Annotated in this window: 59 protein-coding genes and 1 tRNA gene (2 of these 60 running past the window's edge); 21 read left to right on the forward strand and 39 right to left on the reverse strand. The window is 34.3% G+C overall.

From position 1 onward, the window contains the following. The 11 genes from BUE84_RS13585 to BUE84_RS13635 all read right to left on the reverse strand — a co-directional run. Positions 1-456 carry the beginning of a TraG family conjugative transposon ATPase gene (locus tag BUE84_RS13585; protein ID WP_079242090.1) on the reverse strand. 1,902 nt of this gene lie to the left of the window's left edge, so only the first 456 of its 2,358 coding nucleotides appear in the window; the start codon lies at positions 454-456; its stop codon lies beyond the left edge, outside the window. 42 nt (positions 457-498) lie between these two features. Further along, positions 499-1,656, reverse strand: coding sequence for a conjugative transposon protein TraM (gene traM / locus BUE84_RS13590; RefSeq protein WP_079242091.1), 1,158 nt, complete (start codon positions 1,654-1,656; stop codon positions 499-501). A gap of 3 nt (positions 1,657-1,659) precedes the next feature. Continuing rightward, positions 1,660-2,067 carry a M23 family metallopeptidase gene (locus BUE84_RS13595; RefSeq protein WP_158521364.1) on the reverse strand — a complete coding sequence of 136 codons (408 nt, stop codon included), beginning with the start codon at positions 2,065-2,067 and terminating at the stop codon, positions 1,660-1,662. Between the two features lie 135 nt (positions 2,068-2,202). Further along, positions 2,203-3,891, reverse strand: coding sequence for a type IV secretory system conjugative DNA transfer family protein (locus BUE84_RS13600; protein ID WP_158521365.1), 1,689 nt, complete (start codon positions 3,889-3,891; stop codon positions 2,203-2,205). A 369-nt stretch (positions 3,892-4,260) separates the two neighbouring features. After that, a complete protein-coding gene (locus BUE84_RS13605) occupies positions 4,261-4,947 on the reverse strand; it encodes a hypothetical protein (protein WP_079242094.1) in 687 nt (228 codons plus the stop codon). A gap of 42 nt (positions 4,948-4,989) precedes the next feature. Beyond that, positions 4,990-5,217 (reverse strand): hypothetical protein, encoded by a 228-nt coding sequence (locus BUE84_RS13610; protein ID WP_145953250.1) that lies wholly within the window; start codon positions 5,215-5,217, stop codon positions 4,990-4,992. Between the two features lie 211 nt (positions 5,218-5,428). Further along, on the reverse strand, positions 5,429-5,728 hold the full coding sequence (locus tag BUE84_RS13615) for a hypothetical protein (protein ID WP_079242096.1): 300 nt from the start codon (positions 5,726-5,728) through the stop codon (positions 5,429-5,431). 204 nt (positions 5,729-5,932) lie between these two features. Continuing rightward, positions 5,933-6,253, reverse strand: a complete 321-nt coding sequence (locus BUE84_RS13620; RefSeq protein WP_079242097.1) for a hypothetical protein — start codon at positions 6,251-6,253, stop codon at positions 5,933-5,935. Between the two features lie 179 nt (positions 6,254-6,432). After that, complete coding sequence (locus tag BUE84_RS13625) at positions 6,433-7,395, reverse strand: hypothetical protein (protein ID WP_145953251.1); 963 nt, start codon at positions 7,393-7,395, stop codon at positions 6,433-6,435. Between the two features lie 573 nt (positions 7,396-7,968). Beyond that, complete coding sequence (locus BUE84_RS13630; RefSeq protein WP_079242099.1) at positions 7,969-9,537, reverse strand: T9SS type A sorting domain-containing protein; 1,569 nt, start codon at positions 9,535-9,537, stop codon at positions 7,969-7,971. Positions 9,538-9,819: 282 nt separating this feature from the next. Then, complete coding sequence (locus tag BUE84_RS13635; RefSeq protein ID WP_158521366.1) at positions 9,820-10,086, reverse strand: T9SS type A sorting domain-containing protein; 267 nt, start codon at positions 10,084-10,086, stop codon at positions 9,820-9,822. A gap of 1 nt (position 10,087) precedes the next feature. Between BUE84_RS13635 and BUE84_RS24835 the strand changes: the two genes are divergently transcribed. Both BUE84_RS24835 and BUE84_RS24840 read left to right on the forward strand, forming a co-directional pair. Continuing rightward, positions 10,088-10,276, forward strand: a complete 189-nt coding sequence (locus tag BUE84_RS24835) for a response regulator (protein ID WP_238594260.1) — start codon at positions 10,088-10,090, stop codon at positions 10,274-10,276. 343 nt (positions 10,277-10,619) lie between these two features. Further along, positions 10,620-10,718: a hypothetical protein gene (locus BUE84_RS24840; RefSeq protein WP_238594428.1), complete on the forward strand. Its 99-nt coding sequence runs from the start codon at positions 10,620-10,622 to the stop codon at positions 10,716-10,718. A 49-nt stretch (positions 10,719-10,767) separates the two neighbouring features. Here the strand turns inward: BUE84_RS24840 and BUE84_RS13645 are convergent, their stop codons facing one another. From BUE84_RS13645 to BUE84_RS13710, 13 genes are all read right to left on the reverse strand, one after another. Beyond that, the gene (locus BUE84_RS13645; protein ID WP_079242101.1) at positions 10,768-11,205 is read right to left on the reverse strand and encodes a DoxX family protein; all 438 of its coding nucleotides are present in this window, start codon (positions 11,203-11,205) and stop codon (positions 10,768-10,770) included. A gap of 60 nt (positions 11,206-11,265) precedes the next feature. Beyond that, the gene (locus BUE84_RS13650) at positions 11,266-12,009 is read right to left on the reverse strand and encodes a DUF2063 domain-containing protein (protein ID WP_079242102.1); all 744 of its coding nucleotides are present in this window, start codon (positions 12,007-12,009) and stop codon (positions 11,266-11,268) included. Further along, positions 11,999-12,835 (reverse strand): DUF692 domain-containing protein, encoded by an 837-nt coding sequence (locus BUE84_RS13655; protein ID WP_079242103.1) that lies wholly within the window; start codon positions 12,833-12,835, stop codon positions 11,999-12,001. The genes BUE84_RS13650 and BUE84_RS13655 overlap by 11 nt, the downstream gene beginning before the upstream one ends. A gap of 79 nt (positions 12,836-12,914) precedes the next feature. Next, the gene (locus BUE84_RS13660; protein ID WP_079242104.1) at positions 12,915-13,229 is read right to left on the reverse strand and encodes a hypothetical protein; all 315 of its coding nucleotides are present in this window, start codon (positions 13,227-13,229) and stop codon (positions 12,915-12,917) included. A 976-nt stretch (positions 13,230-14,205) separates the two neighbouring features. After that, on the reverse strand, positions 14,206-14,925 hold the full coding sequence (locus tag BUE84_RS13665; RefSeq protein WP_099049845.1) for a carbonic anhydrase family protein: 720 nt from the start codon (positions 14,923-14,925) through the stop codon (positions 14,206-14,208). Between the two features lie 55 nt (positions 14,926-14,980). Next, positions 14,981-15,616 (reverse strand): peroxiredoxin, encoded by a 636-nt coding sequence (locus BUE84_RS13670; RefSeq protein ID WP_079242106.1) that lies wholly within the window; start codon positions 15,614-15,616, stop codon positions 14,981-14,983. Positions 15,617-15,664: 48 nt separating this feature from the next. Beyond that, a complete protein-coding gene (locus BUE84_RS13675) occupies positions 15,665-16,672 on the reverse strand; it encodes a T9SS type A sorting domain-containing protein (RefSeq protein ID WP_079242107.1) in 1,008 nt (335 codons plus the stop codon). 216 nt (positions 16,673-16,888) lie between these two features. Beyond that, positions 16,889-17,128: a hypothetical protein gene (locus tag BUE84_RS13680; RefSeq protein WP_079242108.1), complete on the reverse strand. Its 240-nt coding sequence runs from the start codon at positions 17,126-17,128 to the stop codon at positions 16,889-16,891. Positions 17,129-17,147: 19 nt separating this feature from the next. After that, positions 17,148-17,777: a hypothetical protein gene (locus BUE84_RS13685; protein ID WP_079242109.1), complete on the reverse strand. Its 630-nt coding sequence runs from the start codon at positions 17,775-17,777 to the stop codon at positions 17,148-17,150. Positions 17,778-19,182: 1,405 nt separating this feature from the next. Continuing rightward, positions 19,183-19,254: transfer RNA gene (locus BUE84_RS13695), tRNA-Arg, on the reverse strand. A gap of 73 nt (positions 19,255-19,327) precedes the next feature. Then, a complete protein-coding gene (locus BUE84_RS13700) occupies positions 19,328-21,091 on the reverse strand; it encodes a TonB-dependent receptor (protein ID WP_079242111.1) in 1,764 nt (587 codons plus the stop codon). A gap of 35 nt (positions 21,092-21,126) precedes the next feature. Further along, complete coding sequence (locus BUE84_RS13705) at positions 21,127-21,618, reverse strand: hypothetical protein (RefSeq protein WP_079242112.1); 492 nt, start codon at positions 21,616-21,618, stop codon at positions 21,127-21,129. A 3-nt stretch (positions 21,619-21,621) separates the two neighbouring features. Next, positions 21,622-24,585, reverse strand: a complete 2,964-nt coding sequence (locus tag BUE84_RS13710) for a tetratricopeptide repeat protein (RefSeq protein WP_079242113.1) — start codon at positions 24,583-24,585, stop codon at positions 21,622-21,624. Between the two features lie 256 nt (positions 24,586-24,841). Between BUE84_RS13710 and BUE84_RS13715 the strand changes: the two genes are divergently transcribed. The 3 genes from BUE84_RS13715 to BUE84_RS13725 all read left to right on the forward strand — a co-directional run bounded on the left by BUE84_RS13715 (position 24,842) and on the right by BUE84_RS13725 (position 29,362). After that, entirely contained in the window at positions 24,842-27,082 is a 2,241-nt protein-coding gene (locus BUE84_RS13715) for a CocE/NonD family hydrolase (protein WP_079242114.1), read from the forward strand. 104 nt (positions 27,083-27,186) lie between these two features. Further along, on the forward strand, positions 27,187-28,869 hold the full coding sequence (locus BUE84_RS13720) for an APC family permease (protein ID WP_079242115.1): 1,683 nt from the start codon (positions 27,187-27,189) through the stop codon (positions 28,867-28,869). Positions 28,870-29,023: 154 nt separating this feature from the next. Then, complete coding sequence (locus BUE84_RS13725) at positions 29,024-29,362, forward strand: DUF962 domain-containing protein (protein ID WP_079242116.1); 339 nt, start codon at positions 29,024-29,026, stop codon at positions 29,360-29,362. Between the two features lie 326 nt (positions 29,363-29,688). On the opposite strand, the gene BUE84_RS13730 is transcribed toward BUE84_RS13725, so the two are convergent. From BUE84_RS13730 to BUE84_RS13740, 3 genes are all read right to left on the reverse strand, one after another. Continuing rightward, positions 29,689-30,132, reverse strand: a complete 444-nt coding sequence (locus tag BUE84_RS13730) for a hypothetical protein (RefSeq protein WP_079242117.1) — start codon at positions 30,130-30,132, stop codon at positions 29,689-29,691. A gap of 25 nt (positions 30,133-30,157) precedes the next feature. After that, the gene (locus tag BUE84_RS13735; RefSeq protein ID WP_079242118.1) at positions 30,158-30,616 is read right to left on the reverse strand and encodes a lipocalin family protein; all 459 of its coding nucleotides are present in this window, start codon (positions 30,614-30,616) and stop codon (positions 30,158-30,160) included. 115 nt (positions 30,617-30,731) lie between these two features. Then, on the reverse strand, positions 30,732-32,753 hold the full coding sequence (locus BUE84_RS13740; protein ID WP_079242119.1) for a hypothetical protein: 2,022 nt from the start codon (positions 32,751-32,753) through the stop codon (positions 30,732-30,734). A 136-nt stretch (positions 32,754-32,889) separates the two neighbouring features. Between BUE84_RS13740 and BUE84_RS24845 the strand changes: the two genes are divergently transcribed. After that, on the forward strand, positions 32,890-33,504 hold the full coding sequence (locus BUE84_RS24845) for a DUF4377 domain-containing protein (RefSeq protein WP_079243943.1): 615 nt from the start codon (positions 32,890-32,892) through the stop codon (positions 33,502-33,504). A gap of 126 nt (positions 33,505-33,630) precedes the next feature. On the opposite strand, the gene BUE84_RS13750 is transcribed toward BUE84_RS24845, so the two are convergent. Next, positions 33,631-34,569 carry an SPFH domain-containing protein gene (locus tag BUE84_RS13750; RefSeq protein WP_079242120.1) on the reverse strand — a complete coding sequence of 313 codons (939 nt, stop codon included), beginning with the start codon at positions 34,567-34,569 and terminating at the stop codon, positions 33,631-33,633. A gap of 196 nt (positions 34,570-34,765) precedes the next feature. On the opposite strand from BUE84_RS13750, the gene BUE84_RS13755 reads away from it, so the two are divergent. The 6 genes from BUE84_RS13755 to BUE84_RS13780 all read left to right on the forward strand — a co-directional run bounded on the left by BUE84_RS13755 (position 34,766) and on the right by BUE84_RS13780 (position 38,521). Continuing rightward, entirely contained in the window at positions 34,766-35,338 is a 573-nt protein-coding gene (locus BUE84_RS13755; RefSeq protein WP_079242121.1) for a Crp/Fnr family transcriptional regulator, read from the forward strand. 108 nt (positions 35,339-35,446) lie between these two features. Then, complete coding sequence (locus BUE84_RS13760; RefSeq protein WP_079242122.1) at positions 35,447-35,980, forward strand: YceI family protein; 534 nt, start codon at positions 35,447-35,449, stop codon at positions 35,978-35,980. A gap of 26 nt (positions 35,981-36,006) precedes the next feature. Beyond that, positions 36,007-36,225 (forward strand): tautomerase family protein, encoded by a 219-nt coding sequence (locus BUE84_RS13765; protein WP_079242123.1) that lies wholly within the window; start codon positions 36,007-36,009, stop codon positions 36,223-36,225. Positions 36,226-36,233: 8 nt separating this feature from the next. Next, positions 36,234-36,968, forward strand: a complete 735-nt coding sequence (locus tag BUE84_RS13770) for an SDR family NAD(P)-dependent oxidoreductase (RefSeq protein WP_079242124.1) — start codon at positions 36,234-36,236, stop codon at positions 36,966-36,968. Then, the gene (locus BUE84_RS13775; RefSeq protein WP_079242125.1) at positions 36,965-37,417 is read left to right on the forward strand and encodes a nuclear transport factor 2 family protein; all 453 of its coding nucleotides are present in this window, start codon (positions 36,965-36,967) and stop codon (positions 37,415-37,417) included. The genes BUE84_RS13770 and BUE84_RS13775 overlap by 4 nt, the downstream gene beginning before the upstream one ends. 30 nt (positions 37,418-37,447) lie before the next feature. Then, a complete protein-coding gene (locus tag BUE84_RS13780) occupies positions 37,448-38,521 on the forward strand; it encodes an NAD(P)H-dependent flavin oxidoreductase (protein WP_079242126.1) in 1,074 nt (357 codons plus the stop codon). A gap of 7 nt (positions 38,522-38,528) precedes the next feature. On the opposite strand, the gene BUE84_RS13785 is transcribed toward BUE84_RS13780, so the two are convergent. Beyond that, positions 38,529-39,884, reverse strand: a complete 1,356-nt coding sequence (locus BUE84_RS13785; protein WP_079243944.1) for a deoxyguanosinetriphosphate triphosphohydrolase — start codon at positions 39,882-39,884, stop codon at positions 38,529-38,531. A gap of 198 nt (positions 39,885-40,082) precedes the next feature. Between BUE84_RS13785 and BUE84_RS13790 the strand changes: the two genes are divergently transcribed. Further along, positions 40,083-40,712 (forward strand): class I SAM-dependent methyltransferase, encoded by a 630-nt coding sequence (locus tag BUE84_RS13790; protein ID WP_079242127.1) that lies wholly within the window; start codon positions 40,083-40,085, stop codon positions 40,710-40,712. Between the two features lie 87 nt (positions 40,713-40,799). Continuing rightward, on the forward strand, positions 40,800-41,534 hold the full coding sequence (locus BUE84_RS13795) for a DNA-formamidopyrimidine glycosylase family protein (RefSeq protein ID WP_079243945.1): 735 nt from the start codon (positions 40,800-40,802) through the stop codon (positions 41,532-41,534). 86 nt (positions 41,535-41,620) lie between these two features. Here the strand turns inward: BUE84_RS13795 and BUE84_RS13800 are convergent, their stop codons facing one another. Continuing rightward, positions 41,621-42,343 (reverse strand): LytR/AlgR family response regulator transcription factor, encoded by a 723-nt coding sequence (locus BUE84_RS13800; protein ID WP_079242128.1) that lies wholly within the window; start codon positions 42,341-42,343, stop codon positions 41,621-41,623. Further along, positions 42,343-43,419, reverse strand: a complete 1,077-nt coding sequence (locus BUE84_RS13805) for a sensor histidine kinase (RefSeq protein ID WP_079242129.1) — start codon at positions 43,417-43,419, stop codon at positions 42,343-42,345. Before BUE84_RS13805 ends, BUE84_RS13800 begins: the two co-directional genes overlap by 1 nt. Before the next feature lie 191 nt (positions 43,420-43,610). Here BUE84_RS13805 and BUE84_RS13810 point away from each other — a divergent pair, with 191 nt between their 5' ends. The 3 genes from BUE84_RS13810 to BUE84_RS13820 all read left to right on the forward strand — a co-directional run bounded on the left by BUE84_RS13810 (position 43,611) and on the right by BUE84_RS13820 (position 45,929). After that, the gene (locus BUE84_RS13810) at positions 43,611-44,039 is read left to right on the forward strand and encodes a hypothetical protein (protein WP_079242130.1); all 429 of its coding nucleotides are present in this window, start codon (positions 43,611-43,613) and stop codon (positions 44,037-44,039) included. Positions 44,040-44,046: 7 nt separating this feature from the next. Beyond that, a complete protein-coding gene (locus tag BUE84_RS13815; RefSeq protein WP_079242131.1) occupies positions 44,047-45,018 on the forward strand; it encodes a hypothetical protein in 972 nt (323 codons plus the stop codon). 254 nt (positions 45,019-45,272) lie between these two features. Then, positions 45,273-45,929 (forward strand): glycosyltransferase family 32 protein, encoded by a 657-nt coding sequence (locus BUE84_RS13820; protein ID WP_079242132.1) that lies wholly within the window; start codon positions 45,273-45,275, stop codon positions 45,927-45,929. Here BUE84_RS13820 and BUE84_RS13825 read toward each other — a convergent pair. Then, the gene (locus BUE84_RS13825; RefSeq protein WP_079242133.1) at positions 45,926-46,261 is read right to left on the reverse strand and encodes a DMT family transporter; all 336 of its coding nucleotides are present in this window, start codon (positions 46,259-46,261) and stop codon (positions 45,926-45,928) included. The genes BUE84_RS13820 and BUE84_RS13825 overlap by 4 nt on opposite strands. 1,197 nt (positions 46,262-47,458) lie before the next feature. Between BUE84_RS13825 and BUE84_RS13830 the strand changes: the two genes are divergently transcribed. The 4 genes from BUE84_RS13830 (at position 47,459) to BUE84_RS24220 (ending at position 50,419) form a co-directional block, all read left to right on the forward strand. Beyond that, entirely contained in the window at positions 47,459-48,175 is a 717-nt protein-coding gene (locus BUE84_RS13830) for an AAA family ATPase (protein WP_079242134.1), read from the forward strand. Continuing rightward, positions 48,172-48,909, forward strand: a complete 738-nt coding sequence (locus tag BUE84_RS13835) for a YggS family pyridoxal phosphate-dependent enzyme (RefSeq protein ID WP_079242135.1) — start codon at positions 48,172-48,174, stop codon at positions 48,907-48,909. Before BUE84_RS13830 ends, BUE84_RS13835 begins: the two co-directional genes overlap by 4 nt. Before the next feature lie 382 nt (positions 48,910-49,291). Further along, positions 49,292-50,122 (forward strand): hypothetical protein, encoded by an 831-nt coding sequence (locus BUE84_RS13840; RefSeq protein WP_079242136.1) that lies wholly within the window; start codon positions 49,292-49,294, stop codon positions 50,120-50,122. A 39-nt stretch (positions 50,123-50,161) separates the two neighbouring features. Then, the gene (locus tag BUE84_RS24220; RefSeq protein ID WP_145953252.1) at positions 50,162-50,419 is read left to right on the forward strand and encodes a hypothetical protein; all 258 of its coding nucleotides are present in this window, start codon (positions 50,162-50,164) and stop codon (positions 50,417-50,419) included. A 91-nt stretch (positions 50,420-50,510) separates the two neighbouring features. On the opposite strand, the gene gcvP is transcribed toward BUE84_RS24220, so the two are convergent. The 7 genes from gcvP to BUE84_RS13875 all read right to left on the reverse strand — a co-directional run. After that, positions 50,511-53,369, reverse strand: a complete 2,859-nt coding sequence (gcvP, locus tag BUE84_RS13845) for an aminomethyl-transferring glycine dehydrogenase (protein ID WP_079242137.1) — start codon at positions 53,367-53,369, stop codon at positions 50,511-50,513. A gap of 638 nt (positions 53,370-54,007) precedes the next feature. Next, complete coding sequence (locus BUE84_RS13850; RefSeq protein ID WP_079242138.1) at positions 54,008-54,655, reverse strand: J domain-containing protein; 648 nt, start codon at positions 54,653-54,655, stop codon at positions 54,008-54,010. A 374-nt stretch (positions 54,656-55,029) separates the two neighbouring features. Further along, positions 55,030-55,674: an alpha/beta hydrolase gene (locus BUE84_RS13855; RefSeq protein WP_145953253.1), complete on the reverse strand. Its 645-nt coding sequence runs from the start codon at positions 55,672-55,674 to the stop codon at positions 55,030-55,032. A 140-nt stretch (positions 55,675-55,814) separates the two neighbouring features. Continuing rightward, the gene (locus BUE84_RS13860; RefSeq protein ID WP_079242140.1) at positions 55,815-56,072 is read right to left on the reverse strand and encodes a hypothetical protein; all 258 of its coding nucleotides are present in this window, start codon (positions 56,070-56,072) and stop codon (positions 55,815-55,817) included. 91 nt (positions 56,073-56,163) lie between these two features. Further along, positions 56,164-56,496, reverse strand: a complete 333-nt coding sequence (locus tag BUE84_RS13865; protein ID WP_079242141.1) for a hypothetical protein — start codon at positions 56,494-56,496, stop codon at positions 56,164-56,166. 11 nt (positions 56,497-56,507) lie between these two features. After that, entirely contained in the window at positions 56,508-57,062 is a 555-nt protein-coding gene (locus tag BUE84_RS13870; protein WP_227942539.1) for an RNA polymerase sigma factor, read from the reverse strand. Positions 57,063-57,503: 441 nt separating this feature from the next. Beyond that, positions 57,504-57,671 carry the final stretch of an alpha/beta hydrolase family protein gene (locus tag BUE84_RS13875; RefSeq protein WP_079242143.1) on the reverse strand. Its footprint extends 1,833 nt past the window's final position, so the window shows 168 of its 2,001 coding nt (coding positions 1,834-2,001); the start codon falls outside the window, past its right edge; the stop codon is at positions 57,504-57,506.

Genomic DNA, 57,671 nt, shown 5'->3' on the forward strand with positions numbered 1-57,671 from the left:
GCTTTCCTTTGTTAAAAATGAAAGACTCGATTCTACTGCCTTGATAAAATCATCTATTCCGTCTAAGTATTTATTATACTGACTGGAATTATTAAGTATACTTACTTTACTTTTAGAATCCTTTATGATTGTAAGATAACACTCATGGCTCATAGTCGGCTTTTCATGAAAAAACCTGTTATCACTTGCTGATAAAAAATTAGGACTCTCAGATACATGTTCTGTGATGGAATCTACAAAAAAGAAATCCTGTTTCTGCAAAATTGTTCCGGCAGGTAAAGATCTGATTACTTTGTCGAAAATCACACTAATCTGCTCAATCTGCTCGCTATCAAGCGAATATATCTGAGGAAGCATAACCTTATAGACCAGGCCAACATCTCCTTTTTTACTAATTAGCAAATCATCATCTACGGCTAATATGTTAAATATTTTTTTGATATCTATATCTTTCATAATCTTAGGAAATAATTCTTAATACCATTTTATAAGACTTCTCTAATTAGAAACAGAGTTATTATTGGATGCTCTTATATTGATCCATAATTGGTATTTTTTAGGTAAAAACACTCTTTTTTTCTCAAATACTTCTTTGCTGATTTCTTTCCCAGCTGATAAAATTGCCAGGTTTCTGGCCTCTTTTAAATCAATCCCAGTATTATTACCTCCTAAAATAGAACCGTTTGCATTTGTTCCTCTTTCAATGGCGTAATCAAAAACATCTTTCGAAACTGTTGATGGTATTTTAAGCCAGGAATGATTATTCATATGAATACCTTCTCTTCCATCATAGTCGTAAACTCTAAAGTTTAACAGATAAAGAACATTATCTTTTTTATAACTTTCAATATCAATATTAATACGGTCTTCGCCTAAAGATATTCTTCCATAAACAATTGTATTCTTAGGAATTACCAGTCCACCCGGGACATCTGTAAGCCTCATATCTTCTTTTATTCTGATAGGAATAATACTTTTGTCTAATATTCTCTTCTGCTCTATAGTTTCTGAAGGAATCAGCTGTAAAACCTTCTTATTACTTCCTGCTGTTGTTCCCTGGAAAAAATTCTTTTGATCTCTATTATCATTTTTAGCCAGATTCTTTTTATTTTCTCTGTTTTTTGAAGTATTAACAGAATCTACAGAATTGCCAGAGACTGCGTTTTCCGCTAATCCTGAACGAATCTTATTCTGAAGCTCAAATATTTTGTTCAAACTATTTTCAGAATCAGAACCATAGCCTGAACCATAACCAGAATTGGAAGGATAGCTCCTTTCTTGTGAAGAAATTTTAGATAAAGCTTTCATGTAACGTTCCTGCCGTTTGGCATAGTCATTTTCTTCACTCTGCCCATCAAAATTCTGCATTTGTTCCTGCAATAATTTTTCATCTTCCGGAAATTCGGTATCTATACCATACTTTCCATCTTTTGAAAAATACTTCTTTAAATCCCTTTCATCCTGATTATAAATTTCTAATTTTGATTTTTCTTCAAGCTGTTTCTCATCTACATTGGGAGTTAAAATCAATTTATCATTGGACTCCTTCATTTTTGGGAAGAGTATGAGGCTCATAATCAAAATAAGAATCCCTAAGGCAGCCACAAAAACAACCCCAATGATGATCTTTTTTTTCTTGTCTAGATTTGCAAACATATTTTATAAACTATTATTACACATAATATTCAGAAACAATAAAGGGTCTATTCTTTTACCTTCAACTATTATTTCATAATGTAGATGGGGTCCTGTAGAATGTCCTGTATTCCCACTTAATCCTATCAGTTGTCCAGGCTTTACATATTCACCTTTTCCAACAAATAGGGCCATTAAATGTCCATATCTGGTTCTAAAACCTCCTTGGTTATCAATTAAAATTGTATTTCCATATCCTCTTTCGTATGTTGAACTTAATACGATACCGTAATAGGTAGAAAAAACAGCAGTTCCTGTAGGTACAGAAAAATCAACACCTTGATGCTTTTTAATTACTCCATCAATAGGATGTTTTCGATATCCGTAATGGGATGAAACAATTTTGTCATAGGATTCCACCGGTGGTATCATCTTTTGTGATTTTATTTTTTGACAGGTAAATACTATAAGAAAAACAACATACACAGGAAGTAACCTGTTTTTTCCGCTAAATACTCTATACATAAGAAGTTACCATCATTATACATTTATTTCAATTACAAAAAATCAATCCTCCTGAGTGGCTATATCTGACAGTGGCTCACTGGCCATATCTGCTTCTTCCTCCTGGGAAATTCTATATAATTCGTTTTCAATAAGAATATCTACCTCTTTTACAATTCTTTCAAAATTTCCATTCAGAACCTCATTGATCATTTCTCCTTCTATGATTGTTGGGATCTCCTTCTTGATCTGATCTGTACGCTTCTCTACTTCTATTTTTCCCCTAAAAATCTTTCTGTTGATTTCTTCTCCGAAATTATCAGCAACAACCCCTACAAACTCTCCCTGAGAAAGCTGAGATATAGTAGATACCGGAATGGCATACTCCAAATTCTCATTGATAGAATATGAATTATTGGTATCTATTGTTACGTTTTTTAATTTTTGTTTTTTCTTTCCAAATATTTCCTGAAGCTTGTTTGCCGTCTCACTTCTTACCGAACCGCTGAAAATATTTCCTACGATATTAAATATGGTTTCAGCTACTTTATCACCGTAATCTCTCTTCAGCTGTTCAAGATCCTGCATTCCAATGGTTGTAGAAACTTTATTGGATCTCGCCGTTGCAATCAGGTTATCTAACCCCATAAAATACATGGTTGGTAACTCATCCAATATGACCGAACAAGGCTGCCTTCCTTGCTGATTAATTTCTTTTAGAAGTTGGGTAACCACAAGCCCTAAAGCAGGAGAATTAGTGGTTTGGGTACTTGGTGAGTTAGCAATAATTAATATGCATGGACTTTCCGGATTATTGATACTTAATGAAATATTCTCTTCAGGGAAAACATTATTTCCCATTACCCAAAACAATTCCTTTGTTGCCAACTGAGACAGAGGTATTCTCGCAGAAGCCGTCTGACCTGAAAGCTGCTCATAAGCCTGCTTTGCCAAAGCATCTGCAAAAGGAGTCATAAAGAACCTTAGTTCTGAGTATTTCCCAAAAACTTTAAATACTTTTTCATCCGGCAAAGAAGCTAAAGATATGGCATGAGGCAACGTACAAAACTTCCCATCTTCATAAATTCTCAAAAAATAAATACAGGCTGCGAAATAGGAAATAGCAGATTGAGCAAAAAAGTCTTTTTCTGTAATCCATTCTTTATTCAAATTAAATAAGATGGTTTGTGATGCTTCAATGGCATCTGCTGCTTTCCTTATCAGTTGAGGATCCAGAGGATTCACAAAATTGGATTTCTCCAAATCATCTAAAGAAACTACACAAAAACGAGGTTGAATGTTGTATTTTTCTTTATAATATTCATAAAAAGCAAATGTTTCTTTTGCCAGTGCAGGAAATTTGAAATCATACACCATCATTGAAAACTGCTTTTGAATATGCTGTCGGATATACTCTTCAACCACAGAGTAAGACTTTCCTGATCCCGGAGTTCCCAAAACCATCGTGGCCCTAAAAGGATTTACTACATTAATCACCCCATTTTCTGTTTTAAAATTCACAGAATAAGGGTTTTTCTTAACGACTTTCTCTTGTTCAAAAATTAGATTCTTGTCATTAAATTCATCCTTCTTATCATAAAAATTGAAGAATTTTCTGAGTTTTAAAAATCCAACGATATAAATAATATAAGACGTAAAAGATATAATAGTATAAGATATAATCTCGATCTTCAAAACCGATACGCTTAAGAAAATAATAAGAGATATCCCTGCTACTATAATATTCTTCATAAAAGAAGAATTTTCTCCTACCTCTCTCTTAACTTCAAAACCAAAGCAACAAAAGGTAACAATAGTAAGGCTTAAAGCCCTTAATAATAAAGGATTCTTAATGAGGGGGAAAGTTTTAAATAACTTTATGATGAATATATTGATATATTCGTTACCCAAGTTTCTCTGCGCTACATAACTATATTTAGAATAATAAATATCTACTAAAACCAATAGTATACTTACTAAAAAAGAGAATATAATTAAAATATCTAAAGAATATTTATCATTTTTCATTATATACAAATTACTATGGAATCCAATTGTCGGAATTCCAAATTATCTACCAGTACTTATTCATCAAAAAGGATTTCAGCATACTATACTGTATCAGTTATCCTCTGTATTAAGAGGGGTTTCCTCTTGTACATTATTGCCAGCATCATGAGCTGAAGCCTCTTCGAATCCTTTACTTTTGAATAGATAGTTTTCAATAAGTAAACCATGAGGATTATTTTCAGTTCTTGCCACATTATATAAATCAAATGAAGCATAGAACAGATTTTTTGTACTCACATTCTGGTCAACTCTGGAAACACTGAGTTTCCCATAAACAGATGCGTGATAAGGATATTCTTTATCATTAACTTTTATAGAATCTATATCTAGTTTTTGAACTAAATTTTGAGATTGTATCCTCGCAAAATGTCCGTTTGCTTTAAGAGATAAGTACAATTGTTTACCAGAGTTTCCGATCAGATAAAGTGCTTCATTAATATTCTTATCATAGCTAAATTGATCATAGCCAAAAAATAATCGATGAAATACTTTAATATGATTTTTAATCTCAGGTAATCTATAATTTTCATAGTCCTGATCATTATTCATAGAATTTGCAATTGCAGCTTGCCCTTTTTCAGTTAGAACATATATCTTTTTAGTAAAAACTTTACTTACATAAACAGCCCAGATTCCACTAGAAACAATCGCTATTACTGTGATAAAAAAGCTAAGAAATAAAGCCTTTTTAATTAAAGAATAAGTAGAAGGAATTTCACGTAATTTTTTTAAATCCATTGTTTTTTTATATTGATAAATTATGATACAGATAAAAGCCCTCTATCTGAATATTTTAACTTTAAAAGAAGCTTTTCTACAATTTTCGCATAAGAAAGATTGCCTTTCATCCCCATTTTCTGATAGTAAAGCAAGCTTAACATTTTGGTTACTTTTGCACTTTATACACCTGATATCATTATCTAATGCTTTATTTTCTGCTTCCATTGAAGCAAACTTCACTCTTTCTTCTTCAATATTTGAAGAGGTAAGAAAAGATTTAAATTCCATAGTTAAATTAAAGGTGTTCTTGATGGGCATAGTATGAGAATACATGCCACAAGCAAAATTTTAAGAAAAAGTAATTGACAAGATGATGTTGAATAATTTTACATTGTAAAAAGTCTCACAGAGATAGATCGTGTTAATTTTAGAAAAAAGCTATATAGACTACTTAGTACATATAGCTTAAATCTAACAATACTATTTAAAAAACTCTATATTAGATGAATACATGAGTAATGACATCAACCAAGCCGAAAATAGCTAAACCTATTACAAAACGGACAAAATTCTTTTGAGCCTGTTCATTACCTTGCATATATTGAACAAATATCAGAAAAGCACCAACAATTGCAAAAGCAGCAACACCAGCGTTCAACGAAGTTTTAAGAGTCTGTGTCCACCCAGCAATTTTCGTATCAATTGTTCCTGCACCTCCTCCTGTTTGGGCGTATAATAAACTCCCCATTGGCAATAATAATGCAATAAAATTCCTTCTATTAAATTTCAAATTTTTCATACTATTATATTTTTTTTAAACTAAATTTTAATTTTATTTGTTTATGTTGATCTGTATCCGGAATATCTGTTGAAAATTTAGTATTCCTGTTTTTTTGTCACCAGCATCCCGTAGAATGATGCTATTCCATAAAATTTTTGACAAATAAGGTATTGAATATAAGCTCAATGACTCTATTCAGATCAATTAATGATTTGTAATACCTCAGTTACTATTTTTCTTAAATCCTTTGCTGTCTTTTGATTTTATACTAATCAAATTTTCCAATTTCTCATCAAATCTGATACATTGTACTCCCATCTTAAAATCAAAAAAAAACTCTTTAAATTCTCCTTTTCTAGGATACTTTTTTATTATGTATAAATAAATAACAGGAATTACTAAAAACACTAATGATAATAATACCTTCTTAAATACAATAAAAAGGAATAGCATTAAACATATAACAACTATCATAGCGGTAATTACAGGATAACCAAAGATTAAAGGCGTCCTTTCCAATGTTTTTGGCGTTTTATATTCCATACAAGTTGTGTTTATTTTATTCGAAAAAGTTCTTTATCATTACAAAAAATCACTTGGGAAACAATCTATTTTTCTCAGCTTACAATTCACTCTTGTGAGTATATAAATAAGCGGTAGATTATATAGAAGTATCCTATCTATAGTATATTTTTTGTCTGTGTCTTTATTATTCAATATTTTTAACGCAGTTTTGGTCCTTTAGGAGGAAGTGCAGGAGCTACCTCAGACTCGACTTTAGGAGCTCTGGCAGGAAGTTTTGGTGATTTTGGAGGAAGTTTTGGTGCGACTTCAGGTTTATTCTGAGTTTCTGTAAATCTTGAAAGGTCAATTTTATTTTTACCTGATCTAACTTCATATGCGTTTGCATAAAGACCTTCACCTGCATTTGAATATATGTCTTCTCCCGCATTGGCATATATACTTTCTATAGATGACGCATTTTTCTTACCCTTACTTTGTTCAGATTTCGCTACTTGTTGGATAAGCGTTTTTTCAACTTCAGTAGTAAGCTTTTCCAAATCAATTCCTTTCGTTGCTAAAATCCCGATATTATTCGGGTTTCTACTTTTGGTAAATACTTCAATATTTTCCTTACTATCATCAACAAAAATATTATGAACAGTACTCAATTCTTCAATACTTGATTTTTGTGCTTTTTCATATTTTTTTATTTCCGCATCCTTACTTTTAGCCATTACAATCCTATCCTTACTAATAGGAACAGCAATCATTGGAATATTGTTTAAGTCAGTTAAACCCCTTGTTTCATATACTGCTTTAATTGCACCCGGAAAAAGAGAGGCAGTTAATACAACAACATCAACACCTTGATTTTTACTTTTTTTAACAAATTCATTCAAACCCTTTGCATCAAAAAAGTTAAATGTTTTTTCAGGCTTTCCAGTTTTTTCCGCTTCTTCTTTAGCGGCATTTTTAGCATTTATCAATGCAGCCTGTACAGCATACTTGGAACTTGGTGTAAGGGGATCTTTACCCATAAGCTCTTTCATTAACTGATCTTTTGCTAATCCAGGAAGATCATTATCTTGATACTTATTTGTATATTTCATGATCGCATTATGTAGATGACCATCAAATTGGGTATTATCAAAGTCTAAAAATACATTTGTTTTCGTTTTCATTTTTTGTACTTATTTCTTAATACTGATATTTACATTATTGTAGTCGATAGAATTTTGAAATCCTGACAAAAAATTTTTATTTTTTTTCAACACACTCACAACCATCGGATTATGTTATTTATTAAAAATAAAAAAGTAAATGCGCTTATGCAATACAAGCCTGGAGAAACGACAGAACTCAACTTACAGTATTTTTGAATTCCCATTGTAAATCCTTGGATTTATTTATATAACCAATTGAATAGAAAATCTCAATTGGAAAATCCGAGAACATGTCCCAATAAATATCTTTCAAGAAGGCCAGCCCATTGCACAATATTTAATTACAGTTGCCTTATTACTTAATAACATAATAATTTTCAAAATTAAATGATTTAATAATCCATCAAAAAACAACGCTGTAAGAATAAACAGTCAAGCATGTAGTTTTTATTCATTTTAAGAATATGAATAAAAATTACACTGCTATCAACATGCAGCTGTCATTAATAAATATTTCTCTACAAAAAAATGGATGGCCATAACAGCCATCCACATACAGTTGATAAATATGAAGTTGATTCTAAAATAGTCCTATTTTTTAAGGAATTTAGCGGATGATTGGCTGCCATCGGTAAATACAACATTTACCATATAGTTTCCGGTCATCAATTTCTGCACATTAATTTTTACACTTTGTCCTTCTAAAGAAATCTGCTCAGTGTGGAATACTTCCCTACCCATCGTATTAACAACGGATACTGCTTTTACTTTTTTATCAGATGATACTTTTACATTCAGGTAGTCCACAGCAGGAGCAGGATATACTGAGATAGAGCTAATTGATTTTGAGCTATCTGCATTTTGAGAAACAGAATTTCTTGAAGCATATCCAGGTGCATCTCCTAAAAACCACTCTTCGTAAGCTGCTCCAGACTTAGTTCCTAAAACGATTTTGGCGCCATAGTCATTGGATGAGCCTTCTATTGTAAGATTTAAGCCAGATCTTACATCCTGAATATAGTAAGTTCCATCCCATGAACCTGTTGGCAATATTCGAAATCTTTGATTAGTATCATTTGGATAAGCTATATTCTGCCCCGCGGTAATTTTACTCCCGGCATTAGTCCCTATACTTCCAATTACAACATTATTGGACTGGCTTTTAAATTTATAATAGCCGTACATATCTGTGCTTATAGTGAATGTGTTAGATCCACCAGAGGTTGATTTTTGAATCAAATCACCATTGGTGTTAATGGTAAATACATAACCAGATTTTTTATTGATTAAATATTTAGGACCATTAACAATTCTACGCATTTCAGTAAGTTCAATACCATTGGTATATTCTAAGCTGGTATTATTAGGATCCAGTGCGGACTGCAATGTTTTGCCTACTAAATACTCATTAATACTTTCTCCATGTTGCCAAGCTCCTGCTAATGTAATGCTAACAGCCTCTTTTTGTGTATAAGAAGGGTTCAGAGTCTGGCCTTGTGAATTATATACTACAGCCTTTGTTCTTTTGTTCTCATCAAATATCGGTGAACCGGAAGTATTACTAGCTCCTTGGTATCCACTAACTGTTGGTATAAGTGTCACAATCAGTTTTTTACTGTTATCATAAATTACTGGAGCTTGTAACTTATTAAATGTTCCTATTTTCTTTGTATCATTATAATTTGGAAAACCTATGTATGCCCCTGATTGAGGAGCTGTATCCTGGCGATCCCATCCATTGAGATAAATTTTTGATAAATCCAAGCCTGGAATAGTGGATAAATCAGTGATAACTTCCGCAACGGCATAATTATAAGGTTCCTGATAACTTCTCGCAACTGGCTTTATGATAACCGAAGCCTTAACAGGAGGATTGATAACACCTCCTGTACATGTTGTATTTTCTGCCCCAAATGTCAAATCTGTCTCAATATTCTGTCCCATAATATAGTCATTCATTGCAGTACGGGAAGTTAATAAGTAAATTTTACCATCTCCATTATTGATCAAACTTCCCACGGAGTTCCATGAGAATTTAACAACAGCATCTTTTTGCTTTTGTAATGCTGCTCCTTCCGGACAATTTACATTTACTTGTTGTGCGCCCACTAACTGAAGGCCCATACCACAAAGCATTACGTTAATAATTATTTTTTTCATGTGATTAAAATTCTAAATTGTTTTTAGTTGTATTAATACTGTTTTGCATGCGGCAAGTAATAATATTTCAAAAATATGGGATTTAATAATCCATCAAAAAACAACGCTGTAAGAATAAACAGTCAAGCATGTAGTTTTTATTCATTTTAAGAATATGAATAAAAATTATACTGCTATCAACATGCAGCTGTCATTAATAAATATTTCTCTACAAAAAAATGGATGGCTATAACAGCCATCCACATACAGTTGATAAATATGAAATTAATTCTAAAATAAATCCTATTTTTTAAGGAATTTAGCAGATGATTGGCTGCCATCGGTAAACATGACATTCACAATATAGTTTCCGGTCATAAGCTTTTGCACATCAATTTTTACACTTTGTCCTTCTAAAGAAATCTGCTCAGTGTGGAATACTTCCCTACCCATCGTATTAACAACGGATACTGCTTTTACTTTTTTATCAGATGATACTTTTACATTAAGGTAGTCCACAGCAGGAGCAGGATATACCATATTGAACTCATGATTTTTTGGTATATTCATTTTGAGAGAAAGCCTGGAAATCATAAATTTCTCAGTTACACATTATAATAACAGCCAGCAAGCTTATGATCATTATATTAATAAAAAGCCGGACACTATTGTTTTGGATGTTATGATGCGTAAGAAAGATTGGGTTTCACTGGCATCCGAAATCCGAAAAACAGACCAGCTCACACCTATCATTTTTTAACTGCCAAATCTCAGGTACAAGATATCTTTAATGGCTTTCAGTGTGGAAGAAATGACTATTTGAAAAAACTATTCAGTATGGAAGAGCTTATTGTGCGTATTCATACATTAAACCGTATTGATCAAAAAGTGGATGAAAGTAAATTCAATATTGGAATTTACTGCTTCAACTATACCAAATAAACCTTACAATACGATGATCTTATTTTTAATATTACCTACAGAGAAGCTGAGGTTTTAAAACTACTGTTGGAACATAAGAATGAAATTATTGATAATCATATACATTACAACAAATATGGGGTGAAGATGGCTTTTTTAATGGTCGTAGTTTAGATGTTTTCATTTCCAGAATCAGAAAAAAATTACCTTATGATGCATCTATTCAGATTACCAATGTAAGAAGCAGATATATAAACTTATCAATTAACTCTATTTTTTAGCTCTTAAAATTTCTCAATTGAACTTTTAAGAAATCTAAAGAAAATAAATTTAATTTTTAATCCTATTTAATTTAAAAAGTTGATCCAAACTGTATTTTCCAGCACCAAAAGATAAAAGCGCAAGGAGCATCAGAATATAATATAACGGAATTTCAAATCCATTGTCTCCCGCATCAAAACCATTTTCCCAATGTACGGTAACAATGGCTACAATCATCGTAATAATCAAGGGAATTGAAATCCATCTGGTAAGCAGACCTAAGGTCAACAGAATCACTCCTAAAAGTTCTGTTCCAGTTGCTAAATAGGCATTTAATAAAGGTAAGGGAATATTAATACTCTTAAACCAAGCTGCAATACTACCAATATCCTTTACCTTCATCATTGCCGGATTAAAAAAACCGTATGCCAGCACCAGTCGTAAAGCCAATAAAACAAAATCTTGTATTTTATAAGACCTGTTAATTATTTCTTGTATTTTTTTCATTGATTTGATATAATAATGTTTAGAATAGAAGATGACAACACTTCTTTATTAAATTAAATGCTACTTATTCCGATATCCTAAAAAAAGTGTATTCTGTAATGCAAACTGTTCAAAATCATGATATAATTTCATCACTTTTTCTCCGTCATTATCGTACTTGGCAAGCAATTCTATGAAATCTTTTCTGCTAAAACAGCCTTCGTTAGCTTTTAAAATAATTTCCACAAAAGGATAAGAGAGATCGTTGAAATGTATTTGTTTGGTATAAAAGTCCCGATGGACAGATACAAAATACTGACCTCTGTCTTCTTCTGTAATTTCTTTCACATTTTTTAAATGAATAGGATATTCTGTAGATAAAATCTTAATTTCCGGATTGGGAATAATTTCATCTTCCTGCATTCTTTTTTCTATGCTGAATTCATCAATGGGTAAATCCTCCATCATAAAAACTTCAATCTCCAGCCATTCATACTGTAGAAGCGCAGCAAGGAAAGCAAACCTTTTCTTAAAAGGGAAATTGTGCTGCTGATAATAATCTGAAAACTCCTGTGGAAGTTTCCACACCTGAGGAGTTTGACATTTGTGGTGTTCAAAAAAATATGATACCATTTTTTTCCATCTTCTTTTACCTATTAATTTCCTTGTCATAGGAAATGCTCTTTTCAATGTATCTTTTATCACATTATATACCAGCCTTCTGTAATGAAATGTATGCTCCTGAATACTGGTTTGTGGTTCATCTAAGCCGGTTCTGCAATACAAGGCAAGATCCGTTTGAAGGGAAAATGTTTTATTGTGCATTTATAGCAGTATATTGAGGTTTTAGAATGTCATTTTTTATTACTCTCAGCATATCAATTTCATGTTGTAAATTCTCCAGTTCCGGAATATTAAAGTCTCTTTCCAAAAGAACAGGTACATCTTTATTTATTTGCCCTATAGTCCATCCAAATAAGTCATACACAGGATCAATGATATCTCCTCCGTGAGTATCTATAATTAAATATTCATTCACTTGATAGTGACCTGCCATATGGATATATTTCACCTTATCTAAGGGTATTTTTTGGATAAATTTCTTCGCATCATACGTATGATTGAACGCATTAACAAATACATTGTTCACATCCAGTAACAATTCGCAGCCAGTTCTGTTTACAATTTCATTGATGAAATCTTCTTCTGACATTTCAGCTTCTAAAACAGTATAATAACTTCCATTTTCCAAAATCAATGGCCTTTTCAAAATATCCTGAACCTGAAGAATGTTTTCAGAAACCCGCTCTATTGCTTCTTGGGTAAAAGGGATAGGCAATAAGTCGTACAAATGGGCATTATCCACTTTAGAGAAAGTAAGATGTTCGGAATAAAGTACAGCTTGAGTGTCTTCCAAAAACTGCTTTACCTTTTTCACAAAATCCTTATCAACTCCTTCCGGACTGCCTATAGAAAGAGATAGTCCATGACAATAAAGCGGGTATTTTTCCAGGACCTGCTTTAATTCCTGTTTCCAATATCCTCCGACTCCTAACCAGTTTTCAGGTGCTACTTCTACAAAATCAGGTCGCAAAACATCCGTATTCAAAAATGCTTTCGAGAATTCTTTTCTATATCCAATTCCTACCATAATTTTATATTTTACTTAAGTCTATCTACTTAAAAAAAATCGACAGACCTATTGTACAAGTCTGCCGATTCCAAAAAAATTATTTAGATGATGTTGTTTTTTTTGTTTTTTTTGTTTCATTCTTAGTTTTTTTACCTCCACATTTCCCTTCACCACACTTTCCTTCACCACATTTCCCTTCTTTAGTTTTGGCTTCTGTTTTTTTACCTCCGCATTTTCCTTCAGAAGTTTTTTTACCTCCACATTTAGCTTCAGCACTTTTTTCTGTTTTACCTCCACAAGCCGCTTCTGTAGAATGTATTTCCATTGATTTCACACTAGCAAAAGCTATATTTGTTCCTAATGTAAACGCTCCTAAAGTCAGAGCTCCTAATAAAATTGCTGGTTTTTTCATTATTTAAATTTTTAAAATTATGTAGCATTATTGCTTCTTACATATTAATACCGGAAAACATAAAAAAAACCAAAAAACTGAACAGCACTTGAAAAAACATAACCATCTTCAGCTTGCCTTTATAGGACTTTTCATTTTCAGTACCAAGATTGATTTCTTCTGTATCGTTATTTAACTATTCTATTATTACAAACAAAAATCGGGATGATATCTTAGTATATTTATGAAGCTGGCTATACTTATTCATTACTGAGTTTACATAGCCAGTTCTCCCTAAAACCAAATACTATTTTATTTTTTTTCATCTTATCCCACTCTCTTATCCCCTTGCCTCAGATATGTTCTTAAAACGCGAATAGAGGGAGGTATCTGAGGCCGATAAAGAAAGGGGAAATAAGATTTATGATTTTTCTTCTTCAAAATAGAGAAAAGTGGGTGCTTGCATCCATTGATGCTTTATATTTTTTCATCTCCATTTGTCTGCACATTAATAGAAGTAATTGACTTATTTTTCATCATGTATTTGTATTTATTTGGTTTTATATCTAAAGCTGTATTGCATATATGCTGTGAGTGAGTACTAATACTGTCTTTTTAGATACAACATGAGAATTAATCTGTATTTTCAATATACCAACAATTATCTTGTTTTTATCTTGGTATAAAAATTATAAAGATGAATTCTTATTTTGTAAAAGTATGATATTCAACTATATTCAAAAAAAATATTCTGTAGATATAAATCGTTGGCCCAACATAATAATACTACTTAATTGTAGCTAACAAAGGATCACTTTGTAAATATTAAATTGTCATAAGAGTTTAATAAAAAATCCGAAGAAACTAAATGATTCTCCGGATTAAATATTGTCTAATTTTATGTCAAACTATTTTAGGGCGAAACATCTCATTAATAATCTCTTCAAATAGATAAAAAAACCACTTACAATCTAATTTAACAAATTAGCAGACTGAATTATTTTATAAACTCCAATGTTCCATCAGTAATCCTATAAAACGCTCCCATAATTTTTATCTGTCCTTTATCTTCCATTTCCTTAAGGATTGGACTTCTTGTTCTTATATCCCTGAGTGCTATTCTGACATTATTTTCAGAAACGAATTTTACAAAATCATCGTTTTTTGAGCTTTTCTTTCCTGTATAATTTTGACTTATATTTACTGCTGGTTTTATTTTGGAAAGCATCGCTGTTATATTACCCAACTTAACATCGTCAATTGCGCCTTTTATAGCTCCACAATGTTGATGCCCCATTACCAGGACAAGTTTCGCTCCTGCTACTTTACAGGCAAACTCGATACTTCCCAATAAATCTTCATCCACAAAATTTCCAGCTACTCTTCCAACAAAAACATCTCCTAACCCCTGATCAAAAATATCTTCCACAGGTACACGGCTATCTAAGCAACTTATAACTACAGCTTTCGGATACTGACCTGTCACAAGCATTCTTGTTTGCCTCGTATGATCTCTCATCGTTATAGTTCCATCTTGGAATCTTTTATTTCCTTCAATAAAATCTTTCAGAACCTCTTCACCGGTTAACTTATTCTGTTGTTCTTTTGTCATTACATGAGAAGAAATCTTTGATTGAGCCTCTTTATTTTCTGATTTGTTACATGAAACCGTCAATCCACATAGCAGACTTAATAAAAGTATTTTTTTTCTATTCATAATGAGATGTGTTTTTTAATTGATCTTTACATCCAGTTCCCTTAGCAGTAGTCTATTATTTATCAGGATGTGGCGTATATCTTAAATAAGGCTTAATTTCTCTAACTCCTTTTGGATATAATTTTCGGGCATCCTCTGTAGAAATGGTGGGAGGAATAATTACATCATCACCATCTTTCCAATTTACAGGAGTTGCGATCGTATATCTATCCACTAACTGTAAAGAATCTAAAACACGAATTATTTCATCAAAATTCCGTCCTGTAGATGCTGGGTAAGTAATAATTAAACGAATAATCTTATTGGGATCAAGTATCAACAAAGAACGAACTGTTGCTGTTGTGGATGCTTTGGGATGAATAAAATCATAAAGCTTTGAAACAGTAAGATTATGGTCAGCAATGATGGGAAACTGAACACAAGTCATTTGCGTTTCATTAATGTCTTTTATCCAATTCTGATGATCCTCTGCTCTATCAACACTTAGTGCAATCATTTTGGTATTTCGTTTAGTAAATTCTGATTGCAACTTTGCTGTCATTCCCAGCTCCGTAGTACATACAGGGGTGTAATCTGCAGGGTGAGAAAACAAAATTCCCCATGAATCCCCAAGGTAATTATAGAAATCTATTTTACCACCAGACGAATCAGCCTGAAAATTTGGGGCAATATCACCTAATTTAATTGACATAATTGCTTTATTTTTAAAACTGTTATTATTTTATACTATTGTAAAGTCTTATTCTTTGATCAACTTTAACTTTTCTGATTTCCCATCTTTATTGGAAACTTCAATAAAATAGCAGGCTCTTGGAAGCGCTGATATATCAATTTTATCAGGAGTATTATTAAACCTTTTCACTAATTTTCCCTCAGCGGTATAAATGTTCACAGAAGATTGTGTTCTTATTTTTCCAGCCAAATGAATAACATCATGTGCTGGATTAGGATAGATTTTAAAATCTTCCTTTAGCGTAAAATTGGCAGTAGATAAATAAACTTCACCTAGCACCTGCGTATAATCAACTGACTGGCTAATATTAAACAATGGAATATTAACAACTCCACTGGTAGAGCTTAATAAAGGAAACTTATGGCTACCATCATAATAAGAATAGGTAACATTTGTAATGACTCCAAGGGGTACTAAATAAGAAGTATCAAAAGAAGAATATAAATTGAGATTTTGCACTGATCTGACTCTCAAAACATTATTATACACTTGTGATCCTATCATTAATGTTCCGTAAGCATCGCCTGAAGTTGTAATTGTTCCTTTAAAAAGTCCGGATGCTAATGATGATGAGAATTTTCCAGCCGCGGTGTCTGTTATTGTAGATCCATAAGCAGTAGGATATGTTATAAAGGTTCCGTTATCAGAATTAAAATTTAGTGTCGCCTGTGAAGTTACTATTCCAGTTATTTCAAGTTTTGAATCCGTTGATTTATAAAATACAGTATTTCCCAAACTATTCATTTTTATTGTTGATCCAGGATAGGTTATAAGTTCTGTTGGTGTTACTGCAGTATAAGATGTAATACTTAAAGGCCCTTGTGTTAAATTTGTATTATTGAAAGTGGCATTATTTCCAATTGCAGTGTGATCTACTACTCCATTGACACTATAGTTATTCACTACATTTCCTATGGCAGGATCGTTAAATGCTTTAGTAATTGCTGTAGTTGTTTGTGCTGGAAATAGGCTAAAACCACCTAAGAGAATTCCAATAATTTCTTTTGTCTTCATTCTAATTTAAATCGTATTGTTTTCTTTGAATTAGGTATCAAAACTATTTAAAAATGAATGCATTGAACAATTTAGTTCGTAAACATTACACTATAATAATGTAAATATTAATTGCAGAAATAAACAAATACTATAAGAAAGCTTTAAAATCTTAGATATAAAAAAAGCACTGAAAATTTTCAGCGCCTTCTTTTTTAATATGATAATAGTATTCTTTTATTTTTTAGGAAAAATACTTTTAAATAAATTAGAAAAAAAATACGGAGTTCCAATACCCATTTTCTTAGTTACTGGAAATAAGAATTTAATTAAAGGGACTAAAGCAACGAGCGCAAATACTAATATATAGATATTGTAAGAACTAGTTCCATTAATATTGCTATCCCCTAAAAAATAGAAAACAGATAATCCCAAAATAAAAAATGTAATGAATACTATTAAATTTCCTTTTTTCATAATTTATAGTTTATAATGATTATACTAATGCACAATAAGCTGCAATACCTGCATACCAACCTGCTACTCCCCAAGGACCTGTAAAGCCAGAGACAACTGCTCCACTTACTCCTAGAGCAGAACCTGCGCTAGCTGAGAAACATTGACTCCACTTCTGACGTGCAAGGGCAGCATCCGTTTTTGTATACGACTCTAAAAATACGATATCTACTCCAGTTTTAGTAGCATTCATAGATAATTTAAGTCTGTACATTTTATTTCCATCTCCATCCAGATATAAAACATCTGAGTAATCACCTTCTACTACAGGCTGAACAATAAAATCAGCAACACCGTCATTCTGTGTTGAATAATATATTTTGCCTGCTTCATCTACTCCGGTCAAAACACTTGTTTTCTTTTCATTACCACCAAAATCTAGCTGCTTAGTAAATTCAAAAGCGTAGTTAGGTGATTCACTTTTTATTGGAGCGATATCGGTAATATCTTTCAATTCGATGTCATTTCCAATTTTTGTTCCCGCTGTGAACATATTTGCTTTCGTGCTACTTTCTATATTTTTGTCTGCAGGAGAATTGCTTAAAATGTCATCATTCCCATTACAAGAAAATAAAAAAAGTGCAGAAAGTACAAATAACGTTTTTTTCATGGTTAAATTAAATTTTTATTAGTTAAAATTAATGAGCAGAGATAGTCAGATGACTAATTACAATTAATAGTAAAACAAAGAAAATATCTGTATTATGGATTAATTAGTTTTTTAGTTCAATTGATTATTTCTTTTCAATTTTGATCTCATATTTATTTCTATTTATTTATGAGAACGGGTCAAAGGTATAAAAAATTAAATCCCATGCAAAAGCGTTTTCCGGATCGCAAAAGAACGTATTACCATTGGGTGGGGATTTTTTTATTTATGATCGTAATGTCATGAAGCCCTATAAACAGGCACACTACGCTATATTTACATTAGTGTTTAATTATAAAAACAAAGAAACTCAAGAGGAAGAACAATCCCCCATTCAAATATAACTCAAACAAATTGAGAGAGTTCTACGCAGCACCACCTAAAAGACCAATAAGAATGTTTGAACAATTAAACAACACCAAAAACAATATGTTTAATTTATTATTTTCACTTATTTGTGATTTATACATCAGAAAAGAAAAATGATAAGAATAAACGAATTAAAAAACAGGATGAAATTTTAAGTTTTTTTTAATTTTTTCACCCTCAATAATTGTATTTCTGTGAATAAAAACAAGGTGTAAAGCAAAAATTATACAGTACAAAACCAAAAATAAAATATAATCTTCATTATAAAGAAGCATACCTGATGCCTTTTTAATCTTATAACTGCTGTTCTTACAATACATTTTCACCTCATTGGAATTGAGTGGTAAAATTGATCTTATTTTAATCTGAAATAAAGAAATAATATACGCTACAGATACCTTATCAATACGCTGTAGCATACGACACAGATACCATCAAAATGGACATAATAATTTAAAAATATTGATTTTGATATAATTATAGTGATGAAACATATTTCCATTCTGAACCTATGAGACACCCTTAAAGATAATATAAATAACAGAAGTTCTCTTGTTAATTTCTACACTGATCTGACAATACATTACAGAAACGTCTAATTCTATATTGAAAAATATCCATAAAAAAATCCCCAGATCTCTCCGAGGATAAAAAAAACTAATAACCATGAAAACTCAAATAAAAAATGAGTTGTTATATGGTGCAATTTATAATGATACACTAACAATAACAAAACATTTCTGTAGATATAAATTATAGTTGTGTAAATTTTGTTTGTACTATTTCTCTATATTGTTTGATGTTTCTGGGTGCTGTTGAGATGGTAAATCTATGAAAGAGAAAGGAATTACAGATAACGACAGAAGAATGGCAATAAAAATAGTAACAGGCTGGATTAGCAAAAAGCCCCATAATTCGGAGTGTATCTATATTAAAATATTAAGTAGGGGTGTGTTTCGGAGTATAATACAAAAAAGCTCCTAAAAAAGGAGCTTTGTGACCGCAGAAGGATTCGAACCCTCACTGTCGGAGCCGAAATCCGAAGTTCTATCCATTAAACTATGCAGCCTATTCCAGGTAGCAGATAATAGGAATTAGGTAATAGGTGTTGAGCCTTTTAATTCTATCCTATAATCTACCTTTTAGAAAGTAATTTTCACTCCTCCCAAAATCTGTGCACCCAGGACTTTATATCCTTTGTACGTCTGGTATTTTGAGCTCAGAAGATTATTTCCGAGTGCGAAAATACTGAAATTTTTGTGAATTTTATACTCTGCAGAAAGATTTAAATCAGCGTAACCACCCACTTTATCGTTTGTATTCTCCGTAGATTGGAAAATTACATTCGGAGCACCGACTCCTTCAATCGCATAAGAGTTTGTAGTTCTGTCACTTGCAAAGATCCCTTTGAATCCTAACAATAATTTCTTGTCAAGCATTGTATATTTTGCCCCGATACTCGCATTGAATAAAGGAATGTTATAAATATTGTCGTAGTTCTTAAGATCATACTTTGTAAATCTTAATTCTCCATCTAAAATAAGGTTAGCCAATGGGAAATACTGTACGCTACCTTTAATATCGCTTACATTTCCATCATCATACACAGCAGAGAATGTATTAGCAAAATTATATGCAGAACGGTTAACAGATGTGTTATCAAAAAGGCCATTGGCTTTAAAGAACATAATATCTCTCATCTTTCCATAACCTGCAGAGAAGTCGTATTTCAACGTTTCATCGATATCTCCTCTCAATCCTACATAAAAATGATATTTCGTCTCTGTTGGCTTTAAAAACTGGTCAGAAAGGATGAATGGATTCGTCTGCAACATATCTCCATAAGTATTCAGCTTCAGACCTCCGTCTACCCCTCCGTAGAATTTAAATTCTTTAGCGGCAGCAAACTGGAACTCCGCTTGCGGGAACCAATAGGTTTTATTGTTTTTCTGCTGAGAAACCAGTTCCGCTGAGTTTTTAGCATTCAGGAAAGAGAATGAAGATCCTAACATCAAATAAGAATCTCCTTTTCTGAACGTCACTTTCGGAGTCAGGCTGGTATTGAAGAAATTGGAAGAATTTTTATCTCTGATCGCAAAATCTGTCTTCACCGCATCTAAATCTACTCCAAGATCTGCATTCAGGTTGATTCCTGATTTTCCTAATTCAACAGCATGTTTAGAGAAATTGGCAAGGATGGAAACCTGGTTTTCCGAAGCATCAAAATGATCTTTCAGGAATGATGATTTTACCCTTACATCATTTAAGATTTCATTGGAATAAAAATCATAGTATCCGTTTACTTTAAACTGATTTACTTTTTGTTTCAGATCAAGCTCACCGGTAGGCTGCATAGCATAGATTCCATAATAGTTATAGCTGTCTAAACCATATTCAGCATTAAGGTTAAACTTCCCTTTTTCACCATAAGAGTTTAAGAAAGCTCCGATATTAGCAGAAGTCTGCCCGGATTTCCAGTCGTAATCTTTTTTAAGACCGTTCGTGGAAAGAACATGAACATCTGCTCCTACTTCAAGCTTATTTTCAAGGGTTTTTGAAACGTTTCCGTCTACCAGAACTTTCCCGTAATTACCCATTCCAAACTGGAAATAGTTATTCTGAGCCGTTCCGTCAAATTTTGGAGCCACATCTTCCCCTTGAATGGTAGAAGTTTTGAAGTCTGAAACGGCAGGAACATCCGTGATGTTATACTTCACAGGAGTCTGCGATTTCTCTTCCGGCGGATAATTTTTGATGGTTTCCACAGAAGTTTTCTTCTTCTCAATCTTCTTCACTTCCGGCTCTCTCTTCTTATTAAGAACCAATTTTTCCTCCTTGATCTGGGAAAACGCCACCGACGAGAACCCTAAAAATAATATGGATAATAATTGAATTTTCTTGTTCATATTTTCTTTATTTGAAAAAAATATATAACGGGTTTTTATTTATTGGAAGCAATGTAGTTGCCTAATAAAGCTTTCCCTGACTGTTTTGTAAAAGTTCTCCCCAGTCTGAATATATTAAACAGCCAAAGGCTTTGATAAACTTGTAATTTGTATTGATAATTTTTCGTTGTACTGTTCTCAGCTACATCATAACTATAAGAAATATCATATGGAAATCCTGAAGGCAATAATCCAACGGTGAGCATACTTCCAATCATTGGGTTTCCGCAAGGAGGAGTATGGGTTAACATCGGATGCAGTGTGATCTTAGCTACATTAGTACTGTCTTCTACAATTTCATAAATATCAGAATGTTTTAAAATTTTAAATTCTTCCTCAAGATCCTTATTCACCACAAAAGCTTTTTGCTTTTTGAAATCAGCTTTTGCTTGGTTATACTCCTTTGGATATGCACTGTATGAAGGAATGCAGCTCCAGAGAGAACCTGAAATTAAAAAAGAATATATGGCAATTTTAAACACCTTCATTTCTTATTTCTTAATCTGCTTTTTAACTTCTTTAGCTTCTGCTACGATCTCAGGGAAATCCTTGTAGTTCGCAATGATCTGATCACAAGTATAACTTGCCTGATAGTTGTCTTTCAGGCCGATATAGTTTTTAGCCATCAATACCAACGCTTTTGCTCCCCAGAACTCTTCCGAAGCATAGTTGTTGGCAAGCTTAAAGATTGTTTCATTAGAAGACTTGAAAGCTTTTCCTTTGTTCTGATAATACGCTTTAGCATATAAAGCTTCCGCAGCTACTGAAGTATTGGATGACTTTTCAAGAGAGACATAGGCAGCTTGCGCATCTTTATCTTTTCCTGAGTTCATCAGACTTCTTGCCTTAATCACTTTCGCTGTTTCAATAACGGCTGCTGAGTTTTTAGAATTAGCAATCACTGCATTGGCTAATTTTTCCGCTTCAGAGAAATTATTTTCTTCCGCATACAGTTTCATCAACTCCACATTTGCATAGTTTTTAATACTGATATTGGAAGAATTTTTAATGCCTTCAAGGTACTTTCTGGCTTCTGCATTATTCCCCTGTGTAATAAAGATTTGAGCTAAACGAGTTTGTGCATCATCCTGGTAATCGTTCTGAATTCCAGCAACTTCCTGAAGCACAAGTAAAGCTTTAGTTGAATTATTAGTCTGGTAGTAACTTTCCCCTAATTCATATTTAGCCTGGTACAATCCTTCACCTGTCGGATTCTGTGTCAGATACTTCTCGTAGTAAGAAATTGCATTTTTATAATCCTTTTTCGCAAACAACTGTTTACCTGTAGATAAGTTGATCTCATCAATTTCAGCAGCATCTACATTGACACCAATATTTCTTGCAAAAGTTTCATATCCTGAAACATCTCCGTTTTTCGTGAAGATAGGTTTAGCAGCCTGAACTACTTTCTGAGCATAAGCTGTATTCTTATACTGTTCACCCAAAGATTTCAGTTCAGAAAGAGCTTTATCATTCTGATTCTGGTCGATATAATTTTGTGCTCTGTAGATAGATGCGTTAGCAATCAGATCCTTGTCAGAAGATCCTTTAATTACTTTTCCGAAATAATCATTGGAGTTCACAAAATCATCCTGAGCTGCGTAAGCCGTTCCTATTTCGTATTGAGCGTCATCATAATATTCGGAATCCGGATATTTTGATAAAAGGTTTTTAAGGTTACTAATCTTCGCCTGTGTGTCTCCTTTGAATCCTAAAGCCATTGCTTTTTGGTACAAAGTATAATCCGTAGCATCTTCATTTTTATCATAAATGGCAATCGCTTCGTTCAGGTCATTGTTTGCATAATGAATATCTGCAAGACGAAGTTCTGCATCATTTTTAAATTCCGGTTTCGGATTGGCAAGATATTGTTTGAAATACGTAGCAGCCTGATCAAATTTCTTGGATTTAAAATAAGCATATCCTAAATCATAGGGAAGCTGCTGTTTTTCAGGGAAATTTTCATTCAGAAGCTTTTCATAACGTACAATGGCAGAAGGATAATTTCCTTTTTGGTAATACACCTGTGCCAGCCAGTATAAAGCTCGGCTTTTGAATTCCTTATTGATATTGAAACCAAGACTTCTTAAGAAATATTTCTCAGCTTCGTCATAGTTTCCTTTGTTGAACTCTTCGGTTCCCAATAAATAAGAAACTTCCTGATCTACTTTGTTGATCTCAGGAGTTGAACTTTGCAATCTGTCAATCGCATTCAGCGTTTCTTTATAGTTTCCGGAGTACAGATAGGATTTCACCAATAATGACCTCATTTCTGTGGCATTGGCACCATTCTGATTTTCGTTGATATAACTTTGGATTACCGCTGAAGGGCTTTCAAACGGGTTACCGATATCGTAACTCAATTTAGCGTACTGCTCATGAGCCAGCTTTTTCACTTTCGCATCATAATCCATCTGATAAGAAGAACGGAATGCAGAAAGTGCTTCCTGTTTTTTATCTACTGCCAGATAAGCATTTCCTAACTGGTAGTATGCATTTTGAGCTAAAGCAGAATTACTGTTAAGAAGCTGGTTGTAATAGGAAACCGCTTCATCATATTTTTTCAGCTGTGCTGCCACAAATCCCATCTCATACAAATCATTTTCTGATGGATTTTGCTGTACGCTCAGATAATCTTTTAAATGTGGGTAGGCAGAAGTATAATCATTTTTCATGAAATAACTCTCCCCAATGATCTTATGAACTTCAGCTTTATAAGAATCTGAAATATTTTCGTTTAACAAAGCATTTCCTTCCGTAATCGCCTGATCGTAATTCTTATCATTATAATACATCTGCACATAATAAGGACGTACCAGTTTGGAGAACTTATCCTGATCCTTTATCGAATCAAAATACTGGAAAGCTTTATCACTCTGTCTGTTGCTGTAATACAAATGTCCCAGCATATAAGCAATATCTCCTTTTTGAGACTGATCTGCTGTTTTATAAGCTTCTTCAAGGGCATCAGTAGCTCCTTTAGAATCGCCTGTCATGAATTTTGCATATCCAAGCTTCAGAATATACTGGGTATTTTCCTCCTTCGAAAGCTGATACTGATTCACTTTTTTCAAAGTTTCCAGTGCTTTGTCGAAATCTTTTTTTGCTAAATAGTAATCTGCCAAAGGAAGATTAGCCTGTGCAAAATAAGCAGAATTAGGATATTCTTTCATAAAAGCCGTTAACCCATCTTCAGCATGATTTTTCTGAAGAATCACACCGATCACATTATCAAAAAACTGCGCAGCTTCTTTTTTCGAACGGGACAAATTCTGATTGTAGAAATATTGTCTTGCATATTCGTACTGAGAAGCATTGTATATTTTGGTCTGATAAAGATTTTCGGCTAGATTGAACCTGTAATTTTCTTTCTGGGTAAAATATTGAGACTGTTGAGCATCGGAGATTCCGAAATAAATTACAGCAGCCGCTAAAAGTATTTTTTTTGATTTCATTCTTCTTGATATAAGAAAATTAGTCTAAATAAGTTAACGAAAATATTAAAAACTTATTGTTTAAGCAAGTTTTAACAGTGTTAATGGCTGTTAATTCTTATTTCATAACAATGTAATTTTTCTCACCATACAATGATAAAATTTACTATTTTCGTTTGATAAAATGTAAACATTTTAATAAACAGTTATCAAAAACACATTTTAATTTGATACTTTTTCAACAGTAGCTAAAAACATACCATAAACACACCATCTCATGAAATTTAAGATACTTTTAGCATTAATTTTTGTAAACCTCCTGCAGGCACAAAAGTTTTATTTTCCAAAGACAGCTGTAAATGACTCTGTTATATTGGAAAAACAGATACCGGGACTTGCGCAACAAGTGATTCCTCATCTTCAATCGGCAAAATACAAGCCGGAAAACACCGTTGATCTTATGGACAACCTTTTCCGTTTGCAGATAGTGGCTCAGGATTATAAAAATTCGCTTACTTCTCTTACCGAAAACCGTAAGCTCTTTGCAGATAACAATATGGGAGACTACAGATATATCGGATTTGAACTGTATACACTTGCGAAAATGGAGCAAAAAGAAAACAATATCTCATTTTCCAATGCCCTTCAAAAAGTATTTAATAAAAAATATGAAAGTCTTTTAGAAAAAAAGATTCCCAGACTAGGAATTGCTCTTGACGGGGATGTAAAACAGTCAAAAAAACAACTGAATAAAATACTGGATAAACAAAAAGACAAAGACAGTATTGATTACAGGACAGCCCTTGCTCTATGCAAAAGCTATTTAAGTTATAAAACCTATTCCGGTATAAAACCTCAGGTGATGCAGATCCTGGCTTCAAAAGACAGAGAAAAATTCATTATTGAAACCAGAGATCTTAAATTAAAAAACGGAAATACTCTAACAATTACCATTGTCAGAAAAAAAGGAGATACTACTCCGCTTCCCGTTATTCTTACCAATAATATCTATGCAGGTTCATTTGATGAGTTCTTTGGAAAACGAGCTGCTGTTTATAATTATGTAGGAGCTGTTGTCAATACAAGAGGTAAGAGAAACAGTAATAATGTTAATAATCCTTTTGAACATGAATCTGAAGATCTTTATGAAGTGATCGACTGGGTAAGCAAACAACCCTGGTGCAATGGAAAAGTGGGAATGATTGGCGGCAGTTACTTAGGTTTCAGCCAATGGGGAGCTGTAAAAAAACTACATCCGGCATTAAAAACAATTGTTCCTCAGGTTGCCGTTGGAATCGGGATCGATTATCCGGCTCAGAATAATATCTTCATGAGCTACATGCTTCAGTGGATACAGTATGTGACCAATAACAAACTTACGGACGAGGCTGATTTCGCCAATGCTGTAAAATGGGATTCTATTTATACAAAATGGTACAAAAGCGGAAAAGCATTCAGGTCTTTAGATACAATAAGTGGTAAACCAAGCAAAATATTCCAACGATGGCTGGATCATCCGGGATATGATCAGTACTGGCAGAAAATGGTACCTTACAAAGAGGATTTTTCTAAAATCAATATTCCTATCCTGACGACAACGGGATATTATGATGATGATCAGATTGGCGCGCTGTATTATTTTAAACAGCATCATCTATACAATAAAAATGCAAATCATTATCTGGTCATAGGCCCTTATAATCATGGAGGAGCACAAAGTTTCGGGTTTACTTACGTGAATGGCAATCCTATTGACCCAGTGGCCAGAATCAGTATTGATGACCTTGCTTTCTCATGGTTCGATTATATTCTTAAAGGAGGTCAAAAACCGGAAATTTTAAAAGACAGAATCAATTTTCAGGTGATGAATACGAATACATGGAAGCATGTAGCTGATCTTGATAAAATGCATAATTCTTCTTTGAAATTTTACCTTCAGGACAAAAAAAACACATCTTCTGTATTTAATAAATCTGAAAACAAGACCTTCACAACACAAATTGTTGATTTAAAAAACAGAGATCAGAAAGACACTTATTACAAAGTCAGTAAAAAAGACAGCATAAAAATGACAAATTCTGTCGCTTTTGAAAGTGAAGTTCTTGACAAGGATATCATCATGAGTGGAAATCTTTCCGGAATCTTCAATGTTTCCATCAATAAGAAAGATTTTGACACGGATACTTCCTTGTATCAGATTCAACCGGATGGGAAATCCTCTCTTCTATCCACTCATATTGTGAGAGCCAGCTATGCGAAGAACAATGAAAAACGACAGCTTCTTGAACCCAATAAAACGGAACAGATTCCGATTAACAATTCTTATTTCATGAGTAAAAAGATAGAAAAAGGAAGCAAACTCCTTTTATTGGTCGGAGTGAATAAAAGTCCCAACTGGCAGATCAATTATGGTTCCGGGAAAGATGTAAGTGATGAAACGGTCAAGGATTCCGGGGAACCTTTAGAGATAAAATGGTATAATGACAGTTATGTGGAAATCCCTGTTTATAAAGACTAAAGCCTTTTGTTTGAGTATTTTTACCCAAATGTTCTTAACAACTGTTAACATCAAAATAAAAAATCATTACATTTGCTTTTTTTCAAATCAAATATAGTTATTGAATGAGTCAACTTTTTAGAAGAAAAATCTATTCAGATACAGATACTTCAACGGGACTTTTAAGGGTCTTAGGTGTATGGGACATTGTATTTTTTGGTATTGCGGCCATTATAGGAGCTGGAAGTTTCAGCAGTTTAGGAGAAGCCGTTTTCAGAGGAGGCCCCGGTGTTATTCTACTATATTTGATTTGCGGTTTTGCCTGTGGGTTTACCGCTTTATGCTACGCTGAATTTGCCAGCAGAATTCCTACCGCAGGTTCTGCTTACACGTATGCCTATGCCAGTTTTGGAGAATTGATTGCATGGATAATCGGATGGGCTCTGATCATGGAATATTCTTTCGGGAATATTTACGTAGCCTTTTCCTGGTCGGATTACTTCACCAGTTTCTTAGGGCGTCTCGGAATGCATATTCCTGATTATCTGACCTGTAGTTATACTGAAGCAAGAAAAGCTGTTCAATATGGTTCTGAAAACAAGGAATTATTAAATGCCTGGAAAACAGCTCCATTAATCGGAAGTTTGAAATTCATCGTAGATATTCCGGCATTGGTTATTAACGGTTTGATTACATGGCTTTGTTATGTAGGAGTAAAAGAAAGTAAAAACTTCAACAACTCTTTGGTTATCTTAAAGCTTGGGGTTATTTTACTGGTTATTCTGGTGGGTTTCTCTTATATCAATACTGAAAACTGGACTCCAGTAAGTCCTACAACAGGAACACCATCCTTCATGCCGAATGGTTTTGCAGGAGTAATGAGTGCCGTATCAGGAGTATTCTTTGCTTATATCGGATTTGATGCTTTAAGTGTTCTTTCTGAAGAGACTAAAGACCCACAAAAGACTTTACCAAAGGGAATGATTATTTCTCTTGTGCTGTGTACTGTGATCTACATTGCATTAACACTTGTATTGACAGGAATGGTAGATTATAAGAAATTTGACGGTGTTGGAGATCCTCTTTCTTTCATATTTGAAAAAACAAATGCTAATGTAGCCTGGATGGAGCTTGTGGTTTCTTTCGTTGCGATAGTTGCCATTACTACCGTATTATTGGTTTTCCAGATGGGACAGCCGAGAATCTGGTATGCCATGAGCCGTGACGGACTAATGCCTCAGAGATTCCAGAAAGTACATCCTAAGTATAAAACACCATCGTATGCAACTATTGTTACAGGGATTGTAGTAGGTATTCCTATTTTATTTACAGATAAAACTTTCATTCTTGATTTTACAAGTATCGGAACTATTTTCGCATTTGTACTGGTGTGCGCAGGAGTGCTTATGCTTCCTGCGAAAGAAAAAATCAAAGGCAGATTTCACCTTCCTTATGTGAATGGTAAAATCATCTTCCCTGTTATTTTTATCGGCGGTTTGCTGGCTTTCTACAAATGGCAGCCGGAGTTTTTTGACAACCTGATGAACTGGTCAGATCCTAATGAAGGAGAATTCAGAGCTTCTATTTTCTTCTTTATCATCATCAACCTGATCTTATGTGTTGTGGCTTTTGTAAAGAATTTATCATTAATTCCACTGATTGGATTAAGTTCATGTCTGTACCTTCTTACAGGAATGAGCCATGAGAACTGGTTCTGGTTCGGGATGTGGTTCCTGATTGGTATGGTGATTTACTTCTGCTACGGATACAAAAACAGTAAACTGGGTAAAGAATTAAAGAATAGCTAAATAAACAAGCATAATTACGAAAAGGCAAAATAGCAAAGAGGTTAAACCTGATGGAGAAACTGATTTGCGATTTTGCCTTTTTCTTTTTTTATTCTCTTTCAAAATCGGCAGAATTATTGCTTTAACTTCAATAGAATCAATAAACTAGACCGCCATGACTGAAAGAATTAAAACATACAAAGCATTTTATCAGTTTTATCTTACGGAACACAGTAAAACAGGAACCCGTATTTTTCACTTTATCGGAACATTTCTCGTATTTTTCGTTATATGGTATGTCATCAGTTCCGGAAAGGAAAGGTTTCTTTGGTATATCCCCATTGTAGGCTATGGATTTGCATGGTTTAGTCATGCTGTGATTGAGAGAAACAAACCGGCTACTTTTAAATATCCTTTATGGTCTCTCATTTCAGATTTCAGACTGTTTTTTGAACTGCTTATTGGTAAACAGAAATTCATAATGCCCGATAATAAACCTCAGAATCAGGAGTAACATTAAACTCCTTTTTAATCCAAAAGTATGAGTTTGGGAGATGCAAAGGCGCAAGAGTTATAGGTTGCGTATATTTTAAGGCACAAGAAAACATTTCGACTTTGTTCAGTTGTACGTTATTATTTTTCTTGTAGTTTAGACTTTAGATTCCTTGCTTTGCTCGGAATGACAAAACAGAGTTTTGAAATTTTATCGGAGATAAAATCTTTGCGTCTTAAAAGCACTCCTCTAATAATACTTGCGCCCTTGCGTTTTCCAACCTTTACTATTCGATTGAGATTGCTTCACCTTCGGCTCGCAATGACTATGCGTCGGTAGAGTTCTGCTTATTCGGATGAAGTTTTTTTTCCGATCAGATATCCCAATGAAGGCAGAATGAAAGATAATACAACCGGAACTATCAATGCCAGTCCTGAACCCTCAAGAATAACCGCTAGAGAGAAAAGATACCCGTTATACACAAGCAGTGCCAGCGTAAAGAAAAAACTGTCACTATTACTATTGGAAAGGATATTAAAATGGCTTCCAAACTGGTCAAACAAACCGGAACAAGCAAATAAAAATACATTTACAAAAAATATCCACAGAACCGTTCTGTAGATCATTCCTTTTTTTGCATTCAGATATCCTGCAAACATAAGAAAGAGGGATAGGATTCCTGAAACCATATAATCTAAGCTGGACATTGCCACCTCACTTCCGGTTCTTCCAAAAAAATACATGGCATAGAGTACAATATTCAGGAGATAGATTATTGTTACATAATTCATACGTCAAAAAGTTTAAGGTTTACCATTAATATTTTTTTTCAAGTATGTCGTAGTGAACCGTATTTACTATTTTCTCAGCAAGAGCATCTCCATTCACACTTGTCCGTTTAGGAATATAACTTGAAAATGTTATCGTATGATCTTTATTCATTGTTACTTCCACTTCTTCCAGAATGTTTTGGTCATCCACATAAAACTGGATTCTGTTTTCTACAATCCTCCAAAAAGAAAGTCTTGGTTCGGAAGGACTGCAATCTCCTGTTTTACCTTCTACATAATTGTAAATAGCAAATCCATCTTCCCTGATGGCGTAATTCCTCATCAAACGGCAGTTATCAAATTCTTTTACTACTTTCTTTTTCCCTTCATAAAACCCTGCTTCCTTCAGTTTCCAGAATCCTGTAATATTTTCTTTGGTTACATTCTGTGCTTTAACAAATGAGGAAACCACAACACAAAATCCCAGAAGCATTATCCTGTTCATATATAAAATTGTACTTTAAAATTGATTATCAATGAATATTATTAGAATAAAATATTTCGACGGGCGGCTTCGCCGCCCGTCGAAACATTAAACATTAAACTTTGAATATAAAGCTCTATTTAAATTTCTTCTTAAAGCTGAATTTAAGCATATTCATCAGTCCTGGTTCAATAATGTCTATTCCCAGTCCGAAATTACTGTCAGCAACGGTATGATGATCTGTTCTGAACTGTTCAAACTCACTTTGCGGAATTTCAAGATTGATCAGAGGATTATATTCAATATTCACACTTGCCCCGTTCTTGTTCACTTTTTTACGGCTTTTATAGTCAAAATATGGATTCGCTATTGTACTTTCCTGAATGGTATATTTTTCTTCAGTATCAATTTTCTGATCTGTATGGAGATTGATTTCATATTTCTCACTATCGAAATTATGCCAGAATGGTAAATCTTTGTGCATAAAGTCTCTTGCGCCTGCCTTCACTACATTTCGGTCAAAGTACATCAGAAAACGGTTTTTCTGTGGATCTACAAAATAAGGATTCTCAATAGCAGCAGTATATTGAATCTTTACTTCATTCAGTCTCTTATCATCGCTTACTATATCAATAGCAGCATCTTTAAAGACGTTTCGGACATCTGTACCATTACGGTCACCTGAATAATTAAGCGCATAGAAAAGGAAGCTGTTCCAGCTGTCTATGATTTCTCTTTTATTGGTACTTTTAAAATACCTTCTCATAGCATTAGCTCTGTTTCCTTTATAAGTGGTTGACAGAGTAAGTTTTCCGGTATTGCCCTGAGCAGCTAAATCAACTCTTTCATTAATGCAGAAATAAGGGAATTTATACGATTTTCTCACCTTAAGTTCCTGATCTCTTTTCACTTCCAGATAATGCATAAAATAGATGAATCCTCTGTTTTCAATCAATCCGAATTCATCACGGATGGTGGCATCAATGAAATATTCCCCTCCTTTATAATTTACTTTTACCACCACATGATTAAAGCTTAATAATGAAGGAAGATAGTATTTAATATAATAATCTGTATTAAAATTCACCAGCACTACAGACGCGTCTACTCCTATATAATCAAGGATTACTTTTAACAAAACGGATTTTGCCTTACAGTCTCCCTGTTTATTTTCATAAGTTACTGAAGGTTCCTGTGGTTTATGTCCATTCATTTCATCTGCGTTGAAGATGTAATAAATATGATTCTGAACATATTCTATGGCAAACTGCAGCTTTTCATCCTGATCAGTAATCGCATCCAGTTTTTCAACAAGGTTCGGAGCAAAATCCTGTAATGAAGCTTTATTGAAAATCTCCTCATAGATTGGTACAATATAGTTGGAAAGGTCTTTCCAGTTACTTTCTGTAGCAAAATCTATATAAGGGAAAATTTCACGTCCTGAGTCTACAGGATTGATGTAATTTTCTTCTTCAATCACAAACCGTTCTCCTTTTTTCAGATAATTGATTTCCGATTCAAGAACATTGCCCTGTCCATCTCTGAAAAATGTTTTTTTGTAAGCAATAGTTTGTTCACGTTCATTGATAAAAGTGAATGTAAAGCTACCATAAGCCCAATAGTTATCCGGACTTACCCAGACATATTTTGAGAATTTCTTTCTCAGAAAATCGCGGTCTGTAAATTCTTTGATTCTTGAATCTTCTAAAATCAGCACATCATACAGTCTTAAATCTTTAATAGTAATATTGATTTTTTTATTACTACTCAAGACTCCACCACTACTTTGATTTTCACTGTCAAGAACCTTAATTTTCGTATCCGGAATTTTATCAATCAGTACTCCGTCTCTCAACACACTGATTCTGTGAATCTGGTAAACTTCATTCTCCTCTACAATCACATCAGAAACAGAAGCTCTTTCAAGATTTCCGGGTTCGTTCAGAGTATAGGCCATACAGACATACTCACTGTTTTCGGTGTTGCTTGTGTAGTATTTTTTGTCTAAAAAGTAGCAGTAATCACGACCTTCATCAATTTGTCTTTTGGCAAATTCGGAGTCTTTGATTCGGCTTTTTATTTCTTCATCCCCGATATTTCCTGCCCACATTTCAGGTTTTTGAATCCTGTAATTTTCAACTTGCATTTGATTTTCCATATTTATTATAAGAATTATGTTTTGTGGTTAGTGTTTAAGAAATTCAAATTAAACGATTAAAAAAATAAAAAGCAATAGCAGAAGTACTACAATTTCGGCATGGTAATTGCGAGGTATGGGGAAAAAAATCAAGTTTATGAAAAGTATAGCAACAATTCTAAAAGGAGCAGCACCCGTATTAGCATTATTCGCGATGACGCAATGTACAACCACAGCCAATGCATCCGCAGGTGATGAAAAAACATTCATCGTAGGACCACAGACAGCAGACTGTACAGGCGTAGCTCCTATGAAATGTCTGCAGGTAAAAGAAAACACTTCCGCAAACTGGACCAATTTCTACAGCAATATCGAAGGATTTACTTATGAACCGGGATATGAATATGTTTTAAAAGTAAAAACAGAAAAAATTGCCAATCCGCCAGCTGATGGATCTTCCATAAAATACACATTGATAAAACAGGTTTCTAAAACAAAAAAGAAAGAACTGGCAGCTAATGAAAAAACAATTATCGTAGGGCCACAAACTGTAGACTGTTCTGCAGGAGCAGGCCGTATGAAATGCATGCAGGTAAAAGAAAATGCTTCTGAAAACTGGACTAATTTCTACAGCAGTATTGAAGGATTTACTTATGAACCGGGTTACGAATATGTTTTAAAAGTAAAAACAGAAAAAATCGAAAACCCTCCGGCAGACGCCTCTTCAATCAAATACACATTGGTAGAACAAGTTTCTAAAACGAAGAAATAATTAATAAAAAAGTTCCTGAAAATTTCAGGAACTTTTTTTATGTTGGAGGCTGGAAGAATGAAGTCAGAAGTTACTTTTGGTCAATCCGGAAAAGTTAACAATTATATATTCATTTTCCTTTCTATCTTAAAATCCAGTTTCTTTTTGAGGTGGATCAGGATATTTTCCTTTGGTAGTCTCTCCTACGGTATTTGCGGTTGTCATGGCTACAACCAGATCATTCAGCATTCCGCTGGCTGCAGTAGGCGAATTGGGAAGAAGGACAAGACTACTTCTGTTGCTTGCTCCCACCGAATGCAATGTATCATAGTGCTGTGTTACCACGATAAGCGCTGATGCTTCATGAGAATTGATATCTACATTATTCAGCATTCTTACAGACTCTTCAAGTCCTTTTGCAATTTCTCTTCTTTGGTCTGCAATCCCTTGTCCCTGAAGTTTTTTAGATTCTGCTTCTGCTTTTGCAACGGCTACAATTCGGATTCTCTGTGCTTCTGATTCATATTCTGCAGCTGTTTTTTCTCTTTCTGCCGCATTAATTCTGTTCATGGCATGTTTTACCTGCTCATCAGGATCAATATCTGTTACCAACGCTTTGATAATATCATATCCGTAGCTGTTCATCGCTTCCTGAAGTTCACTTTTCACCGCAATTGCTACATCGTCTTTTCTTACAAAAACATCATCCAGTTTCAGTTTCGGAACCTCAGCACGCACGACATCGAATACAAATGAAGTAATTTGATTTTCCGGATTTTCCAAACGATAATAAGCATCTCCTACCTGACTTCGGATCACCTGGTACTGAACAGAAATTTTCATTTTGATGAAAACGTTATCCAATGTTTTCGTATCAATCATTACGTCCAGCTGCTGAATTCTCAAATTCAGTCTTTTCGCAATCTGATCTATGATGGGCAGTTTAAGATGAAGCCCTGAATGTTTTACAGCCCGAAATTTTCCGAAACGTTCGATAATAGCCGCAGTTTCCTGTTTAACAACAAAAAACGAAGCAAATAAAATGATAAGCCCGAAGAAAATAACGGGCGCTAAATATATACCCATAGTTTTAAGTTTTTCTAATGTGTCGCAATAAATCCTGTTTTGTTAAAAACATTTTTACTGGTGCTTGCTTAAATATATGAAAAATAAATTTAAGACTTAGAGGATCATCTTCAAGAAATCAAACATCAGAAGTATAGCATGATTTAAATTAAAATTATTCTGAAAAAGGCTTACTTTTGAATATTCATTCCCCATCATGGTTAATTCTAAAGAAATATTAAAAGATCACATTTCAAAATTTACGACGCTCACAGACGAGCAGCTGGATTATGTTTTTGGACATTTTAATCTGATTACTTTAAAGAAAGGACAAAGCCTGATTTTGGAGGGTGACTTTGTAAACCATGAATATTTTGTGCTTGAAGGCTGTTTAAAAGCTTTTTATCTTAATGACAGCATGAAAATGTTTATCCTTCAGTTTGCTATGCCGACCTGGTGGGTTACCGATTTTGATGCGCTTTACAGCAAAACAAGAGCTACCATTAATGTTGACTGTATTACAAATGCCACAATCTTATCTATTTCCAATGAAGACAGAGAGAAAATCTGCAATGAAATTCATGAGGTTGAGCATTTTTTCCGATGGAGAACCAATAAAGGATATGTCGCTGCACAGAAACGTCTGCTTTCTTTTATGAATAACGATGCCAAATTCAGGTATCAGGAGCTTTTATCCATGTATCCTCAATTATATAATCTGGTTCCAAAGCATCTGATTGCTTCTTATCTTGGGGTAACCAGAGAAACGTTGAGCAGACTTCATCAATAATCAACCTCTTTGAAAACGATTGATCTCCTCCTCTATTTTGTGAGGTACATCACGTAACTTTTTCTTTTGATCGGCTGAACTTTGTGTCAACATTTAAACCCAATAAAAATGGACACAAAAAATTTTAAAGTCAATGCCGGAAACAGTACCATCAACTGGATCGGCAGAAAAGTAACCGGAGCTCACAACGGAACTATTGGTGTAAAAGAAGGAAACTTCACATTAGGAGAGGAAAAATCTTTATCAGGAAAATTCACAATAGATACCCGAAGCATCAAAATCCTTGATATCGAGAATACTGAAACCAATACGCAGTTTGCTAATCATCTGGCTTCTGATGATTTCTTTAATTCTGAACAGTTTCCTGAAGCTTATTTCGAAATCACTCATGCAGAACCGGGTGCTGAAAATCTTTATTATGTAGAAGGAGATCTTACGATAAAAGGGATTACCCATTCTATCGATACCAGCCTGGAGATTGCAAAAACAGATAATACAGCTGTTCTTAAAAGCAAGATTGTAATTGACAGGACGAAGTTCAATATCAAATTCAGATCCTTCAATTTCTTCACCAATCTTGGAGACACTTTGATCTACAACAATTTTGAGTTAAACATTCATCTTGTTGCGGAAGCTTATTAATTCAAATAATCTTAAAAATTTACATCATGCCATTCATAAAAGTAGATGTGCTTCGCGAAGATCTTACCCGCGAAACCAAACAACAATTAATCAGAAAAATCAGTGAAGCAGTCACTTCGGTTTTGAATAAGGATCCTCATTTAACCCATATCGTGATTAACGAAATTGAAGATGATAACTGGGGATATGCCGGAGAACAGGTTTCAGTGTTAAAAGAACAGGGATTTTCAACAGTAAAAAAATAAGCGTAAAAATGAAAAAGCAAACCATAATTGTAACAGGAGCTTCTTCAGGAATAGGATTGGAAACAGCCCGTTATTTCTTAGACAGAGGTGATAATGTCATCATTAATTCGCAAACAGCATCCAAATTAGAGGAAGTTTATCATGAACTGGGAGCCGGAGATCATCTGGCCATGGTTGCCGGAAATGTTTCAGACAAAACAACTGGAGAAACACTGGTTCAAACAGCTTTAGAAAGATTCGGATCTGTTGATGTTCTTATCAATAATGCCGGAATTTATGAGAACAAACCCTTTCTGGAAGTCACTGAAGATTATCTGGACCGTTTTTTAACCACCAATTTAAAAGGAACATTCTTTACTACACAGGCCGTTATTCCTCAGATGATCAGACAAAAAGACGGAGTGGTTATCAATGTAGGAACACCATTGGTATCTCATGCGATTGCAGAATCTCCTTCTACAGCACCTATTTCAAGCAAAGGAGCAATTCATGCTCTGACTTTACAGCTGGCGGCAGAGTTTGGAAAAGATAATATCAGAGTTAATACGATTGCTCCGGGATTGATAAGAACTCCGATGCATGGTGCGGACCTTGACAATAATGCAGGAATACACCTGATTAACCGCATTGGTGAGCCTGAAGAAGTTGCTCAGATGATTCATGCAATTGCCAAGAACAAATTAATTTCCGGAGCCATCATCAATGTTGATGGAGGAATGGGAGCCGGACACCATTTATCATGAAACTATCATTAATTATAGCATGGCTGCTCAGCTTTCCGTTGAGCGGCCATGCACAAAATGTAAAGGATATGAAAACCTACCAAAACCCGGAAACCGAAATAAGAAATATCATAGAAAATTATTATTTCAAAGGAATTTATGAAGGGAATAGTGAACTTCTAAAAAAAGCATTCTACAAAGGCGCTTTACTTTTCGGAGATGTTAACGGAGTTCCGTATTTCAAAACAGCAGAACAATATATTGAAGGAGTCGGAAACCGTGTAAGCCCACAGAAATCCGGAAAAGATTTTAAAGCAATAATTCTTTCTATTGATGTCATTAATTCGATTGCTGTCGCAAAATTACACGTCAGAATGTATGATTTTAATTATTATAATTTCATAACTTTCAATCATATAGACGGAAAATGGTTCATCGTTAACAAGACATTAACCAACGTATACCTTTAATTCAAATTTTTAATTAAAAAGAATAAAGTCATGTGGAATAAAAATAGAATTACAGAATTATTGGGTATTGAATATCCTATTCTGCAAGGCCCTTTTGGCGGAGGTCTTTCTACCGTTGCATTGACAACAACGGTGAGTAATCTTGGCGGATTGGGAGGTTTTGGAGCTTACACATTGTCACCACAGGAAATCTATGACATTCACAAAGCCATACAATCCAAAACAGATCAACCTTACAATCTTAATCTCTGGGTAAATGATCACGATATTATTGATAAAGAACATACAAAAGAGCAATATCAAAAAGCCGTTGAAACCTTCAAACCGTATTTTGATCTTTTAAATATGGATATTCCTGAAGCACCACCCACTTTTGAATCAAGGTTTCAGAATCAGTTGGAGGTTGTTCTTGATATTAAGCCCAAGGTGTTCAGCTTTATGTTTGGTTTGCTGGATGAAAATATCATTGAGGAACTTCATCGTCAGGGAACAGTGGTATTAGGAAATGCAACAACGTTGGATGAAGCAATTGCCCTGGAAAAAACGGGTGTGGATGCTATTGTGGCTTCCGGTTTCGAAAGTGGCGGCCACAGACCTTCGTTTCTGGATCAGGCTGAACTTTCTACAACGGGAACTTTCGCTTTGATTCAATTAATAAAGGATAGGGTAAAAATTCCTGTAGTGGCTGCCGGAGGAATCGCCAACGGCCGTGGCATTGCGGGAGCTTTTAAGCTGGGAGCTGATGCTGTACAGATTGGCACCGCTTTTCTGGCAACTGAAGAATCCGGAGCTCTGCCAATTCATAAGGAATTTCTATTTTCTGACGCTGCTAAATCCACCACACTTTCCAGAGCTTATACCGGAAGATTGGGACGTGGAATTACTACAAAAATCACAAGAGATGTATTGACTGCAACGGATAAAACCCTGCCCTTTCCTCTACAAACTCATTTCATGGGAGCATTCAGGAAAGCGGCTTTGGAACAGCAAAAGAATGATCTCGTATTTTTCTGGTCGGGTCAGATTGCTCCGCTTTTAAAACATAAAAAAGCCTCCACTTTAATGCAGTCATTAATCGAAGAGGCTTCTGAATTATTACAATAAATAGAATTTACACCGTCATTCCGATGTCTATTCCTTTAATTTTTCGATACAAATCGGTAGCATAGTTATCCGTCATCCCGGAAACAAAATCAATGACTCCAAGAACTTTCTGATAATCGGTTCCGTCATTGTAAATAAATTGCTTTGGAATGAGTTTCAAAGCTTTTTCATCATAGGATTTTCTGTGGTCTTTAGCTTTCAGAATGGAAGGAATAAAATGATCCAGCAATTCATACATTACATTATAACCGGCATTTTCAATTTCAACAACCGCTTTATGATTGTAGATTTTTTCTACGGAGAAACTGGCAATATCCTGCAATGCTTTATTTTCTTTTTTGTAAATATCAAGTAAACCATTGCCTAAGTTTCCTTCAAGAATCGTCTCAAAGTTATACTTATACATCTCAATCGATTTGTTGATTAATGCATTGATTACTTTTGCCCTTAAATAAGAAATCTGTTCGTTTTCATTGGAAATAGAACTTAACTTTGTTTCAATTCTCTGAACATCATCTGTTTCAGATTTTACCAGTTCGAAAAATAAGTTTTTACAGTCTGCTGTGGAAACAATTCCCAGTCTGTGAGCATCTTCCATATCAATGATGTTGTAGCAGATATCATCAGCCGCTTCTACCAGCCAGACAAAAGGATGTCTCTTGAAAATATGCGGTTCTTCGCTTTCAGAAATAAGCTGAGTTCCTTTTGCAATTTCTAGGAATATATCTTTTTCATTCTGGAAAAAGCCGAATTTCTTCCTGTGAATGATTCCTTTTTTCTTTGCAACCGCTTCACACGGATATTTTGCAATACTTGCCAATGTAGAGAACGTCAGCTGAATTCCTCCTGCATCTTTTCCTTGCTGCTGCTGTGCCAATACTCTGATGGCATTGGCGTTTCCTTCAAAATTAACCAGATCTGCCCACTCCTTCTCATTGAATTTTGATTTCAAATCTTTTTCGTTCCTTTCAAAATAGCTTGCAATAGCATCTTCTCCGGAATGTCCGAATGCAGGATTTCCCACATCATGGCATAAACACGCTGCCGCAATTACATTTCCTAAATTATAGAGATAAAAATTCTTTGAATCCTCAGTCAGTTCATTTTTAAAATCATCCGCAATAAATTCACCGATAATACTTCCTAAACTTCTTCCTACGGATGATACCTCCAAAGAATGGGTAAGTCTGTTGTGTACAAAAACACTTCCGGGAAGAGGAAAAACCTGCGTTTTATTCTGCAGTCTTCTGAAGGCAGAAGAGAAGATAATTCTGTCGAAATCCCTTTGAAAATCAGTTCGTGAAGCTTTGGTCTGTGGATTGTTTCCTGTACGTTGATTGGTGAAAATCTGGTTTAAATTCATCATTTTTCAAAATTACTCCAAATTTTAATTGTACGGAATAGTATTTAGATTTTTATTAGCAGGATCTTCCATTCAAAAAATCTATTATAGTAAACGTTTTTTAGGGATCGGAAAGCTTGAATAAATATTTTACATTTGATCCAGCTAATACAGTTGAAGAATCCCTAAAATTCTTCTTTCAAATTTTAAATTATAACTATGACAGACAACACATGGCTCAACAGATGGGACGAAAGGTACAGCAGCGAAGAGTTTGCGTATGGAACAGAACCCAATAATTACCTGAGAGAACAGCTAACCAGATTAACTCCCGGCAAAATACTCTTCCCTGCAGAAGGCGAAGGTCGGAATGCCGTTTTTGCAGCTACAAAAGGATGGCAGGCTTCTGCTTTCGATATCAGTGCAAACGGAAGAGATAAAGCGTTACAATTGGCCGGACAACAGCAGATTACTATTGATTATCAGGTGGGAGAACTTTCTACTTTAAATTATCAGAAAGAGCAGTTTGATGCTATTGCGCTTATCTATGCTCACTTTCCGGGAAATATAAAATCTTCTATCCATCAAATGCTGAATCAATATCTGCGAAAAGGCGGTTTTATTATTTTTGAAGCTTTCAGTAAAAGCCATCTTGAATATATTGCAAAGAACGAAAAGGTAGGCGGGCCAAAGGATATTGAATCGTTATTTTCTATTGAAGAGATCAAAGCTGATTTTCCGGATTATGATATTATTGAATTAGCAGAAACAGAAATAGAACTTAATGAAGGATTATTCCATAATGGAACGGGTTCTGTTATCCGTTTTGTGGGACAAAAACTGATCTAAGAATTTTAAACAGGTTTGTTTTGGGATAAAGCTCAGATTTTATTGGGTTATGGAATATTATTTGAATCTTTATCTCAAAACAAACGTATGCCTGAAGGTCCATCCATTATATTAATGAAAGAAAACCTGCAGCCATTTGCAGGTCAGCAAGTGACAGAAGTTTCAGGAAATGCCAAATTCGAGAAAGAAATTTTCATTGGCCAATCTCTTCTGGAAATCCGAACTTTTGGAAAACAAACTTATCTCGTTTTTGAAAAAGCAGCGATCCGGATTCATTTATTAATGTTTGGTTCTTACAGCATTGATGAACAAACCAAACCGGATAAAAGATTGCGGTTAGCATTGTTTTTCTCTACGGGAAGCATCTATTTTTACACCTGTTCTGTAAAGTCTGTAGACCTTGAATTTCTCTCCACAATTGATTGGGAAGCCGATGTAATGAGCGATCAGTGGAATCCTAAGAAAGCTGAAGAGAAATTAAAATCAAATCCGAAAATGATGGTTTGTGATGCACTGATGAATCAGGATATTTTCTCTGGTGTCGGCAACATCATTAAAAACGAAGTGCTTTTCAGAATTGGTGTTCAGCCGGAAAGTATGTTGGGAAATCTACCTGCCAAAAAAAGGAAAGAACTTATAGCTGAAGCCAGGAATTACAGTTTTGATTTTCTGAAATGGAAAAGAGAATTTGTTTTGAAAAAGCACTGGCTGGTTCATACAAAATCTGTGTGTCCTATATGTGGACAAAAGCTTACTAAGAAACAGACGGGTGTAGGAAAAAGGAGAAGTTTCTTTTGTGAAAGAGACCAGAAACTTTATTAAATATTTTCCCACTGATTACACAGATTTTTTTGATCTTGTAGATGATATTTATTATTACTTATTGCTCATTTCCCATTACTCATAAATCAGTCTGAATTCAGAAGTCCTCCGGCAAATTTTGTAAAGAACTCGGCTCTGTATACTTCACCAAGAGGAATCTCAGAGTCTTCAATGTATATATTATGATTGTCGAATGAATCTATAAAATTCATATTCACCACGTATGATTTGCTGACTCTGATGAAAGTTTCCCCTGATATTTTCTGATGAATAGTTTTTAAATTCATTGCCGTGATGAGCTTTTGCTGCTTAGTATGAATAACCACATAATCTTTGAGTCCTTCAATAAACTTAATATCAGAAAAACTAATTTTATAAAACCTTCGCTCAGCTTTAATAAACAAAAAATCTGCTGTATTGGATTCTACCGTATTTTTAACGGTATCTTTAGACAAAAGTTCGGTGTAAAGTATTGCTTTTTCAATTGCTTTTTCCAACCTTTGAGGATCAATAGGTTTCAAAAGATAATCAACGGCTTCCAGTTCATAGCTTTTCAATGCATATTGAGAATAGGCAGTGGTAAAGATTATGAGGGATTTTTTCGGAAGCATTTCTGCAAACTCAAGACCTGTTACCATCGGCATTTCTATATCGAGGAAAATAAGATCTACATCATTATCCTTAAGAAATTCCAGAGCAGACGGCGCATTGGAAAATTCACCCAGAACATCCATATTGGAAATTTCAGCAATCAGCGATCTCATTTCGGATCTTGCCAGCGGTTCATCATCAACAATAATACAATTCATCACACGGGAATTTTTAAATTTACACTATATTCTTTATCATCAGATTCTATCTTCAAATCAAAAGTATCATTATAAAGAAGCTCCAGTCTTCTGGTGATGTTGGCAAGCCCCAATCCGCTGTTTTTCTTGTCAGAAACAATGTAGTCAGCACTCCTGGAATTTACACATCTGAAATAAAGCTGTTTGTTCTCAATATTGATTTCTATTTTTACATAAGATTCTTCCCCACTGAGATCTACACTATGCTTGACCGCATTTTCCACGAAAGTGGTAAACAGATTGGGAGGGATAAAAGCACTGTTAACAACTCTTCTGTCAAGATTCACATGAATATCAAAAGTGAAATTATCACGTCTAATTTTTTCAAGGTTTAAAAAATTGGATAGAAAATCAATCTCTGAAGTCAATAACGTTTTCTCTTCACTGTTTTCATACAGCTGATATCTGAGAAATTCGGACAGCTTTACAATTACCACTGAGGCTTTTGCAGGGTCTGTTCTGATGAGTGCTTTCACATTATTCAGCATATTGAACAGAAAGTGAGGATTAATCTGATTTCTCAGTTCATTCAGTTCCATATTCAGGGTTAGATTGCTCAATTCATTGATCCTTTTATTATCACTGATCCATTTCTGCAAAAGCTTGATCGTTGTTGTTGTCATAATAATCGGTATACACATGAGAACCCCTTCATAGATTCCTCCCTTTTCATTTTCTCTGAGAATATTTTTTACCCTGTATTCTTCAAAGAACGTTTTAAAGCCATATCCGATAAAATTGAGCCCTACAACTCCCATCAGAACAAGCAACGCCAGATAGGTGACATATTTTGTTTTAAAGAAAAATCTGGGAACCAATACATATATATTAATGTATACCATGGTAATCAGAATTGTATACACAAAGAATAAAACATAATACTGATACATCCCTGAATACCAATGCCAGAACCGTGCACTGTAGATCAAAATGAAAAAGAAGATCAGAAACAGCAGATGTCTTAGGAACCCATATTTCGCTTCCACCAGAAAATCCATTACAAAGGTTTCTTCAAATTTCCACGGACTGTATTTCATACGATAGGCTCATTTTATGATTAACAAAAATAGTCAATAACGTAAATTACAACTATTTTATTATACAAAACCTGTATTTTATTATACCAATTATCATGCTCGGGGGTTTTGTATAAAATACCAGCCATTTTGTATAAAAACAAATTTACACACTTCTTTTCTCTATTCCTTTGTACCGTAAAATGACACATATGGAATTAACAGTTTTTCACGAACTCACTCAGGAAATATCACTGGAATGCTTTTTTATGACAGAATCTCAACAGGAAGAAAAAGTAATACAGCTTATTGATCTGCATCATTTTGTAGAATGTTTCGATTCGGAAATGAAGATTCTCAGCTACCTCCACCATTCTATTAATATTGTAGAACATGAAGGAGAGAAAAAAGGAATTTTGTTTTGTGACCTTAAACATTCTGCCGTTCCTGACAGCAATGCCTCTGAAGAGTTTAGAAGAAGATACGGACTCTCAGAACTTTGGTTTGTTTTTGTAGAGGAAACATTTGTTCAGGATACTGCCTGCTATACGGATGCCATTATTGAAAACAGTCTGGATATCTTCTATGAGAGAATTTTTACCTTCAGTTTTTTCCAGTCTATTATTCAGCCATTAAAATAAACTACCCATGAAAACATTGAGAAGAGTACTTGTCCCCTTGGCAATACTTCCTTTTAAAAACATTATTTATGCCCAGAAAAAGGATAGTATTCCTTTGAAGGTCCGTGCTTTCTTTGCAGATAAAATCCCACAGTCACGAAACTTCAATATTGAATATACTCTGGTAACCCCATCCTCTTTTTCTTCACAGTTACAGGGCCAGGATTTACCAGATAATAAGGTCAAAAGTTTTCAGCAAATGAAGGCGGATGCCAATATTTATTTTATCAAAAACAGAAGCTGGCTTTTGAGTACTGCCCTTGGCTACCGCTATACTTCTATCAAAAACGAAAACCCTGTCATACCCGGAACTCAGACTGAGGAAAACTTTCATTATCATTCGGAAGCAATTAACCTAAGCTACTTTTCAAGATTATTTAAAAAGACAGCAATATATTCCGCCAGCATTTCTACAGATGGAAGTGACCAGCATTTTGAAAGGATCAGAGGATTGGTAACTGCTTCATTGATTTTAAAGGCAACTCCAAAAACAAAAATGAGTCTCGGATTGGCTGGTATTATTGACCCGAGTTCCCAAATTCCCGTGCTTCCTATCTTCACGTATGAAAACAGATTCAATAATGGATGGGTACTGGACATCCTTCTTCCGAAAAAAGTATTGGTAAGAAAAGATATTTTTTCCAGTGGCAGAATTTCTCTGGGAACAGAAATGGATAACACCTCATTTTATACTTACCATAATGATAACACTTATGAATTCAGACAGGTTGTGATCAATTCAGGAGCTATTTATGAGCATAATCTTGGCGGAAATTTCATAGGCACTTTCAAAACGGGAGTCAGAGCCAATATCAATTCGAGAGCATTTAATAAGCAGGATTCTTTTAATGATTATATATGGAAAGCGACTTATAAACCTTCATTATATTTCAATATTGGAATTTCTTATAACCCTTTTGAAAGACAGAAAACAAAATAAATTCAAGAGACAATCAATTTCTTTTATATCGAACCTTATTCGTAAAGCTCCTCACCCTAAAGATTAAAAAAAAATTAAAATTTTTATCCACACTATTTAACCATTCGTCTAAAATAGAATCAAAACTCCAGCTAAGCATAAGCTATTTCAAAGATAGATATCTCTCTATTTCAGGAAAAATCTTATTACTGCTACACATCGCTGATGAAAAATGATTTTGGTTTTATATAAGAAGATGCTTTAAAAAATAGAAAATGGCAGTACCTAAACAAATATTTCAGACTTTCATAACTAAAAAACTTCCTTTGATTACAAGATATCACATCTGGAATATGAAAAGGAAAAATCCAGAATACCGCTATTTTTTCTATGATGACCAGGATATAGAGAAGTTTATCACCGAAGAATTCCCTCCTGAATATATTAAAAGTTATCGTAAACTTACCATTGGAGCGGCAAAAGCAGATTTCTTCAGGTATGCTATTTTATATAAAAAAGGTGGGATATACCTTGATATAGACAGCAGTACTATAAAACCGTTTGAAAAACTTATTCAGGCAGATGATGAAGCTGTGATCAGTGTAGAAAGACACGAAAACCTATATGTTCAATGGGCACTTATTTTCAACAAAAACCATCCTTTTCTAAAGAAAACATTAGAATTGATGATTGATAATATAGATACTCACCGCTATCCACATAATATACATGCTACTACGGGTCCTACCGTATTCAGTAAAGGAATAAGAGAATCATTAAAGGAAAATCCAGCAATTCCTTTTACATTATTTAACGGTATTGAGTTCCGGGGATATTTAAAGTTCAAATATAAACTGGGAAAGTTCTTTTTATACAAAACAAGATCCCAGCACTGGAAACAAATGGAAAAGCAGCAGGAGATTATTTTTTAATGAGTCCCCATTTTTGAGAACACATTAATAATAATCACCCCAATTACAATCAGGGCAATTCCAATAATGGCAGGCAGATCAGGAACCTGCTTGAAAGCTATAACTCCTATCATCGTTATAAAGACTATACCTACTCCGGACCAGATGGCGTAGGTAATTCCCACAGGAATATGTCGCAGAGTAAGACTCAGAAAATAAAACGCACAGGCATATCCGATAACTGTCACTACCGATGGCCATAGTTTAGAAAATTCTTCAGACTTTTTCAGGAAGGTTGTGGCAATAATCTCAAATACAATTGCCAGGGCAAGAAAAATATAACTGCGTCCCATAAATTCATTCTTTCTACAAAAGTAGTAAAAGCCCCCGGGGAATTCAAAAGAGAATTCTCTCACCCTCTCTATTCCCGGGACAAGAAATGTTTATATTATCCATGAAAGGTCAGCTCTTTCTAAGCTTCAATAATTTTCACAGGAGTCCAAATACCATTAAGCCTTTCATTTTCAAAAACAATCATTCTCATTGTGTGGGTTTTACTGACCTGAAATAAATCGGTCAGCAGACAACTTTATTTTCATTTTTGGCATGAAATAATATTTCTCTATGACATGAAATGTGACAACTGACAAAAATTCCAGCATAAAAATCAGCGTCAAGAATAAATTTTATTAACATAAAAGTCTATTGAAGTGAAAAATCAAAGTTCAAAAATTACACTTTACGACAATATTATGCTGCGCATTATTTATTATTTGTTTTATCAACTCCAATATAGAAGTCAAAAAACGATTAACACATTCACATAATTTTACAGATAGAATAATAAAAGTATTAATAAATTCCAAATAATACATTAATTTAATGTAAACAAAAATTCACCAATACATGAACATAAAACACCGTAATACACTGATATACATCATAGTGTTTTACTTTGGCACATGATTTGAAAGTAGTAATATTGCAATTGAAAAATTGATAAAAAAAAGTCAAATAATTAAAAATAATACAAAATGGTAACTTATATCGGTATCGTAACAGGTTTAGTAGTAATCACTTCATATTTCATGACAGTAAGAAGAGAAAGAAACTAATCTTAAAATAAAACAAGCCTATAGAATATCTATACTAATTATATTGTTTTATGTTTTTAGTCTGAGAAATCGGATTGCTCTTTTACCATTGGGTAAAAGGGCCCAAAAACATAAGCAGAAAGATCTTAGTTTCATAACAAATTTTAATATCCAAATGAGAAAAGCCGGCCCTAGGTCTGGCTTTTCTTTTTTTTATTGGGAGAGTTTTATAAAAGCATAATTGTTTATTTCCCACAGATTTCACAGATTTTCACAGATGCTAGGGAATATTTTTTATTTTACAGATGTACACCCATAATTCATCACTCATAATTTATCATTTATAACCTATCATTCACTTTACGTTGGACCAGATGTTTATTATGATTCAGGATTCTTTTTAACATTCAATAAAGCTTTATCTTTGTTTATTCAATAATCCTTTTAATCGTCATCATGAATCTGTACAACCTCATTATTCAAGATAAAGAACAGGTAAGCCTTAACGAAGTATTTCTCAGTGCCAACAACAGAGAACAGCTTGTACAGCTTATTAAAGAGCACACTTACGTTAAAGAACTCCAGGAGTATGGCTTGCCGGTTAACCATAAAATTTTACTTGAAGGAAGCTCCGGATGTGGAAAAACAATGACGGCAAAAGCAATTGCTAATGCTCTTGGAAAAAATATTATTATTTTAAATCTTAGTAATATTGTTTCATCCCGTATCGGAGAAACATCACAGAACATTAAAATGATTTTTGATAAAGCCGCCAGGGAAAGATCGGTATTATTCCTTGATGAACTGGATCAGATCGGGAAAGCGAGAGGCAGTGATGACAAAGATGTAGGTGAAATGAGAAGATTGGTTAATACTTTGATTCAGCTGATTGACTATTACCCTGAGAATGCTCTTTTAATCTGTGCTACCAATCATCCTGAGATTATTGATACTGCCCTTTTAAGACGTTTCCAATTAAAAATTAATTACGAAATGCCTTCTGCTGAGATCCTGGATACATTCTACGACCAGTTATTAGCTAAGTTTCCGGAAGAAATTAGAACTATTGAAAGAAAATATTCCATTTCCTTTGCTGAAGCTAAAGATTATGCCTTAACAGCCGTTAAAGCTGCTTTAATTAAAAAGCTGGAAGCCAAAACCATCTCATCATGAAAGAAGATATCCTCCACAATCTCACTTTGATCAATGATCGGATAAAAAAGGCCTGTGAGCAATCCGGAAGAAATAGTAATGAAGTCAGGTTATTACTGGCGACGAAAACTGTTTCTGCAGAGCGCATTAAAATTGCTTTGGAAAATGGACAAACCTTAATTGCTGAAAATAAAGTCCAGGAACTGAAGGAAAAATATGAGGAGCTAAAGGATATTCCCCATGAAAATCATTTTATAGGCCATCTTCAGACCAATAAAATCAAAGATATTCTGAAGTATGGTGTTACCTGTATTCAGTCTCTGGATCGTCTGGAACTTGCCGAGAAACTTCATCAAAAGCTTTTAGCTAAAAACAGTACGATGGATGTTTTAATTCAGGTGAATACGTCCAATGAAGAGAGTAAATTTGGTGTTGATCCCAATAATACCATTAAACTTACCCGAAAGATTTCACGCTACTCTACTTTAAAAATAAAGGGACTGATGACCATTGGATTATTCAGTGCTGAAACCGAGAAAGTAAGAGCATGCTTTAAAATCCTGAAAAGACTTCAACAAGATATCATCACCGAAAATATTCCCAATGTAGAAATGAAAGAACTTTCTATGGGAATGAGCGGAGATCTGGAAACTGCCATTGAAGAAGGTGCAACCATTGTACGAGTAGGCACTGCTGTTTTTGGAACAAGAATCTATCCGGACAGCTATTATTGGGATGAAGAAAAGCCTTTGTAGAACAGGTTTTTTAAGTCTACAAATCCGGTATACTTTTTGCTATAAATATTTCATAACCAAACAAATACATTTATGGATAAAAAATTACTATCGGTATGTCTATTCATGACATTATTATTCTTTTTTTCATGTGAAAAAGAAAACACACAGATGAAAAGTGGAATTTCCATTGAAACCATTTCAATTATAACCTGCGTTACTATGGGCGTAGCTATTTTGCTTGCTTATAGCTTTAAAAGAAGATAACAAACTGGAATTTAAATACTAAGACACCTCTCAATTTTTGGGAGGTGATTTTTGTTTCAAAATAGTAATTAAATGATTGACATTTCATTAAAATATAATAAATTTCAAAAAATTTCCTTTCGCTACTAATAAATCCATGAAAAAAATATCCCTGGCAGTACTTTTACCTTTACTCATTTTGAATTGTACTCACAAAAAAGAAAGTGTTCAGACAGGCAAAGAGAATCCCAATCTTAAAATGTCCATACCACTTGAATATCTTGCAGATTATCCTGCAATCAAAGATTCTTCTAAATTCATCACAAATCTTCGACAAGCCTTTGATCTGAACATTCATGAAAGCCAGGTCCAGCAGGAAGGTGAAAAAATCACGGTATTCAAAAAAGTAAAAATTAATGGTTCAGATCAGGATTATTATTTTATTGAATATGACTGGAAAGTTGGTTCTACAGCGGAATATCCCTGGAAAAATCAGTTAATATTAACACAGGATGGCAAACTGATGAAAACGCTTTCTGCCCATCGGTATGAATTGGTTTCCATTTTCCCAAAAGAGAACCCGTTCTTACTGGTTACATCTGTAACAGGGCAAGGAAATGGCGGGCATGAACTTTACAAAATAGCAGCAGATTCTTTAGTAAATATCTATGAGGGAGAGGTCAGAACATATGATGCCCATGAAGACAATAAAGTATATGAGCCTAATGAGTTAAAATTAAAAATAAAAGACTACAATAATGATGGCTTCAATGATATAGCTTTTACTGGAAACCTTCTTTTGATACAAGGACAGACTCCACAAGGAGATTGGTATGATTTTGAAACTATTAATGGCAAGCAGGTTAGTTATTCTGTTAATAATCCTTTCAAAAAAGTTCCTGTAGAATATATTTTTCTTTATGATCAAAAAACAGGGCATTTTAAGGAAAAAGAAAATTATGTTGAGAAATATAAGATATTTGAATAATCGAAAAACCTATCTTTGAATCAACTCATAACCACTTTCATGAAATACTTTTTTCTCATCCTCACCATTGTAATACAACTCTTATCAATCATATCATTACAATTATTAGACAGCTTCGAAACCATCATTGGAATTTTCATTGTCTGCCTTGCCATGGGGGCTTTGATTTATTTTTCAAAATCGGTAAAAGTTGTATCTCTAAAAAATCTTGGTTTTGGTCTTTTTTATGGATCATTAATTTCATTGGTGAGTGTAGTGGCTTTTATAACGTGGCTTTCTTATAATTTCCCGAAATAGGTCTTGAGATTGCTTCGCTTCGCTCGCCATGACCGAAAACAAAAATCCCTCTCATTGCTGAAAGGGATTTTTTATAGTTAAAAAACTGAGATTACATATAAGCTTCAATGGGCTCACAAGTACATACTAAGTTTCTGTCTCCATATGCTTCATCTACTCTTGATACAGAAGCAAAGAATTTGTGGTCTCTTACCCACTCTAATGGATAAGCTGCCTTTTCTCTGCTGTATGGTTTATCCCAAGAATCAGAGATTACCAATTGTTCTGTGTGAGGAGCATTTTTCAATACGTTGTTGGCAGCATCTGCTTCACCGTTTGCAATTTCATCGATTTCTTTTTTGATAGAGATCAACGCTTCAGCAAAACGATCAATTTCAGACTTGCTTTCAGATTCTGTAGGCTCAATCATCAAAGTACCTGCAACCGGGAAAGAAACGGTAGGAGCATGGAAACCATAATCCATTAATCTCTTCGCCACATCAGCCACTTCAATTCCTAAAGATTTGAACTGACGGAAATCTACGATACATTCGTGAGCTACTCTTCCGTTTTCGTTTGAATATAAAATCGGGAAATGCTCTGCTAAAATTTCTTTCAGGTAGTTCGCATTCATGATTGCATGTCCCGTAGCCTTTTTAAGGCCTTCAGTTCCTAACATTTTAATATAAGAATAAGAAATGTTAAGGATCAATCCTGAACCGTACGGTGCAGCAGAAATACCTTCGATAGCTTCTTTAGCTCCGATTCTGATGTTCGCGTTAGAAGGAAGGAAAGGTACTAAGTGTTTAGCAACACAAATTGGACCTACTCCAGGACCTCCACCTCCGTGAGGAATTGCGAAAGTTTTGTGAAGGTTAAGGTGGCAAACGTCAGCCCCGATGTTTCCAGGACTTGTAAATCCTACCTGAGCGTTCATGTTGGCACCATCCATATATACTTGTCCTCCGTGCTCATGGATCAGGTTGGTAATTTCTTTAATGTTAGCATCAAAGAATCCGTAAGTAGAAGGATAAGTAATCATTACAGCAGATAAGTTTGCTGAATGAAGTTCTGTTTTAGCTTTAAGATCTTCGAAGTCGATTTCACCGTTTTCAAGGTTTTTCACAACAACGATTTTCATTCCTGCCATAGCAGCGGAAGCCGGGTTTGTTCCGTGTGCAGACTGAGGAATCAATACTACATTTCTGTGGTGGTCTCCTCTTGAAATATGATATTCTCTGATCACCATTAATCCTGCATATTCTCCTTGTGCTCCGGAGTTTGGCTGAAGAGAAGTTCCTGCAAAACCTGTAATTTCTGCTAAGTCTTTCTCCAGTTCACGGATCATTTCCTGATATCCTTCAGCCTGGTTTACAGGCACAAACGGATGCACTGCGCCCCAGTTTTCCCATGAAAGCGGTAACATTTGAGTCGCTGCGTTCAGCTTCATAGTACAAGATCCTAAAGAAATCATTGAATGAGTCAATGATAAATCTTTTCTCTCAAGACGCTTGATGTAACGCATCAATTCTGTTTCCGTGTGGTATTTGTTGAATACTGATTCCGTAAGAATTTCGTCTTTTCTTAAGTTTTCTTCAGGAATGCTGTATCCTTCTTTTATTTCTAATTTGAAAGTCTGCTTGTCTTTAAACTGAGCGAAAGAAGCCATTAGATAATTTAATTTCTCTAATGTTGTACTTTCGTTGATCGCAATACTTACTACTCCTTCTGTGAAATAGTTAAGGTTTAATCTATGATCAAGCATCAGTCTTACTAATCTTGCTTTCTCATCTTCAGCCATTGTCATTTTCACTGTATCGAAGATTGGCTCTTCTACTACCTGATATCCTAATGCCTTAAGACCGTTTTTCAACGCATTTGCTTTAAAGTGGATCTGATCAGCGATATAACCTAACCCTTTAGGACCGTGGTAAACAGCATACATACCGGCCATTACTGCCAAAAGAACCTGAGCTGTACAGATGTTTGAAGTAGCTTTCTCTCTTTTGATGTGCTGCTCTCTTGTCTGTAATGCCATTCTTAAAGCACGTCTTCCGTACATATCCTGAGAAACCCCGATGATTCTTCCAGGAATATCTCTTTTATAATCTTCTCTACAAGCAAAAAAAGCTGCGTGAGGCCCTCCGTACCCTAATGGAATACCGAATCTCTGTGTAGTTCCTACCGCACAGTCAGCACCCATTTCTGCAGGAGACTTTAACTTAACCAAAGCCATCGGATCACAAGCAACCGCTACCTGAAGATCAAGTTTTTTATATTCTACAATATCTTCTGTATAATCTAAAACGATTCCGTTTTTACCAGGATACTGTAATAAAATACCATAATAAGAAGCATCAAACTGGTGTGTTTTATGATCTCCAACTACGATTTCGATTTCTAATCCTTCAGCTTTTGTTTTTAATACAGAAACTGTTTGAGGAAGCACAAGGTCAGAAATGAAGAACTTATTAGCTCCTGCTTTTTTCTGGTCTTTAGATCTGTTGTTGAAGAACATATGCATTGCTTCAGCAGCAGCAGTAGATTCATCCAATAAAGATGCGTTGGCTAATGCAAAACCAGTAAGATCACATACTACAGTCTGGAAATTAAGAAGAGCTTCAAGTCTTCCCTGTGCAATTTCTGCCTGATATGGAGTATATGCCGTATACCAGCTAGGGTTTTCAAAAATATTTCTCTGGATTGCTGAAGGTAAAAGTGTATTGTGGTATCCAAATCCGATATAACTTGTATAATCAGTATTTTTAGATGCCAATTCTTTTGAGTGGTTCAACATTTCGTATTCAGAAAGTGGTTCCGAGATCTCAAGATCTTTCTCTAAACGGATAGAAGAAGGGATGGTTTGAGAAATTAACTCTTCAATACTAGAAACGCCAAGTTTTTCCAACATCGCCTGTTTATCGGCTTCATTAAGGGAAATGTGACGGCTCACAAACTGTTCTGTATTCATTTTTATTTATTAGATTTTGTTTGTAAAAAGATGGGTAAAATTACAATTTTTTGGACGATTGTACAAGAGGGTATCCAAGGCGATAATTCACAAAAATATTTGTGACTTTTCTCACAATTTGTTTTTCATAAACATCATACAGAGTTCAGATGAGTTTCAATAACAATATTCATTATTCTATACATAATACATAAAAAAACATTAATTCTCATATAATTAAACACGTTCAACTTTATTAAAGTAAAATAAATTATTCAACTGCATCTACTCTAATTGATTAAACTTATCTTGTAAAAAGGCTGTAAATTTTAATTTTATTCAAAAACCAATCTTTAGCTTCATTTATGGTGAATATAAGAAGTGATGAGAGCGTCAATCCAGCCTTTTTATTTCTTTATATAAAAGACTTTTTCCGTTATACATCAGGTTTTAAGAATTTTATGAAATTTTATTAATTATATTTATTCTAAATTAATATATTTGCAGCATGAATATGATTGTCCCATTTAAAGTTCCGCCATTGGCTCCTTACTCATTCAATAAAGAAGAGATGTTCTGTGAAAAGAAATCTTGTTGTAAAAAATTCAAAAAAGGAAAAAGATGTAAAAAATGCCCGGGAAGAAAGAAAATGGCATAAACTAGCTGAAATTTTTGATCAGCATATAAATAGCAATCGCTAGAATAATAATTCCCCAGACCAACATCATAATTTTAGGCTGACCAGATTTGTTAATTCTTGTTCTGGGCTGTGGCTTAAACATTTCTTCCACCGAGTTTTTGAACTTTTCAGAATCGTTCTCAAAAACTTCTGTAATGGTAATTCCCTGAACAACCGTTTTGTGCAAAAGAGAATTCGTTGCATGAAGCAAAATCTGGAATTTCCCGTCTTTAAATTCTGTGATCTTGAAGACCCTCTCTCCATACGGCTTTTCCAATCCGAAAGGCAATACCTTTACTACATCAGCATTGCTCGTCTGCCAGTTGATGATAATCTCCTCTCCTTTTTTCGCATGAACTTTATTCGCTGTAAAAGTTTTGATAGCTGGCGGAATATTATATCTGAAACTTCTCTGATGATTTTCCAGATTCTGATCATAAGTACGTCTAAGCGCACGATCACTCAAAGTCTCATAGGCTTCCTGGATCTCACGGAAACGGTCAGCAAAAAAATCGTCATTATCATTTTTATCAGGATGATATTTTAAAGACAGTTTTCGATAGGCTTTTTTGACGTCTTCTTCCGAAGCATCCTGTGATATACCGAGAAAATAGTAGTAATCTTTCATTGAGCAATACAAAAATAAGGATTTATTTTTCTTTGTGTTTGATGTTTACAGTAATTTTTTGTTGAAAATATGGATCAAAAAGTCATTGCGAACCGAAGGTGAAGCAATCTCAATATAGCTTATAATCCGTTGGTTGGAAAACGCAAAGACGCTAAGTCTTTTTACAACAAACTGTATATTTTTAAGGCGCAAGGATTTTATCTCCGATAAAATTGCACTTCTCAACAAATGCTGCGAATTAAATGAGTTCAACAATTCTTTTGTCATTTCGAGCATAGCAAGGAATCTCAACTTTAATTTCTGCCCGCAGATTTCACAGATTACGCAGATAATTGGAGTATAATTTCAATAAAATCATATTCCAAAAACATTATTTATTTCTGTGAAACCCATTTCTTAGTGGGAACAATCCAATCATTGAGCGTTTTAAAAAGAAAACCGTGATGTAAACCTGTATTAAGTTCAATTTCCTTAAAATCTTTAATATCAGATCTGATAAATCTTTGTTCCTGTGATAACAGTACATGCCCGTCATCCGATTTCTCCGTAATGGAAAGAATTCTTCCATATAACCTGAAGTTTTTGTCTTTTTCCAAAGAATCATCTTTGAAGGTAGCTCCAATGAAGACAAATTTCAATTGTGGATTTTTCTCGTAAAAAGAGACATACTGTGCAATATATCCTCCCTGAGAAGTTCCTACAACCGCAATCTTTCCGGCCGGAATTCCTTTTTTCATCAGGCTATCAATCTGCTTCTTTACCTTCTCAGCATAAACCGATGGATCTGTACCTGATTTTCTTTTCTCAGAAATAACAATTGTATTTTGATCCCTTAGTTTGTTGAGTATTGTTTCATATTCTGCAACACCATATTTGGGATGTTTTTCCTCAAAAGAATGATCTTCCAGAAATTTATTATGTAAAAAGAAAATGTATTGTTTTTGTTGTGACTTTTGGCCAAACAATATAATCGAAAAAAACGAAAGTATGACAATAAAAACATTTCTAAACCTCATCATAACCTGATTTTTTATAATTGCAAAGACACAAATGTAGTATTAAAAACTTTCCCAGGAGTTGTTTAAACAAAAAAATTCCGGCGCGGGAAGCTTTGCTTCCCGCGCCGGAATTAAACAATTTCAATTTAGTTCTTAGGATATTATGCTTCGCAGGTATTATCCTTTTTGCAGCATCTTGAATGGAATTCTTTTTTGAATTTTCCTTTCAGTTCCTGATAGTCTTCCTCATTCATTTCTCTGATCTTATCTGCCAGTCCGAAAGGGGATTTTTCTTTAATTCCGTACTCATCAAAAATACCTTTGATAAATCTTTTTCTTTGTATTGCTTTTTTAGCAATTAAGGCTACACCTACAACGGCTAATGCTCCAAGAGCTCCTTTTAATGCTGAATTTTTCATTTTTTCAAAATTTTAAATTTTACTACTTCTTGTTTTTTATAGAGACGAATGAATTCTGATTTTACTTTACTACTTCTTTAAAAATTTCAAATTATTCGTTGTTTCTGTTGAAGAATCCTCCCGAGCATTTATTTCTCCAAACCTCTTTGAATTTCTCTCTTTCCTCCGGGGATAAACCTTCCATTTTCTCCCTCATTTTTCTTTCCTTGAAATCTCTCATTCCCTTACCGAAATGGAAACCGCCAAAAAGAATTTTGCTTAGGATCAGTATTCCCATGGCCTGCCAGAAAGTAATGGTTTTAGCGCCTAAAATCTCCGGAAGAAGGCAGTTCCAAAGCATCATGACAATCCATGTAACGGCAACTAAAATTAATGGCGGGCATAGCAATAAAAAAAACCAACCCTTTTTGTGTTTATGATTCATAATTTCTTTTTCTAACTTTTTAAATCTTCGTATAATTTTCTCAATCTGTTTCTCAAGTGCTTCACAGCATAGTTTTTTCTACTGATGATGGTTTTGATGTTTTCTCCCTGTTCATCGGCGATCTCCTGGAGGGTTTTGTCATTCAGTTCGTTTTCTACGTAGACCAGCCTTTGTTTTTCGGGAAGTTCATCAAGTGCTTCAAACAGTTTTTTCCAGATCTCATCCTGAAACATCTTCACTTCAGGACCCGCACTTTCATCCATCAAAAGGATATCCTTGATAGAAAAACTGCCGTCTTCATCTTCATATACGAAATCTTCAAGATTTTCTGTTTTCTTTTTTCGGTAACGGTCTGTAATTTTATTTGCCGTCACCCTGTACAGCCAGCCCCCAACGTTTACGATCTCCGAGAGATTCGTAAGGCTACTGAACTGATACCACACTTCCTGCAGAATATCTTCCGCATCCTCCGTGTTTTTCACTTTCGGACGAATATAGGACATCAGCTTCCCTCCGTAGTTGGAAACGGTCTGTGAGATGATGTTTTCTTTCTCCTTCTGTGGCATTGTTATTTTTTCGACAACCTCCATATTGTTATGACGGCTGAACTTTTGGTTTTACTTTAATAAATTTAAAATATTTTTCTTAAAATTCAATTTTTCTTTTATTCATCAATGTTTTTTATCTCATAAATTTTCAACAACTTACGCATAAATTATTTTTCAGAAGCTTTTTCCCGCTATCCGCTCATACTCCTCACACCCAACGATCCCACACTCTTCCCCTCCGAATCTCCCATTCATGTTCCGGGGTAACCGCTGTTATCGGGGCTAGGATAATAAGTGATGAATGATAAAAGTTTCTATGTATATTCATTCCCACTTTCTAAACCCTTAATGTAACAATTATAATGAGATTGCTTCATCTTTGATTCGCAATGACTTTTTCAATCCCTCACAATAATAAAAAGAAACGGAAGACTTTCGCCTTCCGTTTCCATATTATAATTACTTATTAAAGTTCTCTGCAAAGAATCCCAGCATCGACTTATAAAGCTCTATTCTGTTCTGTTCTTTTCCAAATCCGTGTCCTTCATCATATTTTACCAGATAAGGAACTTCAAAACCTTTGGCACGCATTGCTTTTACAATCTGATCAGATTCATTGATATTCAC

It is taken from the genome of Chryseobacterium indologenes, assembly GCF_002025665.1.
Taxonomy (GTDB): Bacteria; Bacteroidota; Bacteroidia; order Flavobacteriales; family Weeksellaceae; genus Chryseobacterium; species Chryseobacterium metallicongregator.

Excerpts from the sequence above, each read along its gene's own strand:
- BUE84_RS13740 (WP_079242119.1), bottom strand. The coding sequence starts at position 32,753 with ATGGAAAATCAAATGCAAGTTGAAAATTACAGGATTCAAAAACCTGAA.
- BUE84_RS13595 (WP_158521364.1), bottom strand. The coding sequence starts at position 2,067 with ATGATACCACCGGTGGAATCCTATGACAAAATTGTTTCATCCCATTAC.
- BUE84_RS13790 (WP_079242127.1), top strand. The coding sequence starts at position 40,083 with ATGACAGACAACACATGGCTCAACAGATGGGACGAAAGGTACAGCAGC.
- BUE84_RS13800 (WP_079242128.1), bottom strand. The coding sequence starts at position 42,343 with ATGAATTGTATTATTGTTGATGATGAACCGCTGGCAAGATCCGAAATG.
- BUE84_RS13860 (WP_079242140.1), bottom strand. The coding sequence starts at position 56,072 with ATGAAAAATTCAGCATTAAAAGGAGCTCTTGGAGCATTAGCCGTTGTA.
- BUE84_RS13660 (WP_079242104.1), bottom strand. The coding sequence starts at position 13,229 with ATGAAAAAACCAGCAATTTTATTAGGAGCTCTGACTTTAGGAGCGTTT.
- BUE84_RS24220 (WP_145953252.1), top strand. The coding sequence starts at position 50,162 with ATGAAATACTTTTTTCTCATCCTCACCATTGTAATACAACTCTTATCA.
- BUE84_RS13805 (WP_079242129.1), bottom strand. The coding sequence starts at position 43,419 with ATGAAATACAGTCCGTGGAAATTTGAAGAAACCTTTGTAATGGATTTT.
- BUE84_RS13655 (WP_079242103.1), bottom strand. The coding sequence starts at position 12,835 with ATGGTAGGAATTGGATATAGAAAAGAATTCTCGAAAGCATTTTTGAAT.
- BUE84_RS13785 (WP_079243944.1), bottom strand. The coding sequence starts at position 39,884 with ATGAATTTAAACCAGATTTTCACCAATCAACGTACAGGAAACAATCCA.
- BUE84_RS13645 (WP_079242101.1), bottom strand. The coding sequence starts at position 11,205 with ATGAAAAAAATACAAGAAATAATTAACAGGTCTTATAAAATACAAGAT.
- BUE84_RS13770 (WP_079242124.1), top strand. The coding sequence starts at position 36,234 with ATGAAAAAGCAAACCATAATTGTAACAGGAGCTTCTTCAGGAATAGGA.
- BUE84_RS13835 (WP_079242135.1), top strand. The coding sequence starts at position 48,172 with ATGAAAGAAGATATCCTCCACAATCTCACTTTGATCAATGATCGGATA.
- BUE84_RS13680 (WP_079242108.1), bottom strand. The coding sequence starts at position 17,128 with ATGAAAAAAGGAAATTTAATAGTATTCATTACATTTTTTATTTTGGGA.
- BUE84_RS13705 (WP_079242112.1), bottom strand. The coding sequence starts at position 21,618 with ATGAAGGTGTTTAAAATTGCCATATATTCTTTTTTAATTTCAGGTTCT.
- BUE84_RS13735 (WP_079242118.1), bottom strand. The coding sequence starts at position 30,616 with ATGAACAGGATAATGCTTCTGGGATTTTGTGTTGTGGTTTCCTCATTT.
- gcvP (WP_079242137.1), bottom strand. The coding sequence starts at position 53,369 with ATGAATACAGAACAGTTTGTGAGCCGTCACATTTCCCTTAATGAAGCC.
- BUE84_RS13610 (WP_145953250.1), bottom strand. The coding sequence starts at position 5,217 with ATGGAATTTAAATCTTTTCTTACCTCTTCAAATATTGAAGAAGAAAGA.
- BUE84_RS13625 (WP_145953251.1), bottom strand. The coding sequence starts at position 7,395 with ATGAAAACGAAAACAAATGTATTTTTAGACTTTGATAATACCCAATTT.
- BUE84_RS13725 (WP_079242116.1), top strand. The coding sequence starts at position 29,024 with ATGACTGAAAGAATTAAAACATACAAAGCATTTTATCAGTTTTATCTT.
- BUE84_RS13665 (WP_099049845.1), bottom strand. The coding sequence starts at position 14,925 with ATGAATAGAAAAAAAATACTTTTATTAAGTCTGCTATGTGGATTGACG.
- BUE84_RS13830 (WP_079242134.1), top strand. The coding sequence starts at position 47,459 with ATGAATCTGTACAACCTCATTATTCAAGATAAAGAACAGGTAAGCCTT.
- BUE84_RS13865 (WP_079242141.1), bottom strand. The coding sequence starts at position 56,496 with ATGAATCATAAACACAAAAAGGGTTGGTTTTTTTTATTGCTATGCCCG.
- BUE84_RS13815 (WP_079242131.1), top strand. The coding sequence starts at position 44,047 with ATGAAAACATTGAGAAGAGTACTTGTCCCCTTGGCAATACTTCCTTTT.
- BUE84_RS13630 (WP_079242099.1), bottom strand. The coding sequence starts at position 9,537 with ATGAAAAAAATAATTATTAACGTAATGCTTTGTGGTATGGGCCTTCAG.
- BUE84_RS13850 (WP_079242138.1), bottom strand. The coding sequence starts at position 54,655 with ATGAAAGATTACTACTATTTTCTCGGTATATCACAGGATGCTTCGGAA.
- BUE84_RS24845 (WP_079243943.1), top strand. The coding sequence starts at position 32,890 with ATGAAAAGTATAGCAACAATTCTAAAAGGAGCAGCACCCGTATTAGCA.
- BUE84_RS13685 (WP_079242109.1), bottom strand. The coding sequence starts at position 17,777 with ATGAAAAAAACGTTATTTGTACTTTCTGCACTTTTTTTATTTTCTTGT.
- BUE84_RS13670 (WP_079242106.1), bottom strand. The coding sequence starts at position 15,616 with ATGTCAATTAAATTAGGTGATATTGCCCCAAATTTTCAGGCTGATTCG.
- BUE84_RS13750 (WP_079242120.1), bottom strand. The coding sequence starts at position 34,569 with ATGGGTATATATTTAGCGCCCGTTATTTTCTTCGGGCTTATCATTTTA.
- BUE84_RS13620 (WP_079242097.1), bottom strand. The coding sequence starts at position 6,253 with ATGGAATATAAAACGCCAAAAACATTGGAAAGGACGCCTTTAATCTTT.
- BUE84_RS13600 (WP_158521365.1), bottom strand. The coding sequence starts at position 3,891 with ATGAAGAATATTATAGTAGCAGGGATATCTCTTATTATTTTCTTAAGC.
- traM (WP_079242091.1), bottom strand. The coding sequence starts at position 1,656 with ATGTTTGCAAATCTAGACAAGAAAAAAAAGATCATCATTGGGGTTGTT.
- BUE84_RS13720 (WP_079242115.1), top strand. The coding sequence starts at position 27,187 with ATGAGTCAACTTTTTAGAAGAAAAATCTATTCAGATACAGATACTTCA.
- BUE84_RS13795 (WP_079243945.1), top strand. The coding sequence starts at position 40,800 with ATGCCTGAAGGTCCATCCATTATATTAATGAAAGAAAACCTGCAGCCA.
- BUE84_RS13650 (WP_079242102.1), bottom strand. The coding sequence starts at position 12,009 with ATGCACAATAAAACATTTTCCCTTCAAACGGATCTTGCCTTGTATTGC.
- BUE84_RS13615 (WP_079242096.1), bottom strand. The coding sequence starts at position 5,728 with ATGAAAAATTTGAAATTTAATAGAAGGAATTTTATTGCATTATTATTG.
- BUE84_RS13730 (WP_079242117.1), bottom strand. The coding sequence starts at position 30,132 with ATGAATTATGTAACAATAATCTATCTCCTGAATATTGTACTCTATGCC.
- BUE84_RS13780 (WP_079242126.1), top strand. The coding sequence starts at position 37,448 with ATGTGGAATAAAAATAGAATTACAGAATTATTGGGTATTGAATATCCT.
- BUE84_RS13755 (WP_079242121.1), top strand. The coding sequence starts at position 34,766 with ATGGTTAATTCTAAAGAAATATTAAAAGATCACATTTCAAAATTTACG.
- BUE84_RS13775 (WP_079242125.1), top strand. The coding sequence starts at position 36,965 with ATGAAACTATCATTAATTATAGCATGGCTGCTCAGCTTTCCGTTGAGC.
- BUE84_RS13810 (WP_079242130.1), top strand. The coding sequence starts at position 43,611 with ATGGAATTAACAGTTTTTCACGAACTCACTCAGGAAATATCACTGGAA.
- BUE84_RS13760 (WP_079242122.1), top strand. The coding sequence starts at position 35,447 with ATGGACACAAAAAATTTTAAAGTCAATGCCGGAAACAGTACCATCAAC.
- BUE84_RS13840 (WP_079242136.1), top strand. The coding sequence starts at position 49,292 with ATGAAAAAAATATCCCTGGCAGTACTTTTACCTTTACTCATTTTGAAT.
- BUE84_RS13820 (WP_079242132.1), top strand. The coding sequence starts at position 45,273 with ATGGCAGTACCTAAACAAATATTTCAGACTTTCATAACTAAAAAACTT.
- BUE84_RS13675 (WP_079242107.1), bottom strand. The coding sequence starts at position 16,672 with ATGAAGACAAAAGAAATTATTGGAATTCTCTTAGGTGGTTTTAGCCTA.
- BUE84_RS13605 (WP_079242094.1), bottom strand. The coding sequence starts at position 4,947 with ATGGATTTAAAAAAATTACGTGAAATTCCTTCTACTTATTCTTTAATT.
- BUE84_RS13870 (WP_227942539.1), bottom strand. The coding sequence starts at position 57,062 with ATGCCACAGAAGGAGAAAGAAAACATCATCTCACAGACCGTTTCCAAC.
- BUE84_RS13710 (WP_079242113.1), bottom strand. The coding sequence starts at position 24,585 with ATGAAATCAAAAAAAATACTTTTAGCGGCTGCTGTAATTTATTTCGGA.
- BUE84_RS13765 (WP_079242123.1), top strand. The coding sequence starts at position 36,007 with ATGCCATTCATAAAAGTAGATGTGCTTCGCGAAGATCTTACCCGCGAA.
- BUE84_RS13635 (WP_158521366.1), bottom strand. The coding sequence starts at position 10,086 with ATGAATATACCAAAAAATCATGAGTTCAATATGGTATATCCTGCTCCT.
- BUE84_RS13825 (WP_079242133.1), bottom strand. The coding sequence starts at position 46,261 with ATGGGACGCAGTTATATTTTTCTTGCCCTGGCAATTGTATTTGAGATT.
- BUE84_RS13700 (WP_079242111.1), bottom strand. The coding sequence starts at position 21,091 with ATGAACAAGAAAATTCAATTATTATCCATATTATTTTTAGGGTTCTCG.
- BUE84_RS13715 (WP_079242114.1), top strand. The coding sequence starts at position 24,842 with ATGAAATTTAAGATACTTTTAGCATTAATTTTTGTAAACCTCCTGCAG.
- BUE84_RS13855 (WP_145953253.1), bottom strand. The coding sequence starts at position 55,674 with ATGATGAGGTTTAGAAATGTTTTTATTGTCATACTTTCGTTTTTTTCG.